The 56,060-nt window shown below is 62.8% G+C and carries 53 protein-coding genes, 1 tRNA gene and 4 pseudogenes (2 of these 58 running past the window's edge); 24 read left to right on the forward strand and 34 right to left on the reverse strand.

Annotated features, from left to right (window positions below; genetic code table 11):
• A protein-coding gene (locus E5P3_RS02650) for a YheT family hydrolase (protein WP_162584566.1) crosses the window boundary here: on the forward strand, nucleotides 1-586 show its 3' portion. It extends 467 nt beyond the left edge of the window; 586 of the gene's 1,053 nt are visible here — the last part of the coding sequence; its start codon lies beyond the left edge, outside the window; the stop codon is at nucleotides 584-586.
• Nucleotides 587-637: 51 nt separating this feature from the next.
• On the forward strand, nucleotides 638-1,177 hold the full coding sequence (locus E5P3_RS02655) for a DUF2946 family protein (RefSeq protein ID WP_162584567.1): 540 nt from the start codon (nucleotides 638-640) through the stop codon (nucleotides 1,175-1,177).
• Nucleotides 1,178-1,252: 75 nt separating this feature from the next.
• Here the strand turns inward: E5P3_RS02655 and E5P3_RS02660 are convergent, their stop codons facing one another.
• The 4 genes and pseudogenes from E5P3_RS02660 to E5P3_RS02675 form a co-directional block, all read right to left on the reverse strand.
• The gene (locus tag E5P3_RS02660) at nucleotides 1,253-1,891 is read right to left on the reverse strand and encodes a c-type cytochrome (protein ID WP_162584568.1); all 639 of its coding nucleotides are present in this window, start codon (nucleotides 1,889-1,891) and stop codon (nucleotides 1,253-1,255) included.
• Between the two features lie 96 nt (nucleotides 1,892-1,987).
• Entirely contained in the window at nucleotides 1,988-3,409 is a 1,422-nt protein-coding gene (locus tag E5P3_RS02665) for an efflux transporter outer membrane subunit (protein WP_162584569.1), read from the reverse strand.
• Nucleotides 3,402-6,566 carry an efflux RND transporter permease subunit gene (locus E5P3_RS02670; RefSeq protein WP_162584570.1) on the reverse strand — a complete coding sequence of 1,055 codons (3,165 nt, stop codon included), beginning with the start codon at nucleotides 6,564-6,566 and terminating at the stop codon, nucleotides 3,402-3,404. The genes E5P3_RS02665 and E5P3_RS02670 overlap by 8 nt, the downstream gene beginning before the upstream one ends.
• Before the next feature lie 13 nt (nucleotides 6,567-6,579).
• Nucleotides 6,580-7,859 (reverse strand): annotated as a pseudogene (locus E5P3_RS02675) (efflux RND transporter periplasmic adaptor subunit).
• Between the two features lie 171 nt (nucleotides 7,860-8,030).
• Here E5P3_RS02675 and E5P3_RS02680 point away from each other — a divergent pair.
• From E5P3_RS02680 to E5P3_RS02690, 3 genes are all read left to right on the forward strand, one after another.
• Nucleotides 8,031-8,687 carry a TetR family transcriptional regulator gene (locus tag E5P3_RS02680; RefSeq protein WP_162584571.1) on the forward strand — a complete coding sequence of 219 codons (657 nt, stop codon included), beginning with the start codon at nucleotides 8,031-8,033 and terminating at the stop codon, nucleotides 8,685-8,687.
• Nucleotides 8,688-8,729: 42 nt separating this feature from the next.
• Nucleotides 8,730-8,804, forward strand: a tRNA-Arg gene (locus E5P3_RS02685).
• A gap of 175 nt (nucleotides 8,805-8,979) precedes the next feature.
• Nucleotides 8,980-10,200 carry a tyrosine-type recombinase/integrase gene (locus E5P3_RS02690; RefSeq protein WP_162584572.1) on the forward strand — a complete coding sequence of 407 codons (1,221 nt, stop codon included), beginning with the start codon at nucleotides 8,980-8,982 and terminating at the stop codon, nucleotides 10,198-10,200.
• 641 nt (nucleotides 10,201-10,841) lie between these two features.
• Here E5P3_RS02690 and E5P3_RS02695 read toward each other — a convergent pair.
• Nucleotides 10,842-11,351: a hypothetical protein gene (locus E5P3_RS02695; RefSeq protein WP_162584573.1), complete on the reverse strand. Its 510-nt coding sequence runs from the start codon at nucleotides 11,349-11,351 to the stop codon at nucleotides 10,842-10,844.
• 238 nt (nucleotides 11,352-11,589) lie between these two features.
• On the opposite strand from E5P3_RS02695, the gene E5P3_RS02700 reads away from it, so the two are divergent.
• Nucleotides 11,590-12,111 (forward strand): hypothetical protein, encoded by a 522-nt coding sequence (locus E5P3_RS02700; RefSeq protein ID WP_162584574.1) that lies wholly within the window; start codon nucleotides 11,590-11,592, stop codon nucleotides 12,109-12,111.
• 230 nt (nucleotides 12,112-12,341) lie between these two features.
• On the opposite strand, the gene E5P3_RS02705 is transcribed toward E5P3_RS02700, so the two are convergent.
• The 7 genes from E5P3_RS02705 to E5P3_RS02735 all read right to left on the reverse strand — a co-directional run bounded on the left by E5P3_RS02705 (nucleotide 12,342) and on the right by E5P3_RS02735 (nucleotide 20,024).
• Entirely contained in the window at nucleotides 12,342-12,518 is a 177-nt protein-coding gene (locus tag E5P3_RS02705) for a hypothetical protein (RefSeq protein WP_162584575.1), read from the reverse strand.
• 190 nt (nucleotides 12,519-12,708) lie between these two features.
• A complete protein-coding gene (locus E5P3_RS02710) occupies nucleotides 12,709-13,080 on the reverse strand; it encodes a hypothetical protein (protein WP_162584576.1) in 372 nt (123 codons plus the stop codon).
• Nucleotides 13,064-13,345 (reverse strand): hypothetical protein, encoded by a 282-nt coding sequence (locus tag E5P3_RS02715; RefSeq protein WP_162584577.1) that lies wholly within the window; start codon nucleotides 13,343-13,345, stop codon nucleotides 13,064-13,066. The genes E5P3_RS02710 and E5P3_RS02715 overlap by 17 nt, the downstream gene beginning before the upstream one ends.
• Nucleotides 13,342-14,175, reverse strand: a complete 834-nt coding sequence (locus E5P3_RS02720; RefSeq protein WP_162584578.1) for a hypothetical protein — start codon at nucleotides 14,173-14,175, stop codon at nucleotides 13,342-13,344. The genes E5P3_RS02715 and E5P3_RS02720 overlap by 4 nt, the downstream gene beginning before the upstream one ends.
• A 131-nt stretch (nucleotides 14,176-14,306) precedes the next feature.
• Complete coding sequence (locus E5P3_RS02725; RefSeq protein WP_162584579.1) at nucleotides 14,307-15,137, reverse strand: hypothetical protein; 831 nt, start codon at nucleotides 15,135-15,137, stop codon at nucleotides 14,307-14,309.
• Nucleotides 15,138-15,343: 206 nt separating this feature from the next.
• Entirely contained in the window at nucleotides 15,344-16,927 is a 1,584-nt protein-coding gene (locus E5P3_RS02730) for a GmrSD restriction endonuclease domain-containing protein (protein ID WP_162584580.1), read from the reverse strand.
• Nucleotides 16,928-17,225: 298 nt separating this feature from the next.
• The gene (locus E5P3_RS02735; RefSeq protein WP_232072954.1) at nucleotides 17,226-20,024 is read right to left on the reverse strand and encodes a class I SAM-dependent DNA methyltransferase; all 2,799 of its coding nucleotides are present in this window, start codon (nucleotides 20,022-20,024) and stop codon (nucleotides 17,226-17,228) included.
• A gap of 274 nt (nucleotides 20,025-20,298) precedes the next feature.
• Between E5P3_RS02735 and E5P3_RS02740 the strand changes: the two genes are divergently transcribed.
• Nucleotides 20,299-20,880, forward strand: a complete 582-nt coding sequence (locus E5P3_RS02740; RefSeq protein ID WP_162589498.1) for a recombinase family protein — start codon at nucleotides 20,299-20,301, stop codon at nucleotides 20,878-20,880.
• 172 nt (nucleotides 20,881-21,052) lie between these two features.
• Here E5P3_RS02740 and E5P3_RS02745 read toward each other — a convergent pair whose 3' ends face one another.
• Entirely contained in the window at nucleotides 21,053-21,265 is a 213-nt protein-coding gene (locus E5P3_RS02745) for a helix-turn-helix domain-containing protein (protein WP_162584581.1), read from the reverse strand.
• A 59-nt stretch (nucleotides 21,266-21,324) separates the two neighbouring features.
• Between E5P3_RS02745 and E5P3_RS02750 the strand changes: the two genes are divergently transcribed.
• Nucleotides 21,325-21,666: a hypothetical protein gene (locus E5P3_RS02750; protein ID WP_162584582.1), complete on the forward strand. Its 342-nt coding sequence runs from the start codon at nucleotides 21,325-21,327 to the stop codon at nucleotides 21,664-21,666.
• 95 nt (nucleotides 21,667-21,761) lie between these two features.
• Here E5P3_RS02750 and E5P3_RS02755 read toward each other — a convergent pair whose 3' ends face one another.
• From E5P3_RS02755 to E5P3_RS02765, 3 genes are all read right to left on the reverse strand, one after another.
• Nucleotides 21,762-22,391: an NUDIX hydrolase gene (locus E5P3_RS02755; RefSeq protein ID WP_162584583.1), complete on the reverse strand. Its 630-nt coding sequence runs from the start codon at nucleotides 22,389-22,391 to the stop codon at nucleotides 21,762-21,764.
• Complete coding sequence (locus E5P3_RS02760; RefSeq protein ID WP_162584584.1) at nucleotides 22,388-22,726, reverse strand: hypothetical protein; 339 nt, start codon at nucleotides 22,724-22,726, stop codon at nucleotides 22,388-22,390. The genes E5P3_RS02755 and E5P3_RS02760 overlap by 4 nt, the downstream gene beginning before the upstream one ends.
• Nucleotides 22,727-23,139: 413 nt before the next feature.
• Nucleotides 23,140-23,484, reverse strand: a complete 345-nt coding sequence (locus E5P3_RS02765) for a hypothetical protein (protein ID WP_162584585.1) — start codon at nucleotides 23,482-23,484, stop codon at nucleotides 23,140-23,142.
• A 348-nt stretch (nucleotides 23,485-23,832) separates the two neighbouring features.
• On the opposite strand from E5P3_RS02765, the gene E5P3_RS02770 reads away from it, so the two are divergent.
• A complete protein-coding gene (locus E5P3_RS02770; RefSeq protein ID WP_162584586.1) occupies nucleotides 23,833-24,012 on the forward strand; it encodes a DUF3606 domain-containing protein in 180 nt (59 codons plus the stop codon).
• Between the two features lie 112 nt (nucleotides 24,013-24,124).
• Here the strand turns inward: E5P3_RS02770 and E5P3_RS02775 are convergent, their stop codons facing one another.
• The 7 genes and pseudogenes from E5P3_RS02775 to E5P3_RS02800 all read right to left on the reverse strand — a co-directional run bounded on the left by E5P3_RS02775 (nucleotide 24,125) and on the right by E5P3_RS02800 (nucleotide 29,753).
• The gene (locus tag E5P3_RS02775) at nucleotides 24,125-24,424 is read right to left on the reverse strand and encodes a hypothetical protein (protein ID WP_162584587.1); all 300 of its coding nucleotides are present in this window, start codon (nucleotides 24,422-24,424) and stop codon (nucleotides 24,125-24,127) included.
• Entirely contained in the window at nucleotides 24,421-24,789 is a 369-nt protein-coding gene (locus E5P3_RS02780) for a hypothetical protein (RefSeq protein ID WP_332107407.1), read from the reverse strand. The genes E5P3_RS02775 and E5P3_RS02780 overlap by 4 nt, the downstream gene beginning before the upstream one ends.
• Before the next feature lie 26 nt (nucleotides 24,790-24,815).
• A pseudogene (locus E5P3_RS36300) lies at nucleotides 24,816-24,971 on the reverse strand (hypothetical protein); the annotation flags it as partial.
• A gap of 225 nt (nucleotides 24,972-25,196) precedes the next feature.
• The gene (locus tag E5P3_RS02785; RefSeq protein WP_162584588.1) at nucleotides 25,197-25,556 is read right to left on the reverse strand and encodes a hypothetical protein; all 360 of its coding nucleotides are present in this window, start codon (nucleotides 25,554-25,556) and stop codon (nucleotides 25,197-25,199) included.
• Nucleotides 25,557-26,013: 457 nt separating this feature from the next.
• Complete coding sequence (locus E5P3_RS02790; RefSeq protein WP_332107363.1) at nucleotides 26,014-26,763, reverse strand: hypothetical protein; 750 nt, start codon at nucleotides 26,761-26,763, stop codon at nucleotides 26,014-26,016.
• A 1,104-nt stretch (nucleotides 26,764-27,867) separates the two neighbouring features.
• Nucleotides 27,868-28,620: a hypothetical protein gene (locus E5P3_RS02795; RefSeq protein WP_162584590.1), complete on the reverse strand. Its 753-nt coding sequence runs from the start codon at nucleotides 28,618-28,620 to the stop codon at nucleotides 27,868-27,870.
• 44 nt (nucleotides 28,621-28,664) lie between these two features.
• Nucleotides 28,665-29,753 (reverse strand): TIR domain-containing protein, encoded by a 1,089-nt coding sequence (locus E5P3_RS02800; RefSeq protein ID WP_162584591.1) that lies wholly within the window; start codon nucleotides 29,751-29,753, stop codon nucleotides 28,665-28,667.
• A gap of 342 nt (nucleotides 29,754-30,095) precedes the next feature.
• Here E5P3_RS02800 and E5P3_RS02805 point away from each other — a divergent pair, with 342 nt between their 5' ends.
• The 4 genes from E5P3_RS02805 to E5P3_RS02820 all read left to right on the forward strand — a co-directional run bounded on the left by E5P3_RS02805 (nucleotide 30,096) and on the right by E5P3_RS02820 (nucleotide 33,949).
• On the forward strand, nucleotides 30,096-30,746 hold the full coding sequence (locus tag E5P3_RS02805; RefSeq protein WP_162584592.1) for an MbcA/ParS/Xre antitoxin family protein: 651 nt from the start codon (nucleotides 30,096-30,098) through the stop codon (nucleotides 30,744-30,746).
• The gene (locus E5P3_RS02810; protein ID WP_162584593.1) at nucleotides 30,743-31,210 is read left to right on the forward strand and encodes an RES family NAD+ phosphorylase; all 468 of its coding nucleotides are present in this window, start codon (nucleotides 30,743-30,745) and stop codon (nucleotides 31,208-31,210) included. The genes E5P3_RS02805 and E5P3_RS02810 overlap by 4 nt, the downstream gene beginning before the upstream one ends.
• A 1,091-nt stretch (nucleotides 31,211-32,301) precedes the next feature.
• Nucleotides 32,302-32,835, forward strand: a complete 534-nt coding sequence (locus E5P3_RS02815; RefSeq protein ID WP_162584594.1) for a hypothetical protein — start codon at nucleotides 32,302-32,304, stop codon at nucleotides 32,833-32,835.
• A 493-nt stretch (nucleotides 32,836-33,328) separates the two neighbouring features.
• On the forward strand, nucleotides 33,329-33,949 hold the full coding sequence (locus E5P3_RS02820) for a helix-turn-helix domain-containing protein (RefSeq protein WP_443083275.1): 621 nt from the start codon (nucleotides 33,329-33,331) through the stop codon (nucleotides 33,947-33,949).
• Between the two features lie 148 nt (nucleotides 33,950-34,097).
• On the opposite strand, the gene E5P3_RS02825 is transcribed toward E5P3_RS02820, so the two are convergent.
• The 4 genes from E5P3_RS02825 to E5P3_RS02835 all read right to left on the reverse strand — a co-directional run bounded on the left by E5P3_RS02825 (nucleotide 34,098) and on the right by E5P3_RS02835 (nucleotide 43,613).
• Complete coding sequence (locus E5P3_RS02825; RefSeq protein ID WP_162584595.1) at nucleotides 34,098-36,683, reverse strand: hypothetical protein; 2,586 nt, start codon at nucleotides 36,681-36,683, stop codon at nucleotides 34,098-34,100.
• Entirely contained in the window at nucleotides 36,676-38,325 is a 1,650-nt protein-coding gene (locus E5P3_RS02830) for a hypothetical protein (protein ID WP_162584596.1), read from the reverse strand. The genes E5P3_RS02825 and E5P3_RS02830 overlap by 8 nt, the downstream gene beginning before the upstream one ends.
• 114 nt (nucleotides 38,326-38,439) lie before the next feature.
• Entirely contained in the window at nucleotides 38,440-39,771 is a 1,332-nt protein-coding gene (locus E5P3_RS36115) for a 3'-5' exonuclease (RefSeq protein ID WP_269473968.1), read from the reverse strand.
• A 5-nt stretch (nucleotides 39,772-39,776) separates the two neighbouring features.
• Nucleotides 39,777-43,613 (reverse strand): RecQ family ATP-dependent DNA helicase, encoded by a 3,837-nt coding sequence (locus E5P3_RS02835; RefSeq protein WP_269473969.1) that lies wholly within the window; start codon nucleotides 43,611-43,613, stop codon nucleotides 39,777-39,779.
• Between the two features lie 1,079 nt (nucleotides 43,614-44,692).
• Between E5P3_RS02835 and E5P3_RS36400 the strand changes: the two genes are divergently transcribed.
• A complete protein-coding gene (locus E5P3_RS36400; RefSeq protein ID WP_232073414.1) occupies nucleotides 44,693-44,866 on the forward strand; it encodes a protein NO VEIN domain-containing protein in 174 nt (57 codons plus the stop codon).
• Between the two features lie 6 nt (nucleotides 44,867-44,872).
• A pseudogene (locus tag E5P3_RS02845) lies at nucleotides 44,873-45,061 on the forward strand (HIT family protein); the annotation flags it as partial.
• A 32-nt stretch (nucleotides 45,062-45,093) separates the two neighbouring features.
• On the opposite strand, the gene E5P3_RS02850 reads toward E5P3_RS02845, so the two are convergent.
• Both E5P3_RS02850 and E5P3_RS02855 read right to left on the reverse strand, forming a co-directional pair.
• A complete protein-coding gene (locus E5P3_RS02850; RefSeq protein ID WP_232073519.1) occupies nucleotides 45,094-45,294 on the reverse strand; it encodes a hypothetical protein in 201 nt (66 codons plus the stop codon).
• Nucleotides 45,291-45,446: an HIT family protein gene (locus E5P3_RS02855; RefSeq protein WP_443083276.1), complete on the reverse strand. Its 156-nt coding sequence runs from the start codon at nucleotides 45,444-45,446 to the stop codon at nucleotides 45,291-45,293. The genes E5P3_RS02850 and E5P3_RS02855 overlap by 4 nt, the downstream gene beginning before the upstream one ends.
• Before the next feature lie 97 nt (nucleotides 45,447-45,543).
• Here E5P3_RS02855 and E5P3_RS02860 point away from each other — a divergent pair, with 97 nt between their 5' ends.
• On the forward strand, nucleotides 45,544-46,326 hold the full coding sequence (locus tag E5P3_RS02860) for an HNH endonuclease (protein ID WP_232072955.1): 783 nt from the start codon (nucleotides 45,544-45,546) through the stop codon (nucleotides 46,324-46,326).
• Nucleotides 46,327-46,441: 115 nt separating this feature from the next.
• On the opposite strand, the gene E5P3_RS02865 is transcribed toward E5P3_RS02860, so the two are convergent.
• Complete coding sequence (locus E5P3_RS02865) at nucleotides 46,442-46,684, reverse strand: helix-turn-helix domain-containing protein (protein ID WP_162589500.1); 243 nt, start codon at nucleotides 46,682-46,684, stop codon at nucleotides 46,442-46,444.
• A 216-nt stretch (nucleotides 46,685-46,900) separates the two neighbouring features.
• Between E5P3_RS02865 and E5P3_RS02870 the strand changes: the two genes are divergently transcribed.
• The 8 genes from E5P3_RS02870 to E5P3_RS36405 all read left to right on the forward strand — a co-directional run bounded on the left by E5P3_RS02870 (nucleotide 46,901) and on the right by E5P3_RS36405 (nucleotide 52,946).
• On the forward strand, nucleotides 46,901-47,473 hold the full coding sequence (locus tag E5P3_RS02870) for a helix-turn-helix domain-containing protein (protein ID WP_162589501.1): 573 nt from the start codon (nucleotides 46,901-46,903) through the stop codon (nucleotides 47,471-47,473).
• A 932-nt stretch (nucleotides 47,474-48,405) separates the two neighbouring features.
• A complete protein-coding gene (locus E5P3_RS35660) occupies nucleotides 48,406-48,891 on the forward strand; it encodes a hypothetical protein (RefSeq protein WP_232072957.1) in 486 nt (161 codons plus the stop codon).
• Between the two features lie 55 nt (nucleotides 48,892-48,946).
• Entirely contained in the window at nucleotides 48,947-49,990 is a 1,044-nt protein-coding gene (locus E5P3_RS02880; protein ID WP_232072960.1) for a relaxase/mobilization nuclease domain-containing protein, read from the forward strand.
• A gap of 251 nt (nucleotides 49,991-50,241) precedes the next feature.
• Nucleotides 50,242-50,916: a hypothetical protein gene (locus tag E5P3_RS02885; protein WP_162584598.1), complete on the forward strand. Its 675-nt coding sequence runs from the start codon at nucleotides 50,242-50,244 to the stop codon at nucleotides 50,914-50,916.
• A 7-nt stretch (nucleotides 50,917-50,923) separates the two neighbouring features.
• Entirely contained in the window at nucleotides 50,924-51,304 is a 381-nt protein-coding gene (locus tag E5P3_RS02890; RefSeq protein ID WP_162584599.1) for a transposase family protein, read from the forward strand.
• 191 nt (nucleotides 51,305-51,495) lie between these two features.
• A complete protein-coding gene (locus E5P3_RS02895; protein ID WP_162584600.1) occupies nucleotides 51,496-51,741 on the forward strand; it encodes a hypothetical protein in 246 nt (81 codons plus the stop codon).
• A 571-nt stretch (nucleotides 51,742-52,312) separates the two neighbouring features.
• Nucleotides 52,313-52,507, forward strand: a complete 195-nt coding sequence (locus E5P3_RS02900) for a helix-turn-helix transcriptional regulator (protein ID WP_232073417.1) — start codon at nucleotides 52,313-52,315, stop codon at nucleotides 52,505-52,507.
• A 184-nt stretch (nucleotides 52,508-52,691) separates the two neighbouring features.
• Complete coding sequence (locus E5P3_RS36405) at nucleotides 52,692-52,946, forward strand: helix-turn-helix domain-containing protein (protein ID WP_443083277.1); 255 nt, start codon at nucleotides 52,692-52,694, stop codon at nucleotides 52,944-52,946.
• Nucleotides 52,947-53,050: 104 nt separating this feature from the next.
• Here E5P3_RS36405 and E5P3_RS02910 read toward each other — a convergent pair whose 3' ends face one another.
• The 4 genes and pseudogenes from E5P3_RS02910 to pyk all read right to left on the reverse strand — a co-directional run.
• Entirely contained in the window at nucleotides 53,051-53,584 is a 534-nt protein-coding gene (locus E5P3_RS02910) for a hypothetical protein (RefSeq protein ID WP_162584603.1), read from the reverse strand.
• 217 nt (nucleotides 53,585-53,801) lie between these two features.
• Entirely contained in the window at nucleotides 53,802-54,431 is a 630-nt protein-coding gene (locus E5P3_RS02915; RefSeq protein ID WP_162584604.1) for a DUF938 domain-containing protein, read from the reverse strand.
• A gap of 171 nt (nucleotides 54,432-54,602) precedes the next feature.
• Nucleotides 54,603-55,185, reverse strand: a pseudogene (locus tag E5P3_RS35665) (hypothetical protein); the annotation flags it as partial.
• Nucleotides 55,186-55,321: 136 nt separating this feature from the next.
• Nucleotides 55,322-56,060, reverse strand: partial view of a pyruvate kinase gene (pyk, locus tag E5P3_RS02920; protein ID WP_162584605.1) — the 3' portion only. It continues 683 nt past the right edge of the window; only the last 739 of its 1,422 coding nucleotides appear in the window; its start codon lies beyond the right edge, outside the window — the gene reads right to left on this strand; it ends in the stop codon at nucleotides 55,322-55,324.

Raw genomic sequence — 56,060 nt, forward strand, 5'->3', positions numbered from 1 at the left:
CTTGGGGGCACCTATCCTCGCGGCCGGGGTCTCGCTGGGGGGCAACGCATTGCTGCGCTGGGTCGAGGAGGCCGGATCGGAAGCCTCGAAGTTCGTGAATGCGGCCGCCTCGATCAGCGCACCGCTGGACCTGGCGGCCGGCGGGGCAGCCATCGGGCAAGGCTTCAACCGGCTGGTCTACACGCGCATGTTCCTGGCCAGCATGAAGCCCAAGGCGCTGGCCAAGCTGGCCCAGCATCCGGGCCTGTTCGACCGCGAGGCGTTGATGGCGGCCGCCGACCTGCATGCCTTCGACAACGTGTTCACCGCGCCGCTGCATGGCTTTCGCGACACCGACGACTACTGGCGCCGCGCCTCGGCCAAGCCGCACCTGGGCGCGATCCGAATCCCGGCGCTTGTCGTGAACGCGACCAACGATCCCTTCGTGCCGGCCGCCAGCCTGCCGCGCCCGGAGGAGGCGGGCCGCCATGTCACGCTGTGGCAGCCGGCCCATGGCGGCCATGTGGGCTTTCCGATGGGGCGGCCGCCGGGTCATGTGCGCGGCATGCCAGAGCGGGTCGGCGACTGGCTGGCGCAGCACCTCTGACGCGGCTTCGTCCGATGGCGCCGGGGCACCATCCGCGCCAGAATCCGCGGCATGGACGACATCGTCAAACAAGCGCTCGCCAAATGGCCCAACGTGCCGCACTGCTATGGCTGGCTCGGCCTCGACGCACGCGGCAACTGGTACATGCGCGACGACCGCACGCAGGCCGCGGGGCCGTTCCCGATCGCCAAGGGCTCGCTGCTCAAGCACGAGAAGCTGATCGACTTCATCCAGCGCAACTACGAGCATGACGAGCGCGGCCAGTGGTTCTTCCAGAATGGGCCGCAGCGCGTCTATGTGGAGCTCGAGGCCGCACCCTGGGTGTGGCGGATCGGCGAGGACTTTAGCGTGCGATCGCACGCCGGCGACCTGGTCGAGCCCTCGGCCTGCCTCGTCGACGAGCAGGGCCGGCTTTACCTGGCAGCGCCCTGCGGGCTGGGCCTCGTGCATACGCAGGACATGGGCTTCGCCGCCGAGGCGATCGAGCAGGGGCGCTGGGTGGCGGAGAACGTGCGTGCCGCGGACCTGCCGGGACGCTATGGGCATGTCATGAGCCCGGCGGCGGCCACGCCTGTCCAGGCAGCGCACTGAAGAAGCCGAACGCCCGCACGCCCAAAAAAAAAGAGCCCGCATGCGGGCTCTTTTTTGCGGGGTTCGAAGACCTGCTTACGGCTTGGCAGGTGCCGACGCCGGCGCCTCTGCCGCATTCGAGGCTGCGGCCTCCGGTGCGCCCGCCGCCGCCTGTGCGCCCGCGGCCGCCGGACGGTCGGGCACCGGGAACTTGGCGCCGCCGGCATTGGCCAGGTAGACCACCGCACGGCCGATCTCGACATCCTCGAAGTCGCCGCCGCCCTGGGGTGGCATGGCGCCCTTGCCCTTGAGTGCGTGTTCCAGCAACGTGGCGTAGCCCTGCCCGATACGCGGGCCCCAGGCCGCGGCGTCGTTGAGGTGCGGGGCGCCAGGGATGCCCGGGGCGCCGTGGCAGGCCACGCATTGGGCCTTGAACACCGCCTCGCCGGTGGCCAGCGGCCGGTTGGCGTCGCGGATCTCGATCGAGCCGACTTTCTTGAGGCGCTCGGCGAGCTCGCGGTCTCGCGCTTCCTTCGTCACGCCGTAGAGAGCCATGCCCGACCCCTGCACCTCCCCCGAGGGGTGGTTGGCGGAGGTCACGTACGAGACCAGTCCGACAATGATCAGGATCGGCGCGATGAAGGAGAAGAAGACTGCCAGCAGCAGTTGTTTGGGGTTCTTGATCGGGCCCGTGTGGGCATCTTCTGTGGCCTGGTAGTGCGCGTCGTCGCTCATTGGGTCCTCAGTGTGGGGGGGCTCGTCGGGCTTTTTGTAATCAACCGCGGATTATAGAGAGGCGCCCGAAGGCGCCCGTGACGGCCCCTCCGGGCCTCAGCGCGTGGCCCATCCGCCGCCCAGCGTCTTGTAGAGGACCACCTGGTTCTGCAGTTGCGCGAGCTGGATCTGCACCGCGGCCTGCTGCGCGCTGTAGAGCGAGCGCTGGGAGTCGAGCAGGTCGAGCGCGCTGGCGATGCCGTTGCGGTAGCGCAGGTCCGAGAGCCTGAAGCGCACCGATTCGGCTTCCGTCTGCGCCCGCAGGGCGCGCAACTGCTCGCCCAGGGTGGCGCGGCCGGCGAGCGCGTCGGCGACCTCGCGGAAGGCGGTCTGGATCGATTTCTCGTACTGCGCCACCGCGATGTCGCGGCCGGCCTTGGCCGAATCCAGCCCGGCCTGGTTGCGCCCGGCGTCGAAGATCGGCAGCGTCAGCTGCGGCGAGAAGGCCCAGGCCTTGGTGCCGCGTTCGAACAGGTTCGAGAACTCGCTGCTGGCGGTGCCGATCGAGGTGGTCAGCGCCACGCGCGGGAAGAAGGCCGCGCGCGCCGCGCCGATGTTGGCATTGGCCGCGATCAGCTGCTGCTCGGCGGCGCGGATGTCGGGCCGCTCGCTCAGCAGGTCGGAAGGCAGGCCCGCGGGCAGCTCCGCCATCGGCGCGACCGCGCCCAGGCCGCGCGCGCCGCCTTCGGTGGCTTCCGGCGGCACCGGCGCGCCGAGCAGCAGGGCCAGCGCGTTCTCGTCCTGCATGCGCAGGCGCCGCTGCTCCGCGTAGGAGGCCCGCGCGGCCTCGGTCAGCGAATCGGCCAGGCGCAGGTCGATCTCGGAGACCACGCCGCTGTCGAAGCGCAGCCTGGTGAGCTTCTGCGACTCCTCGCGGGTGGCCAGCGTCTGGCGCGTGAGCGCCAGCAGCTCGTCGTCCGCGATCAACGTGAGCCAGCCGCTGGCCACCGCGCTGACCAGGCTGATCTGCGTGGCCTTGCGCGACTCCTCGGTGGCGAGGAACTGCGCCAGCGCCTGCTCCTTGAGGCTGGCGACGCGGCCGAAGAAGTCGAGCTCCCAGGCCGTGATGCCGAGGTTGACCGAATAGGTCGACGACACGCTGCCGCCCAGGCCCAATGCCTGCAGCGCGTTGGGACTGGACCGCGAGCCGCTGGCCGCCAGGTCGAGCGCCGGGAACTGCGCCGCGCGCTGGATCTGGAACTGGGCGCGGGCCTGCTCGATGTTGGCGACCGCCACGCGCAGGTCGCGGTTGTTGGCGAGCGCCGTCTCGATCAGCTTCGCCAGCCGAGGATCGGTGAAGTAGTCCTGCCAGGCCAGCGTCGAGACCGGCGACGCGCTGGTGGCGGCGGGCTGCGCGCCGGGATAGCTGGACGGCACCGGCGCCGCGGGGCGCTCGTAGGTCGGGATCAGCGAGCAGCCGGCCAGGAGCATGGCGGCTGCGCCGGCGAGGGCGGTCGAAGCGAAGTTCTTCTTAATCATGGGCGGGGCTTTCTTCAATGCCTGCGGCCTGGGCGTGGCGCCTGTCTACCTCGCGCTGGCGCTCGCTGCCCTTGAACAGGCTGCGCACCACCACGAAGAACACCGGCACGAAGATCACGGCGAGCGCCGTGCCGGTCACCATCCCGCCGATCACGCCGGTGCCGATCGCGCGCTGGCTTGCCGAGCCCGCACCCGAGGCCAGCACCAGTGGAAGCACGCCGAGGCCGAAGGCTAGCGAGGTCATGATGATCGGCCTGAACCGCAGGTGGGCGGCCGCCAGCGCCGACTCGATCACGCCCTTGCCCTGCGCCTGCAGGTCCTTGGCGAACTCGATGATCAGGATCGCGTTCTTCGCCGACAGACCGATGATGGTGATCAGGCCGACCTGGAAGTACACGTCGTTCGAATAGGCGCGCAGCAGGGTCGCGAGCAGCACGCCCAGCACGCCCAGCGGCACGACCAGGATCACCGCCAGCGGAATGGTCCAGCTCTCGTACAGCGCGGCCAGGCACAGGAACACCGCCAGGATGGAGAAGGCGTACAGGAGGATCGCCTGCGCGCCCGCGAGCTTCTCTTCGCGCGACTGGCCGGTCCACTCGTAGCCGAAGCCCGGGGGCAGCTGCGCGGCGAGCTTCTCGACCTCGGCCATCGCGGCGCCCGAGCTGTAGCCCGGCGCGGCAGAGCCCGAGATGCGCACGGCCGGATAGCCGTTGTAGCGCACCGTCTGCTGCGCACCGGTGATCCAGCGCGTGCTTGCGAAGGCCGAGAGCGGCACGGGCTCGCCCTTGCTGTTGCTCGCGTTGAGCCGCAGCAGGTCCTGCGGCTGCATGCGCGCCGGCGCGTCGGCCTGCACCACCACGCGCTGAAGGCGGCCCTGGTTCGGGAAGTCGTTGATGTAGCTGGAGCCCAGCGCGGTCGACAGCGTGCTGTTGATGGCAGCGAAGTCCACGCCCAGCGCATTCGCCTTGTCGCGATCGATGTCGATCTGCAATTGCGGCGCGTCTTCCAGCCCGTCCGGGCGCACCTGCGTGAGCAACGGGCTCTTGCTCGCCATGCCCAGGAGCTGGTTGCGCGCATTGGTCAGCGCCTCGTGACCGGCACCGCCGCGGTCCTGCAGGCGGAAGCTGAAGCCGCTGGCGTTGCCCAGCTCGGGGATCGGCGGCGGCGACAGGGGATAGATGAAGGCGTCGCGGATGCTCGACAGCGCGCCGAAGGCGCGGCCGGCCACCGCTTCGGCCGATTGGCCCGGCTCGTGGCGCTGGTCCCAGTCCTTGAGCGTCACGAAGGCGAGGCCCGCGTTCTGGCCCTGCCCCGAGAAGCTGAAGCCGAGCACGCCGACCATGCTCTGCACCTCCGGCTGCTTCAGGACGTACTTCTCGACGTCCTGCATCACCGACAGCATGCGCTCCTGGGTCGCGCCCGGCGGCAGCTGCACGTTGACGATGAGGTAACCCTGGTCCTCCTGCGGCAGGAACGAGGTCGGCAATTGCCGGTACACCAGCACCACCGCCCCGATGATCGCGGCATAGATCACCAGGTAGCGCGCCGCGCGCTTGAGGATGCGCGCAACCAGGCTCTCGTAGCCCTTTGCCGTGCGGCTGAAACCGCGGTTGAACCAGCCGAAGAAGCCGCGCTTCTCGTGGTGATGGCCGGCCTCCACCGGCTTCAGCAGCGTGGCGCACAGCGCCGGCGTGAGCGACAGCGCCATGAAGGCCGAGAAGCCGATAGAAGCCACCATCACCGCCGAGAACTGGCGGTAGATGTTGCCGGTGGAGCCCGCGAAGAAGGCCAGCGGCACGAACACCGAGATCAGCACCACCGTCACGCCGATGATGGCGCCGGAGATCTGCCGCATCGCCTTGCGCGTGGCTTCGAGCGGGGAGAGGCCTTCCTCGCTCATGATGCGTTCGACGTTCTCCACCACCACGATCGCGTCGTCCACCACGATGCCGATCACCAGCACCATGCCGAACATGGTCAGCACGTTGATCGAGAAGCCCAGCGCGAGCAAGGTGGCGAAGGTGCCCAGCAGCGCGATCGGCACGACGATGGTCGGGATGAGCGTGTAGCGCCAGTTCTGCAGGAACAGATACATCACCAGGAACACCAGCGCCACCGCCTCGAACAGCGTCTTCACCACCTCCGTGATGGAGATGTTGACGAAGCGCGAGCTGTCGTAGGGAATGGTCCACTTCACGCCCTGCGGGAAGAAGCGCTCGAGCTCGGCCATCTTGGCCCGGATCGCCTTGGCCGAAGCCAGGGCGTTGCCGCTGGGCGCGAGCTGCACGCCGATGCCGACGGCCTGTTGCCCATTCAGCCGCGCCGAGGTGGCGTAGCCCTGGCCGCCCAGCTCGATGCGCGCCACGTCCTTGAGCCGCACGGTGGAGCCGTCGGTGTTCGCGCGCAGCACGATGTCGCCGAACTGCTCGGTCGTGGTGAGCTGGCCGTTGACCACCACGGTCGCCGCAATCGCCTGGCCCGGCACGTTGGGCAGGTCGCCGATGGTGCCGGAGGACACCTGGGCGTTCTGCGCCCGCACGGCTGCGTTGACGTCCGCCGCCGACAGGTTGTAGCCCTGCAGCCTGGCGGGATCGATCCAGATGCGCATGGCGCGCTCGGTACCGAACAGCTGCGCCTGGCCGATGCCGGCCACGCGCTGCAGCTCCGGCACCACGTTGCGCGAGGCGTAGTCGCCCAGCGCCGTCGTGTCGATCGCCGGGTTGTCGGAGGACAGCATCGTGAACAGCAGGAAGTTGTTGCGCGACTTGTCCACGCGCACGCCCTGCTGCGTCACCGCCGCCGGCAGCCTGGGCGTGGCGCGCGACAGGCGGTTCTGCACGTCCACCTGGGCGAGGTCCGCGTTGGTCCCGGTCTCGAAGGTGATGGTGATGGTGCCGGTGCCGTCGGCCTGCGCCACCGATTCCATGTAGATGAGCCCCGGTGAGCCGTTCATCTCGCGCTCGATGACCGAGAGCACGCTGTCCTCCAGCGTCTGGGCCGAGGCGCCGGGATAGGCGACGTTGACGACGATGGCCGGCGGTGCCACCGGCGGGTACTGCGCGATCGGCAGCTGCGTGATGGACACGGCGCCCACCACGATGATGAACAGCGCGATCACCCACGCGAAGATGGGCCGGTCGATGAAGAACTTTGCCATGCGGGCGCGCTCCTTACGGCTTCGTGGCCGGAGCCGAGGCAGCATTCGCTGGGGCAGCCGGGGCGGCGGCGGAGGCCGGCGCCGGCGCCTTCCATGGCACCGCCTTCACTGCCGCGCCCGGCGGCATCATCATCAGCTTCTGGAAGCCGTCGACCATGACCTGCTCGCCGGCCTTCAGGCCTCGGTCACCACCCACTGGTTGTTCTGTGCCGCGGTGATCTTCACCGTGCGCTTGTGCATCTTGCCCTCGGCATCGACCACGGTCAGCGTGTCGCCCTGCTGGGTGCGCGTGACCGCCTGCTGCGGCACCGTGATCGCATTCGTCGCCTGGGCCTGCTCCACCTTCACGCGAACATAGAGGCCGGGCAGCAACTCGCCCTTCGGGTTCGGCACCTCGGCGCGCAGCGTCACCTGGCCGGTGGTCGAATCCACCGTCAGGTCGGAGAACAGCAGCTTGCCGGGCAGCGCGTACTCGCTGCCGCCTTCCAGCAGGATGCGCACGCTGGCCGCATCGCTGCCGGTTGCGCGCTTGAACTGGCCGGCCTCCATGGCGCGGCGCAGCTTGAGCACGTCGTTGGCCGACTGCGTGAAGTTGACGTAGACCGGGTCGATCTGCTGGATCACCGCCAGCGGCGTGGCGTCGCCTTGGCCGACCAGCGCGCCTTCGGTCACCAGCGCGCGGCCGATGCGGCCTGAGATCGGCGCGGTGACGTTCGCGTAGCCGAGGTTGATCCTGGCGGTCTGCAATGCGGCGCGGGCCACCGCGATGTCCGCTTCGGCGGTCTTGGCGGCGGCCACGGCGTTCAGGTATTCCTGCTTGCTGACCGCGTTGGCCTCCACCAGCGGCTTGTAGCGCTCGGCCAGGGCCTTGGCCTGGACCGCATTGGCCTCCGCGCGTGCCAGGCTCGCCTGGGCACTCTGCTGCGTCGCCAGGTAGGGGGCCGGATCGATGCGGAACAGCGGCTGGCCGGCCTTCACGTCGCTGCCTTCGCGGAACAGCCGCTGCTGCAGGATGCCTGCGGCACGGGCGCGCACCTCGGCCACGCGCGAGGCTTCGAGGCGGCCCGGCAACTCGGTCACCAGGCCGACATCCGTCGGCGTCGCCACCACCACCCCCACTTCGGGCGGCGGCGGGGCGCCACCACCGGCACCGCCCCCCGGGGCGCCTCCGGCCGGCGCCTCGCTCTTGCCGCAAGCGGCGAGCGCCAGCACCGCGGCGGCTGCGACGGCGGCGAAGACGGGGCGACGCGTCATGGACAACAACGAATGACGCGGGACATGCAGAGCGGGCATGCGATTCCTTTGAAGCAGGGACGGGGAACGGCGCGATGTCGCGGCGAGTGCCTAAAGCAACACGGCGAGCTTGGCCATCAGGAGGGACCCGAGTTTACATACATTCGTGAATGTATAGTGGCAGCGAACACGGGTTCGATAGTTTTACAAGTTTGAGGAAAGGGGGGCAACATGGTCCGTCGTACCAAGGAAGAGGCATTGGCCACCCGGCATCGGCTGCTCGATGCGGCGGAAGTGCTGTTCCAGTCCCAGGGTGTTTCGCGCACGACGCTGCAGCAGATCGCGCAGGAGGCCGGCGCCACGCGCGGTGCGATCTACTGGCATTTCAAGGACAAGCCGGACCTCTTCAACGCCATGATGGAGCGCGTCACGCTGCCGCTGGAATGCGCCACGCGCGAAGCCAGCGCGGCCAACGAAGACCCGCTGGAGGCGATCGAGCAGGTGATGGTGCAGGCCCTGAACCTGATGGTCGCCGACCCCCAGGTGCGGCGGGTCTTCGAGGTGGCGACGCTCAAGGTCGAGTACACGGACGAGATGGCGCCGGTGCAGCAGCGTCACCGCAGCGCGCGCAACGAATGCGTGACCGATTTCGTCCACGCACTGCAGCATGCCGCGAGCCGCGCGGGCATCGAACTGCCCATTCCAGTCAAGACCGCCGCCTACGGGCTGCATGCGGTGATCAGCGGCCTGATCCAGGACTGGCTGCTCGAGCCCGGCGCCTTCGACCTCGTGCCGGCGGGGCGGCATCTGTTCAACGTCTATCTCGCGGGGCTCGGATTCGAGCGCAGGCCTGCGGTGGGGAAGGGGAACTGCAAGCAGCTTGCGTGATCAGTGATAATCACGGGCTTCGGGTCTCGGCCTGAAGCCTCTCTCGCTGTATTTCAATGGATAGAATTCGGCCCTCCGAAGGCTGAGATCCAGGTTCGATTCCTGGCGGCGGGACCAGTACATCGTTTCGCACAGTCTCAAAACAGCTCAAAACCCGCATGCTTCCTAGCATTGCGGGTTTTTTGTTGCCCCTGGCAATCTCGCTGCGTACCATCACATCGCACGGAAGTACCATCATTTTTGTTGGTACCCGCTGATTCAGGAAAGGCCGATACCAACAGGAGGCAAGGCGATGGCACTGAACGACACCCGGGTGAGGCAGCTCAAGCATGGGGGCGCGGCCAACGGGGAGAAGTACGCGGACGGGGGCGGCATGTACCTGCACGTGACGGCGACCGGCAAGTACTGGCGCATGAGCTACCGGTTCTTAGGGAAGCAAAAGACCCTCGCCCTGGGCGTCTACCCGGACGTATCGCTCGCCAAGGCTCGCCAGCGACGCGAAAGGGCGCGCGAACTCCTGGCGGACGGCATAGACCCCGGCGTCGCCAAGCGCGAGGAAAAGCAGGCCAGGACCGATGCCGCGGCGAACACCTTCGAGGTTGTTTCACGGGACTGGCTCGCCAGGACGGCGAACAAGCGCGCAGAGGTCACGCAGGCCAAGGTCACGAACTGGCTCGAGAAAGATGCTTTCCCGTTCATAGGCAAGCTTCCCATCTCGACCATCCGGGCCAAGGACGTCCTGGACAAGGTGGCGCGTCGCATGGAGGCACGCGGCATTCACGAAAGCGCCCATCGCATCGTGCAGATCTGCTCGCAGGTCTTCCGCTATGCGGTGGCGGTCGGTCTGGTGGAGCGCGACGTCACCGTCGACCTACGCGGCGCGCTGGTTTCGGTCGACAAGACCAACTATGCCGCGATCACGGACCCGAAGCAGGTCGGGCAACTCATGCGGTCGATCCATGCCTACGAAGGGCACCCGATCGTGCGGGCGGCGCTGCAGCTGTCGCCATTGGTATTCGTACGCCCCGGCGAACTTCGCGCGGCTGAGTGGAGCGAGGTGGACCTGGACGCGGGCGAATGGCGAATTCCTGGTCCACGAATGAAGATGAAGGTTGAGCACCTTGTGCCGCTCTCACGGCAGGCTGTGAGGATCCTGCGAGAGGTGCAGCCCATTAGCGGGCACGGTCGGTACGTGTTTCCCAGCATCCGCACTGGAGAGCGCTGCATGAGCGAGAACACCGTCAACGCGGCGCTGCGGGGCATGGGCTATGCGAAGGAAGTGATGACTGCCCACGGTTTTAGAGCGATGGCCCGGACGATCATGGACGAAGTGCTGGGCGAGCGCCCTGACTTGATCGAACACCAACTCGCGCACACGGTGAAAGATCCCAACGGGCGAGCTTACAACCGCACCGCTCACTTGCCGGCGCGCAGGGCAATGATGCAGCGCTGGGCGGACTACCTGGACGACTTAGGCCAAGGCGCCAAAGTCATCGTGTTCAAGGCGACATGATCTTCTGTTGTGCTTGCAGCGGTTTGCCTATTGCTCTGTTGAGATGTTCCAATCAATCTACCCGGCGACCGGCGACCGGCGACCGGCGACCGGCGACCGGCGACCGGCGACCGGCGACCGGCGACCGGCGACCGGCGACCGGCGACCGGCGACCGGCGACCGGCGACCGGCGACCGGCGACCGGCGACCGGCGACCTGAGCCTCTCAACTGACTTTTAATCCGTTGGTCACAAGTTCGAATCTTGTACGTCCTACCAATCTAACCCGCATGGGTATTGAAAAACCTGCTATGAATTTTGTAGCAGGCTTTTCCATTTTCAGGGTCATTCCCGATTCTGTCCCGGTCCGTGTCCCGATCGGATTTTCAGAAGCAGCGCCATGACGGCCATCGCCCTAACGGCGCGCTCCGCCCGGTGGCTGCATCCGGGCGCGGCACGGCACCCCTTCTGCCGGAGCCTTTGCGTCGAACGAGGGCGCCGTCGACGCCCCAGCAGCGGCAACGCTGGCAGCGTAGCCCCAGGCCGGCGCGCGCGGGCGCCGACGTCGTGACACGAGACTGCAGCCACAGTTAACGGCGGGCGCTGAGCCCCCTTCGGCCCGCCTCGTGCGGGTCTTTTTTTGCCCGGCGTTTTTTGGTCGTACTAGCCACGGACTGTGATTTCAATGGCGTTTGGGTCGACGCCGAAGGTCTTCGCGAGCCGACGCTTCGCCTCGGGGATCGTCAAGAGAACTTCTTCTACGCTGGAGGAGAGCGCGGGCATTGGCTTGAAGCTCAGCTTGCCAAGTTCGATGCCGATCCCTTCCAAATCCGTGTACCAGACGGGGTTGCGATACCCAGGCCATGCACCGGGCACATCGACCTCCGCGTACTCGCTGAAGGTCAGAAGCCAACGCGGCTTGTCCGAGCTGTTGTTCGGGACTTCAACAACGTCCTTGAGCTTGCCAACGACAAAGGCGGCGTGATGCGTCGCAGAAGCCTTGCCCCAGTCGTCCGCGAAGCCGCGGTTCTGCACGCAGACCACGTACTTGAAACGGGCGGCACGCCCGTTATCGAGCACCCAGGCCTGCGTTCCGCCTTCGGCCAGGATCCTATCGAGGCCGCGAGCCGTGAGAACGCAGATTGCTTTGTGATGTTCTTTCTTTTCTGTCATGCCTTACCTTTGAGTTATGAAGAGGCAATTATGAGCTACGAAGCCAATATTATGCAAATCATTAGGAAACGAATCTGAAACTATGGAGATAGTTTGACTTGCTTGGCTCCGGGTACAGCGCCCCCGGCTGCTGGGGCCGCCTGTGGTAAATCTGAGACCGTGGCAGCCAAGCGGGTGCATCGGTTCACCAGACGGTCGTGACCAGAAGCTTCTCGTCTCCACAAGACGAACGAGCGCCATGCCCCAGACCGCCGCCGAACGAAACCGGACGTACCGCAAACGCCTTGCCGAAATGGGCTCGACGAGCATCTGCATCACCGTCGACGGCGCCACGGCCATGCGCCTGCGTGCCATGGCGCGCGAGCACCAGCAATCGATGGGCTCCGTACTGCAGCTCGCCTCGCTGCTCGCCCCAGTGCGCGCTCGCCGAACCCGCGACCTGCGCCGCCAAGTGATCGTGGTCGAGCACGTGCCAGCGCCGGCGGGAGCACCGGCGGGAGCTTCGTACTTCGAGTGCGCCCGACTGAGTGCCGTAATAACCACCACGTCGTGCGCGCAGCGCTGGAGTGCGGCCCCCAGCACCTCACCGTGCAGCGGCTGCTCGGTTGGGCACCAAGCACCACGCGAGCACGTCGCCGACCAGCTCGCCCTTCTTGAAGCAGAAGGATCGGCTGCGCGAATGCCTGCGCTGCGGCCGGACCCATCTGCGGGTGATCCAGCAGGACGGCATTTGCGTGAGTTGCTGGAATCGTCAGCATGAATGGCGCAGGGGTCGGAACGCAAAGGGCCTGCGGCCCGTGATGTTCAAGCCGCTAGACGTCTTTACCGTCGCGACCGAGATCGCCGAAGGGGCCGTGGTGCACCACGCCGTCGAAGCGCGCCACGCGGCCGAGGCCGTGGGCGTGATCGCGACGCGGCTGCCCAAGGGCACACGCCTGAGCACGGCCCGTCCGGGCGAGACCTGCTGGAGCGGGCAGCACAACCGCTTCGTCATCGCCTGCTCGACTTGCGGCCATGCAGGCCTGCTTGAGCGCACAGCGCGCGGGACGCGACGCCACCATTGCCCTGCCAGTGCGCGCCCACGGGCCCGGCCTGGGCCTTGGCGAGGCCCAGCGCACCGGTCATCTTGCTGCCGGCCGCCATGCTGGTGACTTGGCTTGAGCTCACGGGCGAACGCCCGCCGGCGCATTGGGCCTCAACGCAGTTCGGCTGCGAAGCGTGCGGTACCGCCGTGCTCCAGGCGCGAAGCACAGCAGACGGGCGCGTCGAGGCACGATGTGCCGCATGCGGCGCAGGGCACGCGCATTGAAAAAAGGCCCGCTGCAGGGCGGGCCTCCTTCGGTGCAGCGAAACCAGATCAGCGCAGCGACAAGCGCCGGGCGATGGCGCGTAGCTCCTGATCCGTCAGCGGCTTTTTGGCGGTGGCGTGCGCGGCGGTCGGGATCAGCGACTTCACGAACACTACGCGAGTGCGCTTGGCCTTCGCCTCCGCTTGGGCCCGGGCGAGAGTCAAGCTGAGGATTTTCTCGAAGATGGCGGCGCTGTACCGCCCAGTAGTGATGCGCTGCTCGTCGAGCCGTTCGGCAGCACGACGAACATCACCCCAGGTAACGCCTGCGTACTTGCCGCCAACCTTGGCCGCTGAGACGCGCCGCATGCCCTCGACCAAGTCGCGGTAAGCACCCAGGTATTCGATGCGCCCGGGCCGGCCCTTAGAAAATGTCGTCATCGGCGGGGGCCTCCTCGTCGTCGTTGGGTTCGGCGCGGAACCGCAGCAGGTCGTCGTAGAGCCGCCGATGAATGAGTTCGAACGCCACAAAGAGGGGCTCAGGCTTGCCGGTCAACATCGCTGCGATCAGTGTGTTGAACTCGAAGTCCTCAAGGCCAATTTCCACGCGGACGCAATCGAGGTCACGCCGCAGCGCGTCTTCCTTGGTGGGGCGACCGACGGGGTTCGCGCTCGGGGCGCCCGTCTTGAACTTGCCGGCGCTCACAGCCATGCTCCATGCGCGACCTTGCGCAGCAAATCGCTGGCGATGTAGATCGACCCGAGATTGTTGCAGTTTCGCTTCTGCGCCTCCAGACGAAGCGTGCGCACTTGGGCGACGAAGTGCTGCTCCAGCGCGCGAACCCGGTCGGCCAGGCCGTCGAGTTCGGCGCTGACCTTCGCCTTCGCCAGGGCGGCTTCTGCAGCCACAACGGCCTGCTGCTGGGCGGCGGGCTCCGTGGCAATCACCGCGTCCTCCATCGGCTTCATCATGCGGCCCAGGTCTTCCAGGTCCATTGCCAGGGCGTTCATGGCGGCGGCGTCTGCAGGCTGCTCAATGCCAGCAGTGCGGCGGGCGCGGATCGCGTCCAGTTCGGCCTGCTTGGGCTGCATGCGAGCGCGCAGGGCATCACGCGCCTTGACCGCCTCAGCGTGCGGGGCCTGCGCCTTTGCCAGGGCCGCACGAGCTCGGGCCGATTCCTGCGCAGCAAGACGAACCATGGGCGGCGGCGCCGGAGGCTCGGGCAGCGGCTCGGCGCCGGGTGCGGACTCGATGGTCTCAATGGCTTCGGCAACCTGTTCCTGTGCGGCAACGATCGCTGCGGATTCGGCCTGCTGAGCGACAGCGGCGTGTTCGGCAGCAGCAGCGCTTGCGGTCTCGGCGGCAGCAGCCCGCTCGGCGGCGAGTGCCTCGCGGGCGGCGGCGAGGGAGGACCTCGCGGAGGTGGTGTCGACGCCAGCGAACAGGGCGCCGTCGAGCACCTCTTCGGCATGTTGAACGGCCTCGGCAGCGGCGCTGACCGAGGAGCGGACGGGGGGAGAGGTTTGATTACTCATGCCGCCAACTATTCCGTCACGACGGGCGTTTCTGCCCAGCTTTCTGCCCGATACGCGAGACGCATTCGAACAGAAGACGCCGAGGCACGTACCGCCAGCCCCGGCTCAGCGCGCGCGAAAGCGACAGCCGGTCAGTACCAGTTCGTCGCGAGGGGAAGCTGCACCGTCAGCTTGCGCAGCCCCCACGCCGCACCCAACTGCCAGCAGGAGGCCGCATGATCGGCCACGCTCAACTTCTGAAACATTCGTGGTCCGCTCGGCGGCAGCACAGGAAAGACGCGCACGGCTGCATCCCAGGCCACAGCATCGAGCACGTCGAAGTACGCCACAGGGCACGCCGGGTCATCGAAGGTCCTGATGATGCAAGCGACGACGACCAGGGCCGCGACAGGATGCGCACAGTCAACAATGCCGACCTCGAATGGCTCAGCGGTCAAGTGCGCGCCCGACTTGTTGGCGTAGTGCTTGAGCAATCCGAGGCGCTTTTCGAGCGGCGTCTTGCCCTCAAGAAGTTGTTTTGGGCTGCCCGAGCACTTGTCGAAAAAGGCGAGTAGCAGGGCGATCGCCGCCAAGGCCGACTCGGCGTTTCTTCCTGGGCTTTTCGCCCACTGCTCGGCGATCTGCTCGACGCCCGCCTTGGAGCACTTGGCGAACTGATGCCCCGTCATGCCACCCTTGGAGTGGTCAAAAATCTTGCGGCATGTGATGGCGATGGCGCCGATGGTGGCGAACCGGACGGCTTCTGCAAGCACGAGGTCCTGGTGGCGCCCCTCTGCCGCCGCCCGCAAGCGGCTGGCACCGAGATAGAGGTAGAGCGCAGGAAGAATGCGCTCCGTGCGCGCGTACACGCTGCGCAGGAACAGCAGCGCGTTCTCGAACTCACCGAGCTGTTTCGGCCGCGCCTTCGCGATCCGAGCGGCCCGCTCGGTGGTCTCGCGATGCATGGTCTGGTCGAAGATCAAGTTCAACGTCGTTACGCGAGCCATGGGCGGCAGGACCTTTCGGCTGCCGCAGGAGGAGCACGGCGCCCGCCGATTCTCGCCGCGCCGGCGCCCCAGTAACTTCGCCGCTGCGGCCCGCGCACGGCGCTTGACGGGTCGCGGAAGACGTTTTCGCCTCGGGGCACGACCAACTCGTCAAGATCTTTACCGCCCGAATGTGAGGTGTCTCACTCAACTAGCTTGCTTGCGAACAGAGCAAGCCGTTCGCATCGCGCGTTGAGGAACGGTTCATAGTCATCGTTGAATTCGGCGGGGTCACAAAAGGCCGTCGCCAATGTGTCTGCTCGTGTTGCTGGCGTTCCGAGGTCATTCACGTACACCGACGGCCGCTTTTTGCCAATATTCTTGTTCTCTGCGGCACTCAAAAAGCAAAAGTTTCCAAGCACGTTGATCTGAGCGTCCGTTACGCCGCGGTCGCGGAGAAAGGCGCGCGGATAAATATGGTGGAACTCAGAACGGTTGTACCGTTGTAATACCTTGTCGAGGTCGATGCTCTTGCCCGAAAGCAAGCTCCTTGGATCGTTATTCGCCAAGAGCAGAACGAATGTCTTCGTTGCTGCGGCGCCGACCCGGAATGTGCTGGAGTAGAAAAGAGCTGGCTCGACTTTCACGTCAATCGAGTCGAGCGTGTTTGCCTTGCCTTGCTTAAGGAGCGCGATCTGCTCGATATCACCAATTGTGGTTTTTCGGGTTTGACTGGTGTATCTGGACGAAAAGCAAGTGCGCCAAAACCAACGTTTCAATGCATGGAGGGTCGGGCCATCGTAAACAATCTCTTTGCCGTCGGGCGCCGCGAAGAACACTGCGAGTGGCACAAGCATCGACGGGTACGGCAACAACTTCAGATGCACAACCTTGAGTTCCGTTCGAAGGAAGTCGATTGCGCCACGAATGCCATTCTCCACGGTCGAGAACTGCGCTCGCACCTCCGCGCCATTCAGGCCGAGAAGCTTCTCCGCACCAGGTTCGCCGGTCAAAATTCCAGCTACACAACTGAGAACCAAATCAGCATCGTCGCCGACGCCTTCGAACCCAAAGTCGGAAAGCTCCTCGCGCAGCTCTTTGAACTTCTCAAGCAGGTCAAATTCATCGCTCCAAGTCCACGCTGATAGGAGCTGCAATGTATCGAGCGCCACACCCAGATGATTGATTCGCTCGAAGACGATCGCGACGATCGAGCGATCTTCGCTCTTCAAAACCTGCACTGGAATCTGAACTTCCTTGAATTTTTCCTGAAGCTTGTCGACGATAGCGATCTGCTCGGACTGCAAATGCGCTGTCGCCGCCCGATACCGGACTGAGTCGAAAAGGACGTTCATCGGAAAGTAGCGATTCTTGTCGAACTCATCACCCTCCGGAATCGCAATAAAGGCGCTGTCTTGAGGATTGCCTGTCGCGTCCAAATCGAAGTAGATCTCTGCCCAGTCCGGGTTCTCTTCTGGCTTCAAATCGGTCTGAAAGACCGTGAAGACCGAGGTCAATCGTTGCTGGCCGTCCAGCACATAATCGATTGGAAAATCATCCTTTGGGTCAGGCAGTGTGAACGTCCCCAACCTGCGCTCGGTCAGAAGTTGTTGCTTCGTGCGCCAAAACAAGAGGGAGCCGAACGGGTAGCCCTTGTAAATGCTGTCTAGCAGGTATGCAACGCGATCCATCTCCCACACGAAGCCGCGCTGAAAGGCGGGGATGCGGACTCCGCCGCTGACTACGGAGTCCAAGATATTTCGAATCGTGTAGTGCTGGTATTCCATGAGGCCTCTGTTGGTGCGGTCGAAGCAATGTACCCGGTAAACGCTTGTCGATTCCGGCCGCTGCGGCGGCGGCGACAACAGCGCGGTTGAGCTGGCGCGGGGTCGCCGTGCCCGGCGCTTCGAGTGCCTGTGCAGCACCTCCAGGCGCCCTGAGGCCCGCAAGCGGGCCCGAAAAAGGCGAAGCAGGCGGCGATGGGCTAAGGGGCGGGCAAGATGGTCAAGCAGGCTGCGGCGGTATCCCGGGCATCCGCATGACCCCATTCGATGCGTTGCGAAAGGGATCGCGGAGCCGTCAGGATCAGCTGCTGGTCTTCTTCCTTCTCAGCGATGGCTGCACGCGATCCGGCTGTACCGGCGTCGTCCGCTTGAGATAGAGCGAAAACACGAATGAGGCGCGCGCTGCGTCATCCTTCTCGCCCGCGTAGCCATAGGCAGCATCAACGATTTTGTCGAGTGACTTGTGCGCCGTGCGAAGTGCGGGCGGCATGGCCAGTTGGTCATATAAATCGGCTAGGCTAGCCCCCGGGAACTTGGCACGCGCGTCGAGGATTGCCTGCGCTGCTGCAGAAATTTTAGCCTGCAGGGCGGCATCTAGTTCGGGCCAAGGGAAGTTGTTGTAGACGATCGTGTTGGAGTAGCGGTATCGGCTCTCGAGGCGTCCACAAACCGATCGCGTCCACGCGTTGTGCATCGTGCTATTCAGAATTCCGAAGTGAAGGATGCTCGCGCCTGGCACCATGGAGTTTGCGTTACCGCAGATGGTCTTCGCGTCGTTGAATCCAATGGGCACGAACTTCCGATTTTCGGAAGTGTGCAAAGGAACCAGCAGATATGTACCCGTCTTCGGCTGCCGGTCTTCAGCAAACAACCAAGGCGTCTCCGCCATATCTCGCGTTGGACCTTTCGTGCTCTTGAGCCGCATGGTTTTCACGGCTTGCACACGCTTGCGAACTTCCGAAAGCGTCTTAAGTTCGGTGGGCGTGATCCCATCAAGCCAAAGGCACCAGCGCCTCTCGTTGTAGAGGAATTCGTCAGCCCCGAGGAACGGGCGGATCCACTTACGGGCCGCGGGTTCGAGCTCGAGCAAGGCGATCTTTTCGCCATCTTCCAGAAGGAGGTTTTGACCATCGGTCGGCTTGCTGCCGTAGATCATCGCTGGAATGTTTTCAATTGGATTGGTTCGATTCGGCAGTAGAACATCGTCAGCCTCGACCAGATACGGGTTGATCCGCGACGGGGTCTTCGGCAATACGTCTGCTTTCAAATCGCTGCCGTATTCGAAGAGTTCGTACTTGGAAGGCTTGCGGAGACCGAAGCCAACGATCACGCAATGCACGGCTGCATTCCCCTTGCCCTCGTTCTTCCATGCAAAGGTGCGGTGAGCGAAGCGGATGTGAATACCTGCGTCCAGCAGCGGCTTCCAAAGGACCGCCACTTGCTCTCCCTGGGTAATGGAGTTGGTCGATACGAAGGCCACGTCGATATTCGGATGGCCCGCGATGTAGTGCATAGCTTTGACGTACCAGCCGGCCACATAATCGAGCACGCCAGCGTTCTTGATGTCACCACAGACATGCACCATGTCCGCCTTCTGATCCACAGTTTGGTTCTGCTTCCCAATGAAAGGCGGATTGCCCACCAGGTAACGACAATCGTCTGGGGCGAGTACCTCCTCCCAGTCCGTTCTCAGAGCGTTGCCAATCTTGATGGTGGCACTGTCCACCAGCGGCACTGTGGGCCTGGTGGTGCCGAACTGCTTTGCCGATTCCAAGTTGGCCTGGTGGTCGGTGATCCACATGGCCACGCGCGCAATGTGCGCCGCCGCTGGGTCAATCTCCACACCATAGAACTGACTGACCTTCACGCGGCACAGCGTGGTGACGTCCAGCAGGCCCATGCTCTTCTTCTCGAAACCAAACAGTGCCTTGATCACCTCGTTCTCGATCTTGCGTAGCTCCCTGTAGGCGATAACCAGGAAATTACCGCATCCGCAGGCCGGATCGAAGAATGTCAGGGTCGGGAGTTTGTCGTAGAGGACCTTGAGCTTGGCTTTGCTACCCTTAGCACTTCTGAGCTCAGCATTGAGATCATTAAGACATAGCGGATTAAGGGCGCGCAGGATGTTGCGCTCGCTTGTGTAGTGCGCACCAAGTTCGCGGCGCGTCGTCTTGTTCTTCGCCTTCGTCGAAGCTTGGTCCTCCAAGATCCCTTGGAACATGGCGCCAAAAATAGCCGGAGATATTCCGCTCCAGTCGAGGCTGGCGCATTCAAGCAAAGCGTCGCGCAGAGTCTTGTCGAAGGCCGGAAAGTCAAGTCGTTCTGCGAACAGGTTGCCGTTGATATAGCTGAAGGCGGCAATCGCCTCATCCAACGTTGAGGGACGCTCCTCCATCGACTGGTCGAGCACGCTGAATAGCTCGCGCAGCGCGCCGCCTAGATCCTTACCATCGACCCTTGTGCCTTCAACGACTCTGCGGAAAATGCCGTTCTCGCCGAAGATTCCTGTCTTGTCTGCAAAGAGGCAGAAGAGCAGACGCGTCATGAAAACTTCGAGAGACCGCCCCTTGAAGTTCGTTTTCACCAAGGCCTCGTGGAGTCGAGACACAGCGTATGCGGCCTCTCGGTTCACCGGTGACTCATCGACGATGTCCGCCGCCTCGTCGTCGGCTAGGAATTTGAACCAGTCGGCATTCTTGGCCAGATCGGCCAGCGTGCTCTCGTGCTGGGTGTCCAGCAGAAGGTCATAAAGACGAATGCGACTGAAGTCAGAAGTGATGATGTAGCGCGGGCGATCTACTTCCTTGAGGGCAATGAAGTAGTCGGTCGCCTGGATGAAGGCACTGTCCAGATTCTTGCCCTGGCTCTTGTGCTCAACAATGAGCTTGCCCGGGATGAAGCTGTCGATGTACCCCGGAGCCCCCGAGATTTTCTTCACGGCCTTCTCGTAGACAGTGGCTGACTCCGCCCTGATTCCGAAGCACTCGTAGAAGCGCAGCCAAAACACCTGCGCTTGCGACTTCTCCGATGAAGCGTTGCGCCATTGCTGGGAAAAGGCCGTCAGGCGCCGGCGGGTTTCGTTGATGGTGATGATCGGCATGCTTTGCGTATCTGGAGAATCGTCGGGAGGGAGGGGCAGACTTTACTGGTCAAAACGATCATCAATGGGGAGCGAAGGACGAATTCGACGGCGTCTCATTCGAGTTCGCCGTCCTAGACCGGACAGCTACTTTGATTCAATGCTCAAGTGGGCGAAATCGAGCGGTTGTGGTCAGGGCAGCGACGAGTGCTCAAAAATTAGCTGGACTGCCTTTTTGAACATGGGCACAGTCCGGTCACCGATTTCGGTCAATCGTTGCCAGGAGCACCAGAACATGTCCCGCGTTTTTGCCTACTGCCGCGTGAGCACCGTCGAGCAAACCACTTCTAATCAGGCGCAAGAGATTGCCGCCGCCGGCTTCGCGGTCACGCCAGCGCGCATCGTTTCCGAAACCATCTCGGGCTCCACGTCTGCAGCCGAGCGCGCCGGCTTCGGCAAGTTGCTGGATAAGCTGGAGGCCGGCGACGTGCTGGTGGTCACGAAGCTCGATCGCCTGGGGCGCAACGCGATGGATGTTCGCGCCACTGTCGAGGCCCTCGCCGGCATGGGCGTTCGCGTGCACTGCCTTGCACTGGGCGGCGTCGACCTCACCAGCCCCGCCGGCAAGATGACCATGGGCGTGATCGCGGCCGTCGCCGAGTTCGAGCGCGACCTGTTGGTCGAGCGCACCCAGAGCGGGCTGGCGCGCGCCAAGGCGGAAGGGAAGACGCTGGGGCGCCCGCGCGCCCTGACCAAGGCCCAGGCACAGGAAGCGCTCGGTCGCCTTGCAGCGGGCGAAGCTGTGGCCGCCGTCGCCCGAGCGATGAAGACCAGCCGCGCCACAATCATGCGAGTGCGGGACGCTGCCCCTGCATGAGCAGCCGGGACCACGAGGCGTGTCTCGCCGATCTTCCGACTGGCAGCGAGGCGCTGGATGAAGGCGTCGGCAAGCTGCTGGGCAAGTGCCGGCCGTCGCCAACAAGGCGCGCCCATCACCGCCACGAGACTGTGTCCCGTGGCCTCCGAACTCGCCTTCTGCCAGCATCGAACTAGATTCCGGTGAACAACTCGCGAAGCGGCATCTTCAGCGCCGTTGCCAAGGTCTGAATCGCATCAAGCGAAGGGTTCGCGCCTCCAGTCTCGACCCGGCTCATGTACGTCCGCGCGAAACCACACCTTTCAGCGAATTCCTCCTGGTTCAAGCCCGTCGCCAAGCGCAGCTCGCGAATGCGATTTCCAAAGCGAACGCGGACGGACTTCATGCACCTCGATGCTCGCGAGATGTGATCTAATCGAGAACACACTAATCGTGACATTTGAAATGCAGAACAAACTGGCTTTTGTCTTTTCAGCCGCGCTGCTCCTCGTAGGACCCGTGGACGCATCCGCCGCTGACAACGCAAATCGAGGAGCGATACCGTGGGTACTGGACGTGCAGGGGTTTCCTGGCGGCCAATGCACGACTAACGATCTGGTCAGCTCTTTCGAAGAGGCGAGGCGCTGGGGTCGGGAAAGCGAAAGCGATGGCATGATTCAGCTTCGCTCCGTGAATGAAGGCCCCGACAAAATCGTCTATATGTACTTTGATCGCATGATCAAGTCCAATTCGACGCGGACTTTTTATCGAACAATCGAGGCTTGCAAAGCAGATCGTAGAGGTTAAGGACTGGGGCGGACGCCGAGGTAGACAGCCAAGATTCTGGGCTTTTGAAGATATCAGCTCGACCGATCAGGGGTTGCCGCACTCAATTGGCGGCGTCATCCGAGATGCACCAGGATTGCAGCCACTAGCGGCGCGTCGTGAGCCCCGGTGAGCAGTTCATGCAAGCGGGCGATCGGGCACAAGACGGCCCCCTGACTTTCCCAGTGCATTGCGGCCGGGCTGCCGCCGATGCGCCGGCCGATGAAATATCGGGTGAAGGTCATCGAGCGCGGCAGATCGATCAGGTGCCCCGTCACCCGCACCAGCAGGCCAACTTCTTCCCATGCCTCGCGCAGCGCCGCGGCGGCCAACGAGCCCGCGTCGTGCCGCCTGCCCTTGGGCACCACGTGCGCGACGCCGCCGAAGCCATTTGAAGGCTGCGCCAGCCAAAGCCGACCATCAGGCTCCACGATCGCAATGCCGGCGGCCGCCGCCTTACCCTCGGGACAGTGCCATGGTGGCTCGACGACCGGCTGGCGCGCGGCCTCGGCATTCCACCAGTCGTCATCGGTCGGCGACCAGGGCACGAAGGGCACGCCGTGGAGCTCGGCCGGCATTGCGCCACCCGGTGGCACCGTGACGATCGCATCCGGATCGTTCCAGGCTGCGGGCGGGCTGGCCGTGCTGGGCCGCAGGATCGCCACCGGCTTGCCGGCGTCATCGAGGCGCGGGTGAAAGGCGGTCACGGCCTCTGCAGCTTGAGCAACAAGGTCCAGATGCTGTGCAGCACGCGCGCCCGGCCCGAACCCTTGGTCGCGCTCACGTTGTCCTTGTAGTTCGTGTATCGGATCGCCTCGGCCATCCGGGCGAGCGCGGCAGCGAATTCGGCGCGCGGCGCTACAACCCTGTAGGCGTAGTCGCTGCCGCTACCGCGCTCAATCTCGCCCATCGTCGGCATGAATTTCCGCAGTTCGACCAGATCTGTCGAAGTCCGCGATCGGATGGTCAAACGGTCGGCCGCCACGTCGGCCTCCTTCTGCACCACGCTCACGAACGAGCCGCCCGGCAAAAAAATCCACATCGTTGTTCTCCTCGCCCCGCCACCGCGGCGGGGTCCGGAATGTACCGTCGATCGCGCACCAGCGTCGGCCGCCCTCGCGCCCGCGCGCGTTTTTTTATGCTTGGCCGGCCGAGGGGCTGGGGCGTGTGTTCGACGCCTCTTCAGCACAGCAATCGAACCCGGCTGGATGCCCTTCAACCTGCCTTGAATAGTCGCCGGCCCGCTGAACCCGCGCACGCAACCCCCTTTGTTGTGCCAGGAAGTTGCCTGCTGTTCAAAGGTAACGCGGGTAACGCCGGTAACGCTCCCTGCATAGGGCCCAAATATTCAATGAACTACCCAAAACTACGCCTCTCAGGGGGAGCGTTACCAGCGTTACTGCGTTACCGGCCCACTTCGACGATGCCGGCTGGGGCCAGAGTCAGGGCCAGGTTCTACAGGACGGCTTCTTCTTCGCCGCTGGTCACGGCTGCCATGATCGCGGACGCAGTTAGCATCGACCCGTGGGGCCGTGCCTTCTGCGCCTCGCGGCGCAAAGCGTCGTTGTTCTTGATAGCGACCCAGTGATCGGCATTGCGGATCGCCCACATCTTCTTGGGATGGTTGTCGATCTTGATCTGGCGATCGAACTGCTTTGCCCGCGCATCCTCCAGGCCGCGCCGCATCGCCTGGGTGAAAACGGTCGATTCGCCGGACGTGACGTAGGTGGCGATATCTTCATGGGTGATGACCTCCGCCGGCCAGTGCTTGCATAGCTGGTCGATGCTGTGCTGGTCCATGGACTTGGACGAAGGCGCTTTTGAGTAAGTAACTGCAAGGTCTGAATGCGCGCGATGTCGCGCGCCTCGGTCTGCATTCGTGAGCATCTCCGACTAGCCAGACGAGCGGATTCGATCGGCTTTACGTCGGCCAGTCTGCATGATTACGCAGACTGAACTAGAAAAATTAATGTGTTATCAAGGACTTACGTAGAAAATGCGGTGCTCCTCGTCCTCCTGTTTCTCCCTGTGCTCGCTGTGCTCTATGTGCTCCTGGGATATAGGTGTAGGAAAAAGGGGCCCGAGGGCACATCGCGGCGGCGTTCGGACCAGCTGGTTAAAGCACGTTTTCGTAGGCCTAAGACCAACATGGCAGACGACAGGACGAAGGTGGGCGGCCAGGACCGACAGCGCATCAACCTGAGCCAGGACTACGAGGTCAGGGACTGGGCAAAGTCGCTCGGCGCGACCGAGGAGCACCTGCGCATGGCGGTGGCGGCCGTCGGCAATGACGCCGACAAGGTACGCGAGCACCTGAAGAAAAAGTGAGGCCGCTATGCCCGCCAAACACCGCGATGCCGCCGCGCCGTGCAGATGCAACCCGGCCGCGGCCTTCGAGTTCGAGGAGGTGTATGCCTCGGTCGAAGACCTGGAATCTCCCTCAGGACCTCGGTGGCGAAATGCTCAGATCAGCCGCCGGCAGCGGCACTGACCAGCCTGCACAGCAGGCTTCGATGGCAGCCGCCCTGGCATCGTCCAGAACGGCGGCCGCCGCGTGCTGCTCGGGTGTCGGTTCGAGTTCGTCGACGAACCCGCCAGCGTCCCAGCCTTCGCGCGCGTGATGCGCGACCGCCGCAGCCCAGGGGGCGACATCCGCCGCTTCGAACACTGCGCGCGCGGCCGCCAATCCTCGCTCCAGCTCCTCGGGGCTTGCGCCTTCCACGCGCAGGATCATCTTCATGTGCGTTTTTCAGAAAGCGAAGCGTCTGCCGGCGGGACCTTCGGCTGCGCACGCTCCGGCTTGGGCGTCGGCGCCCGAGGCGGATCGGGCGGCGCCGGGGCAGCCTTAAAAATCTCAACCGGCGCCAGCTTGAGCAGCAGCTGTGCATGCTCGACCGCGCCCTCAAGCCACTGGTCGAAATCTGCCGCCTCGATCGGGATCACCGACCGCTTGTCTTGCAGCTGGAGTGGTAGCACCAGCTTCGTCTTCGGGTCCACCGCGGGCCTATGCATGCGGCCCATGAGGGGGTGCGCGTCAGCATTGAGCGTGAGCATGGTGTAGCTCTCGTGCTCTTCGCCTGTGACCTTGTCCACCAGACGTTCCACAGGCCAGCCAGTCCCCAAGGCTGTCCGTCAGCGCGACGGAAGCGCCACCACTCGCACCTTGAGAACGGCTGCTCGAATGGTCCCCAATACGGCTCATCGAAGCTCGTGGCCGGGATGATGCAACGCTGGCCCCGCTTCCACGGGTCCTTGTGGCTGGCCTTGTCGGCGGCGGTCTGGGACATGGCGCGTTCGTCTTGTGAAGACGAGAGCTTCTAGTCACGACCGTCTCGTGAGACCGAAGCGGCGATGTGCCTGCGCGCCGCTCGACCGTCGGGGTACGGGTCAACCACCCTTCCCAACGAAGACGCGGGGTGCAAACCCTGGCTGTTCCAGACTGCCTGCGAGATCACTGCAGTCTGGAGAGCGCATTCGCCAATGACGCGAGACGGCCTACAGGGGGATGCCGCTCATTTGGCATCCTGTTCACATGGCAGTATCAGGTCGGCCATTAGCAAGTTCGCGTTGAACGGCACCAGTCCCTCCGGCCCAATCGGAATTGGCCAATCGCGTGGCACACGCACCAGGATGCGGAGCTGATGCTCTTCACCCTGGTTGTCTACCACCTTAGCCGCGCCGTTCTCGTCGAACTCAACCTCTTGATCGGGGATGCCCACGATATCGCGGCCGTTGCTTCCCTCGAAACAAGCGGTGCCATCAGCCTGTAGCCAATGGAGATAGACGTGGAGGCCCCCGATGCATACGACGCCCTTTCTGCGCTGATCGCCACCGTCAACCCGGCGCAGCGCCTCAAACAGGTATCTCTTCATTGCTAACCCCCTCAGTGATGCGCAGCAAATATCCGACCGAAGCATAGTGCCGTTCTTTTCAGCATTGCGGAGTTTGCCGGGAAGTGTCCGCGACTGCCTCGATGTTGGTGTCGGCAATGCCCGGCCGTGGTGCCCTCTCGTGACCTTACCGCTTGCGCTCCTGCTGCCGCGACCGCGCGCCAGTAGGGCTGGCGCCTGCCGGGCAAAAAGAGACCCGCGCGAGGCGGGGCTGAAGGGGCGCGGTGAGCGCCCTCGTTAACTGGAGAGTCAACGACTGCAGTCTCACGTCACGACGGTCCGCGGGTCCGCGCGTGCGCGCCGTGCTGGCACTATGCCGCCAGCGGCGTCGGCAACTGATCGCCCGCCAGTCCAGTCGCCAGGGATGCCTGCTGGGTTTCGATGTGGCAGGATTCGTGGCAACGCAGGAATGCAGTCCTGCGAGAGCTGATGCGGACAACTACCCGGGTTTGGCCTGGGAGTCGAGCTCTCGCGCATAAGCGATCACCGCCTCATACACCAGCCGTGGGTCTGCATTTCCGTTCAGGTGTTCAAGTGCGACTTGCGTCATACCCGAGCGATATTCCGAGACTGCGAGGATCTTGAGAAAGTAGGCAGGATCATCTGGCCATTTTTCTCGAACGGCTTGATCAACCGCCTTCGGTGGAGCGCCTACCAGAGATGAATGAAGCGCAGGAACTTGACCGTCGATGATCTCGTCGATTACTAGCCGCTTCCAGACAGTCCCAATCTGGGCCTCGAAGAACCGATCTTCCTTGGATACTTCGTTGTCCACGATCCTTCCAACATAGATGCCATGAAGTAGCGCGGCAGGTCCTGCACTTGCAACGCTTGACGTTCCAAAATGAATGCGACCATTCTTGTGATACGCGATGACCGGAGCACCAGACATGCCTTCTCGTGATGCGCAGTCAATGAGGAATTTGGGCTGACGATTCCAGCCGACGTTCGGGTCTGACGCCACAGTGGCTCGCTTCCAGATGGGGGCAGCAGAGAAGTCAGCGATGCCTTTGGGGTACCCAAGAACGAAAAGGTCGTCGCCTGCATGGACCAATGCATCTGGCGGGACAGTCAATCGGGCGTGTGCACCTGCACATCGTTGTATTGGCTGAATATCCGTCGAGACCCCGCTTGGATTGACGCCGTTGCGCATACGACCAGGCATAACAATATCCCGACCGTTGCTCACGTGCATCTCCTGCTCAAAGACTGCTTCTGGGTCGATCGGAAGTACTGCCACGTCTATTCGCGGCCAGCCAACTGGGTGGACTAGATACAATGTTTGGCTATCCGTTTCCACGGGAAGTGTGAAGGGCGTGCGAATGAGCCCGGGGCCCACGTGGCTGCTTACGACCTGAGGAACTATTGCGACCACGTTATCCGGAACACCTCCTTTGTCGGAGAGGGGCCGCAGAGATTCGCTATGTCTACCACTCAGGTTATGCCACGCCGTGGCGATGTAGTGCTGCCCATTCCGTTCATACAAGACGCCGGAGCCCACCGCTAGAGGATGCTTGCCTCTGCGCATGGTCAAATGGACCACAGAAGAACTTGGATCAGTTGTCATGGTCAAGCATAGCGCTTCGCCGCACCTCTTTAGATTGTGGCACCCATGTCCGCTGCGACCGCGCGTCGGCCTCATCCATCGGCACAACCACTATGCTGCCCGTTGGCAACCTTTTGATCTGCTTACCGAGGTCTTGGGCCCAACCCAGTCATTGAAATTGCTCTCTTGCTGTGGCGCCAAGCCGAGCCCCCGGGCAGGTGCTACGAAGGGCGTGACGTAGTTCGACTTCCTCTTGTGCAGGACGATACGCAGTCTCATGGGCGAAGAGACCGGTGAGCGCAGGGCCGGGACGAAGGCGCTGACCGATCGGATCGCCGAACTCGAAGCGCGCTTGGACCCTTCGGTAACGCGCCCGCGTGGGAGGCGCGCGTCCATCGCGAGGGCAGTCGCGTGCAGCACTTCCTGGGCCGATGTTCAAGGCCGTTCGCGATATGGAGGCCGAGCCGGCGATGACAGCGGCGACTGGCATCGCATCTGCACTTCGGGATTCCGCGTGCGCGGCGGGTTCACCGGGGGCAAGGCCTACGGGCCCGGCGACATCACAGTGAAGGACTGCGGGGCTTTCGTGATGGGCAACGGCTAATTTCACCTGTTGGCCGGACGCTGCGCGCGCGGCGAGCCGTGTGCGAATCGTAATTGAGGTGAAAACCTCAATTCAAAGGCATGCATCCACGGGCTGTCGGGGATGGAAATCGGTACAGTTGAGGTGCCTATGGCTAGAGCCCATCATCGCTGTCGGTAGGAGTTGTGGCCGTCTACGGTTACCTTATCAGAGGCGTCCTTCGGAAGGTTTCGGACCATATTGGATAGTTCCAGCATCACTTCCACTGCCCACTTACAGATCGCGGCGCGCTGCCGCAATTCCGCATGGTATCCGTCGAGCTTTTCGGCATCGAAGTGCCCGCCGAAATAAATCTTTCCGCCTCGAGCCAAATCCATGCGAAGTGCGATGGCAAGCCGCCCGGCGTGACTGTGGGCATGATGGCTATCAATGTTCTGCTTCAATTGAGCCGCCGCTCCTGTGGACAAGCCCAGTCTCGCTTCATTAGCAACAACTTGATATGGAGCCCGGTTCCCTTCTGCGCGTTCGTCCTCATCGACGACAAGTTTCCAGTAGTCGCACTCCTGATCCTTGAAGCGCAAGGTTTGGGGGGAGGCGGTCAACAGAGCCATGCAAATCCCCTCCACGGCTTGCCTAGCCAGATTGCCCGATGCACCAAGCTTCCCCGAAAGGAGCAGCTTCACGGATGTGAGGCAATCGTCCAGTACACCGTGCATGAAAGCGCCGACTAGGGCCCGTTGCACTCCACCTTCGCACTCCTTTTGAAAGCCGCTGAAGATTTTGTATGCGGGGGCGAATGCCTCTGCAAACGCCACTGCGTCCGCCGCAACAGCGTTCTGGAAATCCTTCCGCACTGACTCGTCAGGATCAAAGACTTCTGCGACAACGTCTTGAGGGTTGGACAGGTCAATCGTCATATTCCGATTCAATCACAAGCACCTCACTGCCTTGGGGCGCTAGCTTAGCGCTCGATGTAGGCATTCCATCTATCTCGACGACCGGTCTCTTTGATCGCATTGGCAATGCTTGTGGCTGCGGAGCGGAGAGCTGCCTCCAAATTGTCGTCGAGACGATCATCACGATAACGGACATGAACCATTCCGCTCAGGTCGGTGGGAAGCTTGGGTGCGTTTTCTGGGCACACCAGGAATGTTCGATCCTTTCCCAGGGCGCCAATAAAAAGTCCCAGTTCAAACGTCACGTTGTCGCGCGGAATGTTCACGTCCTCTCCTCGCCACGTAGCGATGTCGTCTCTGCCGGCGATGAGGATCGCGTAGTCCACATCGCGCGTCTTTGTCAACAGCGCCGACATGAAATCGCTCGAAGGTTTGAAGACTCCGTCCGTCCACACCGTGCATTCAATGTCCGGCTTCGCGCTCTCCAGACATTGCTGGAGTGCGTAGGCGACCGTCTTTGTCTCGCCTGAAGACCCGATGAAAACGCGATAGCGCTTTTGCGTTCTAGGCAGATCGTCAAACGCAAGGCGCCCAAATGCCGTCAAGCGACACGCCTCCAGGATTCTTTGGACGGCTTTAAGCTGACGGTTCGATGCCCCATGCTGCTTGAACAGGCCCTCATGCTCAGCACAAAGACTCCCACACCTCAGCTTCCAGGAAATCTCTTGCTTGTCAACGCACCAGTCAAGCAGGCAGCCAATCGATTTATCGTGGGGCTTTAAGCTGTCTTCCCCGACATCTGAGACCTGTGCGTATACGGACAGAGCGATCTCCATCATCAAGAAGCTCGCAAGACCTGGCGGGGAGAACTGATCAGACCAACCGGCGGTCGAGATAATGGATACTCCCCTCGTAGAGTGGGAGAACCAGTTGTCTTCAAACGGCAAGGACGTTACCGCGATCACGTTGGGACCATGATCCTCCAGGAAAGAAAGGTCAATCGGCCAGGACACCGCTTGATCGTTTGCGAGCGACTCGGAAGCGACGGCACGTAGCGAGATCACATCCTGCGCGGCATCGATACATTGACCGGCGCGCTTGAGATGCACGTCGTCCCTTCCGCTGAGTGCCACGGAAACCAGTGCAAATTCCATTCTTCATCCTCCGGGATTGCTATAGATTCTTCGTCGCAGAATTACGAACAGAGCTTTATATCTCTCATAAGCGACCAATGAACTCTGACCAGGGCCGGATCATCGACCGGTGCGATCACCGACGTCCACGCGACTTCCGCGCCCGGGGGTGCACGCGCACGGAACGGCGGCGCCGCCGCAGTCACAGCCGCCCTCCACGACGCCCGCTGACGGCCTGTCCAGGCGGTCTTAGCAGAGCCAGCCCGCTCTGAGGCAGTGCACGCACTTCATTGGGGCATCATCTTAGCGCGTGCATTTGCAATACGATAGAGTTGCATTTGCAATTTGTGATAGCGTTCCGCAATGGCACGACATACCCCGCACCACCAGCCCGGCCCAGCCGCCGAGCGACTGATCCCCGCCCCGAAGATGTCGGTCGAAGAGACCATGCGGTCTTTCATCGCGGAAGCAGCTCAGGACATCGTCCCGCCGTCGAGGGAGGCGGTTGAACTGGCAACGAAGCTCAACATCGTGTTTGACTCGGTGTTCGAGCCGCGCAGCGCAGGCGGCAAGCGCAAGGGCGCCGTCGCGACCGACCTGAAGGTCTTTGTTTCGATGCACGACATCGGCCATCATCGCGTGGGCCTCAATCGCGACGCAGCGGCGACGCTCGCCGCGAAGCCAGTGACCGCAGCCGCGATCAGGAAATGGTTCGACGCGACCGGCATGGAGCGGCGCAAGGACCTGTACCACGCGCTGCATGTGCATCCTTCGACGCTGTCGCGCGCCGAGCCGCAGACCGAGATGGACGCCTCGGTCACGGAGCGGATGCTGCGCCACAGCGACCTGCTGGTGCGCGCCGCCGAAGTGTTCGGCGAGGAAGGCAAGACGTGGCTCACGAAGCGGCATGACCTGCTCGAAGGCAAGACGCCGATGGAGTTCGCGGGCAACGAGTACGGCGGCGCCAAGGTGCGCGCGATGCTCAACGCGATCGAATACGGCGGTGTCGTTTGAGCGTCAGCGTCTGGCGCATCGGCAGCACCAAGGGCCTGACGCTCGCGACGCTCTGGCTCGGCTCCACCTTCGAGCCTGGACGCTGGCACCGCATGCCACCGGCGGGTCAGCCGGTCGTCTACGCGGGTGGCAGCCGCGCGCTGTGCCAGCTTGAAAAGCGCGTGCATTGCAACGGTGTGCAGCCGATCAATCAGACGCTGCTGCGGCTGGACCTGCCAGACGACGCAGAGCTGACGGACATCCGCGATGCAGGCATGCCGCACAACTGGCGCGCAGATGAACCGTGGAGTCAGAGCGTCGGGACCCTCTGGCGCACCTCGGGCATGTCGCTGGGCCTGTGGGTGCCGTCAGCGGTCGAGCCGGGCGAGTCCAACATGGTGCTGAACCCGGACCACGAGCAGTACGCGGCCATTAAGATCACGGTCGAGCGCAACCCGTTCCTGTTCGACCAACGCATGTTCTAGGGCGTCGACAAATCGCAATCGGCAAAATACTGGATACATGTACAGTATCTGGCGTAAAAGTCAGGATCGAGTTGAGGCGTCACGAGGGCAAGTTCGTCGCGCGGTTTCGTCAGCAACTCGGCCTTCGCGGCCGGCTGATGACCGCCGCGCGATATCGAAGGGAAGCTCACCGCGCTGCTGTTCCTGCGCGATGTCGAAGGCGAAAACGGCTACCCGTCCCGGCCATCGCCCGAGCTGTTCGCGCCGCGTGGCTTCGAGTTTCTCGATGATCAGTCCGCGTGCATGGCTTCGAGATCATCGATCGGCGGGCACTTCGTGCCGCCGTTGGACGTCTCCCGCTGCCCGAGGTCGTGCGACGCTCGAATCGAATCCTACTCATCGAAATGCACTAAAAATCGGGCAACACCGGAGTGATTGTCGCCGTCCATGCTTGACGCTGGAGCCCAAAATGCAGCGCGCGTGGATCACTTGAACACGCCGAGTCGCATGACCGACGAGAGCGGGTAGGTCGTGTGGCAGTGGGGTACTTGGCGTCGGGGATAAAAGGCGACGGTGGCGAAGTACCGGTTTGCGAACCTGGAGGTGAATCCGAATCCGGGGATGACGAGTGTCTCGGAAGTCACGCCCAAAAAGCGCTTCGATGGGCAGTACTATTTCGCCGAGTCGGGGCTGCACTACACATATCGAATCCGCGCCCGACGATCAGGCATGCGCCCTGGCGTTGGTCGTCGTCTACGTTTTGTCGCAACGGTGAAAGCTGCTCGCCGAGGCCATGCAGGCGTAGCCGGTGTCGGTCTGGCTCTACGCTGGGGAACCACACGCGCAAGTCTACTCGACGGTCGTGGCCCAGGCCAATCAGTACGACGATGCGCTCTGTGACCTTGCGCTGCACACGCACAGGCCGAAGGACGGGCGACGAGACACCAATTCCCGCAGCGCGCGCATGTGAGGAGGGTAGAGTTGTTCAGTTTGATTGCACGCATCCAAAGTGTGCGCAACAGCGGCCCAGCGATATGGGAAGCACAGCCACGTCGCCGCCGCGCCCCGCGTACCCTGTTTCAACAGCCCTCAACCTTGGACTACCCTAATCGATGTCAGCGACTCTCTCGACCGACCAATGGATTCAGATCGCGAACGCGATCGGCACATGGTTCGCTGCATTAGGAACGGTCGCGGCCGTGGCTGTCGCCCTTCTCCTTGCGCGGACGGCCGATCGTGTCAGCCTTGCCTGTGTAGCATCGCTAGTGCCTGAGGCTCGCTCAAATGGCTGCGTCGAGGAGGTGATGTTCATGCGCGCGACCAACGCGGGGAATCGGTCAGTGACAATCGTTGAGTTTGGATGGGCCATCTACGCGCCCGGTGATCGGCGCACATACTGCCGTCAGAATGTCCCCAACATTAGCGCAACACATGTCGAGATTTCGCACGGCCGCTCAGCAGAACTCTGCATGGATATTGATGCGACGAAGTGGCTCGACTTCATGGCGGTGTTTCTCAGCGGTGGTGATCTTCGGAAGCTCAGAGCGGTGTTCATGACTTCGCTTGGTGACATTGTGGAGGTAGCCCCGCAACAGCCGCTGCTCGACCGTTTGCGCTGGATGCAGGAGCGACGCGGCTTGATCTAAGCGGAATGGCCCCGATGCGGCTGAGGAATGTCGCGCTGGCTCTGCAGACCGAAGTGAGGCAAGTGTTCAATCGGCCGCTTTGCGCCGACGTCCTCACGTGGCGAAAGGAGGGGCAGCGAAGACCTGGGCGCGTCGGGGTTGCGCGAAACAGGCGTGCGCTGGGACTCTGGGATGTCGCTGCCTTGTCGAGCGGGTTAGCGCGCGTTCATCGCCTGCACGATGGACAGGCCGCGCTGTACAGCGCCCGCGTCGTTGAAGCCACCCCGGTTTGCGAAGTGCGGCGATTCAATCAACAGCCACGTCATCTTCGCCGTGAGCAAGAATTGCTTGCGGCCTGAGTCTCTTCGCACCGAGCGCGGCTATGTCTCGCCGCCGAGTAGAACGCTTCACGTCCTCAGGCGCATGCGGCTCCGAAGGTCAAAAAGACCTGAAACTTCTTATGGTGGCGCCTGTGCTTAGAGCACAGGCGTCACCCTTCCCAACGGCGGAGAAGCTGAGGCTTCCTGCCAGCCTGTCGCGCCCGCGTGCTCGGATCGCACCCGCGAAAAGCGAGCCGCTATCGCGACTTGGAGAACAGATCAAGGCGCTTCGCATTGCGGCAGGCAAAACGGGCGGGGAGCTTGCTGCCCAGTGCGGAGTTTCGAGCTCGCTGCTCTCGCGCGTCGAGCGCGGGTTGGTGTCCCCTTCGGTGGAGACGCTCAGCCGAATCCCCGAGGGCCTGGATGTCTCTCCATCGCGCTTTTTCTCAGACCAGCGCAGCAGGTCGGATCTGTCGCTGGTGCGCGCCGGCCAGGGCATCGTTGTGGATCGCATCGGCGCGGTGGAGAGCTATCGGTATGAGCTGCTGGGACACCTGTTGTCGGGCAGTATGTTCGTCGAGCCCTATCTTGTGCGGCTGTTGCTTGACGCCAAGCCCTATGCCGGCTTCCAGCACCCGGGAATGGAGTTCCTCCACCTGACTTCGGGCAGGGTGCGTTACCGGTACGGCAACAAGGCGATGGACTTGAATCCCGGAGACTCCTTTCTGTTCGAAGCGAGCGCGTTGCATGGCATCGAGGAAGTTCAGGAGGTCCCGGTCAGCTATCTGGTCATCCTATACACGATGCGGGAGTGAGAAGAACTGGCAAGGGCAAGGAACTCTCCCGCGTGGGCGCAAGCGACCTGTATCTGCGCCAGGCGGCGCTGCCGGAGACCCCCTCGACCGCCCGGCTTCTCATCTTTGTCTATCTCTGCTTGAGCTTCCATCGCAATGGACCTGTTTATCAGCTGGCTTGCGCCACACGAGCCCGGCTCGCTGGACGCCAGGCGAAGCGCGTAAACCTGCGCTCTGCGTCCAGTTCACTCAGGCAAATGTCCTGTGCGGTCGCATCAACGACGACGCTGAACTGGGGTGGGCTGGAATGGGGAACATGCATCAGATCGCCGGCCTTGATGCCTTCTCGGTCCAGGTAGGCCGTGGCAGGGGCTGTGGCGACTTCCAGACCGGTCGTGATGTGATGCGCGAGCCAGTTTTCGCCATGGGCGCTTTCGTCAGCCGTTGGCGCATTGGTCATTCGCAAGCTGGAGGCAAGTTGCGCTGTGTCCTCGTCATCGACGGCGATGGCCGGGAGCAGGTCGTAAAGATATGCGTACGTCGCAACCAAATAGTCCTTTGTGGCTTTCGGCGCCATGGGCTCAATGCGCTTCAGGAGGCTGTGACCAATGTCCCAGGCGAGCCACGCCAGCAGTGCCCGCACTTGACCGAGTTCTACGACTTCGTCGGCCTCGCCGTCGTGGACGCGGATATCGCGCGCGATGCCCTGCGCACGCCCGAAAAGGATGACCATCGACTGCGACAAGAGATCCTGACGGGTTTCCGGGTCGATGAACCCTCCCATGCGGCGCCATTGGGGCAGGTGCCGAAGGCGCCTGAACTCCCGCACCAGTGACAGCACCGCGACGAGCTGGACCACCCCTGTTCGTGTCTTGGCCGCACGCACGTCAGGCCTGGTCTCGCTTTGCGCCGCCTTGAGCTGTTTGATCATGCGACGGACGACTTTTTTGAGCCGCTTTCTCACCGCGTCGACCGCTTGCAGGGTCAGCGCAGCGGGAGGCTCTTGGCTGGCCTCCTCATGCTCAGTTCCTACAAGCTCCTCTTCCGAGAGCGGCGGTGTCTCGGTGGCCGATGCGGCCGATCTTGGCAATCCCTGGCCCAGGCGGTAGAGGAGGGCATCGAGCACGTCGAGCAGGCTTCCCGCTTGCAGAAGGCGCTTCTTCTTGCTCTTCCTTGCGTTGGCACTTTCGCCGATGTGGACGGCGAGCGATGCCGGGCGTGCCGAAGCAATCGGAGTTTGCTCGCCCGCGCCAGGCCGCACGGTGCCGGGCGGTGGCGACACCACTTGTTCCGGATCGTCGAAGATGGCCTTCTCGATTTGCTGGATAAGCGATTCGATGTTGGCACCGCTGAAGTCCAAGCCGGCCAACGCATCCTGAAGTGCGGCTCTGTGCGAGCGCACCACACTTCGGCCCAGAGCCGCATCGTGGTGCACGATTACGCGCAGGAGCTTGCCACCGCGGCCGCTCAGCTCCAGCCACCGCACTTCAGACGCCCTCTCGCCCAGCTCCACGATCGCGTCCCCATCCTCGGAACGTCCAAGGCCCGCTGGTGCGGTGTGGGAACCATCCTCCAGGTGCATGATGAACACGGCGAATCCCACAGAGCCCGACGCCGGGATCAGGACTGTCGAAGCCCCCGCGGCAAGAGCGACGATCCGCACCGGAGCGCTCGGGCCATCGGCGTCGTTCTCGTCATCCTGGTGCGTGATCGGTATTGCGCGCAGGTCTGCGTCATCCATTGCGCGGGCCGAAAAACCCTGCGCAAGATCGCTGGCGAAGCTCGAACTTGCCACCTCAAGGTTTGGCCGAACGAGCATGGTCTCGAAGTTGGCGCGCGCGCCTCCAAGCCAGGCTGGCCGGCTCGGGTTCGCGCTGCCTGCAACGAGCATGTGCGAGCCGCCGAAGTCGAGAAGGAGCGCCTTGGCGTGAAGATAACGCCCTGCCTTCTCCGCCCAGAGCTTTCGCGCATCAACGAACTGCGAACGAAGCCCTTTGGGATGGCCACCGAGCTTGACGGTCTCGGGGTCGATGATCACCTTGATCGTGGCTCCGGGCCAACGGGCCTCCAGCGCTTTCAGGAAGGCGTGTTGGGTATCGAAGAACGCGCCGGTAACCACCACGCGCCTGGGCACCACCGGTATCGCGTGGTCGAGCTGTTCGAGCAACGACGGCCCGCTGTTCGATTGTCCGAGCAGGCGGATGTCGGAAAGCTTCGATTCAGCGCCATCTGCTTCCGGAACAAATTCGCCGATCCTGTGCGCGGCCTCCAGTACGGACGGCGCCAGCGCCCCCTCCTGGGTCCGAAGCCATTCGCGGACCAGGCTCCAGATGTGACTCAGCACCCGCTTGTGAGCAGGGTCGCCGTCCGGACCCACGTCGATGTGCGTCGTGACCTCCCGATTGAAGCCGAAGCCTGAAAGCGTGAGGTTGTGGCTGCCAATGAACAGGATACAGCGCTTCTTGCTGGCAAGCAGGCAGATCTTTGGGTGGAAAGCACCAGGCGCGGCCATGGGGATGAGCGCATACGCCGAACCGGCCAGGCGCGGTCTCAAGGATGGCGTGGCCCATGAACGCGCGCACTGGACGGTGTCCATGAGCACCACGTTGTGCCGCGACTCGGCCGCCTGCAGGCGCCGAAGTACGACTTCCTCGTAAAACGGGAGCGCCGCATTAAAGGTCGTCACCAGAGACGCCTCAAATTTCGCGCCTTTTAGAGCTGCCAGCAGCGAGATGTCGTGGTTGGTGTCACCCATGGGCGGTCTCGAAGAGCTGGATGCCAAGCGCGGTGGCCCGCAGGTCTCCGCTGCCGTCGGGCTCACGGGCCAGGGCGCCGACATCCCACAGGATCTTGATCGCTTGCCGGATACGGGGATTGGTCTTTGCGGGCACGGGGACGTCACCGCGTGCCTCGATTCCCCGCTCGGTGGGATGGATTCGGAAGGTGGCGGTCGAACTCTGTCGCAGCTTGCGCAGTGCGACGCGCAGATGAGTTTCCAGGATCCAGGCGACCAGGTCCGCGACGACGGCTGAAAGCGCCATGTCGTTCCATTTCACGCAGCGCTCCCGAAACGATCTCAGGTTGATCGGAGAGTCCTGAAGCTGCGTAGGGTCCATGGCCAGATGGCCATAGGCGGGGATATCCTGGTTCTCCCGCATCCGAAGAAGCGCCAGTACGCTCACGACGGACGCCAGGAAGGCAGGCTCCCGGTCCAACTGCTGGCGCTCCCTGGAAACGCGGGCAGCAGCCCATGCCAACTCGTGCCCGTCGGCCATGAAGTCGCCGAGCGGCGGTGCGCCGGATTCCAGCGAACTGCACAGCGCGCCAAAGGTCTTTGCCTTCAGCTTGCCCAGTGCCTTGAGGAGTTCGGGGTGCCTCGCCAGCGACTGGCTGAATTCTTCGATGGAAGCCGGCGGCGTTGGCTCCGTTGCCAGCGCGTTGAGCGAGATGGCGAAGGCCTTCTGCATCGCAACGGACATCAGGTCATTCCGGACATAGTAGGCCCAGGCCGACCGGGTGGGGGCCAAGGGCGTTGGAGGGCGCCATTCTGTGCGGTCCGCGAGGGTTTCTGTGTAGACGGCTGCGCGGAAAGTCGGTTCGTCGAGAGCTGAGAGTTCTGCCGCCTGCAATGCACCGGCCAGATGCAGCAAGAGCGCCAGACTCTTGCGCCGCTGGACTCCTTCTGCCTCGAACTCGGACTTCCGGTCGAAGAGGATGTCGAGCAAGGCAGCCTGTTCGCCTTGCCGCTGGGGCAGGCAACAAGGGCAGAAGTCTTGGAGCGCATCCAGCGTCTGCGCTGAAACAGTGTCGGCATCCACGGCTTGCCAGAAGGCACGACCGTCGACACCCATGTCGAACGCCCGCGCGATCGGCTCGCCGCGCTCATGTGTGTAGCTCAGCCATGGCTTTTCGACTGCGGCCAAGATGTCGAGCTGCGTCAACGTCCCCGCGTAATACTGACCGAGGCCGCCAAGCTTGTTGGCGAAATAGCGCTCGCTGGAGTCCTCTCGGGTCGCGTAGGTCGAGAGACGAACCGACTGTCCTTCGCCGATCAACTTGACTGCATCGTTGAGCGTGTCCCGTCCGACCATCGCAGGCCCGTGGCGTGCTGCGTCGTCGCCCATGACTTGCGCATGGCGCTCGGCGATCATCGTAAAGAGGCAATCGGCTTTCCGGTAACCCTCCACGAATGCGTTGAAGTTCTCGCGGTGGCTGTCACGCTCCGCGTATGAGCGGATCAACCATGGATAAAAACTGTAGTACCGGGCTCTGTCAGTGACATTCGTAATGCCGGGAAGCAGCTGCGAGTAGATCAGGATGCACGGGCCTTGCGTACCAACGTGGTCTAGACCACCTATGGTGTGCGGAGGTAATACCCAGCTGGTTTTGATTGCCATGGATTCTCGATTCAAATTTAACACCGGTGGTCTAAAGGGCAGTCGCCTTCGCTACTGGCGACCAAGCGCCTGCAACTCATCAGCAGCCGACGTCGCGGTTGGATCACCTACATCTCAGACGTCTACCCGGACTTCCGCAAGCGGCGTTTCCCAGTGATCTGCCTGTAGGGCCGGCCAGTACTCTTCGGGCGTCTGAGACCGCGTTCGCACCATTACCGCAACCACGGTTGCGACCCCTCGTTGGAGAGGCGTCGCATCTACGCTTGCGGCCAGCCGGCCAACGATCTGTCCAGAGGGCGAATGGACGTATCGTCCTTTCACCTCGACTACATCTCCGGTCCGCAAAGCGGCGATCGCGCGATGAATTGGCTGCGTCAACGACGCGCGTCCAGCAAATCCAATGTCCACGCTGGCCGGGCCCAGCATGACGTATTGGCGCTCAAGATCCGCGCGGTGCTGTGGTCGGGCACGCGGCAGCTGATCCTGTACCCCATCTATGGTCCCCAGATCAGCGAGATAGGGATTGCGTCCACCCTCTGCGCGCATCAAGCTAAGCGACTGTCGAGCGCGCGTCATGGCCACGTAGAGAAGTCGCCGTTCATCTTCTTCATCCCAGCGCCAGTCAGCGCAGTCCATCACGATGACGTGGTCAAACTCCAGGCCCTTGGCAGCATGTGCAGTCATTACTTTGATGGCGCTGTCGCGGCCATCCCGTCGCATTTCGCCAGCAGCTTCGTAGAACAGGTCGAGCGCTTCGGCTGCTGGAACGATGTCTGCTTGCAGCGAGGAGGCGACGTCATCGACGATGTCTAGGAGATCCAGCAGCGCGGCGTTTCTGGGCTGAGCGCGTTGCAGATAGCTCAGGGATCTGCGTAGCGCGCTGAGGCGCAACATGCGCAGCTGTCGCCGTCTCAGTGCCTGGGCTAGTGCCCAGCCTTCGCGAGTCCGCATCAGCGTGATTTGTCCCTTGGCCGCTTCTGGGCCGGTGATCTCGCAGGGCAGTCCTTCGACATCGCAGATAGCCCTCATCTTTTCCAACGGGGCGTGTGTGCGGCAGAGCACCGCGATTTCCGAGAGTTTGACCGTCGGATCGATGCGCCGGATGCGCTCGATCTCTGCGTGAACCAGTTGGGCCTGGAGGTTCGGGGCCGGAGGGCTAGTGATCAACCGTACTGCGCCGCGGCCTTGCTTGTCGATCGCGGCCCACCTACCACCCGGTAGATCATCCTTGCGCCGAGCGTCGATCCGAATCGGGTGATCGACCTTCATGCGGTCCGCACCGCGCTGGATCACGTGGTTGGCGGCCGAGATGATGTTCTGGGTGGAGCGGAAGTTTTCAACCAGGTAGGTGAGCTCTCCCTCATAGTCGGACCGGAAGCGCCGGATGAACTCGATGTTCGCGCCTTTAAAGGAGTAGATGTTCTGGTCATCATCTCCCACGGCCATGATGCTCAGCTTGGTGTCGGCGTCTGATCGCCGGCGGCCGGCAGGGCGCTGACCAGCGCGTACTGCTGCGCGTCGATGTCCTGGTACTCGTCGACGAAAATGTATTCGTAGCCTTGCAGTAGCCGATCGCGGATCTCGTCCGCGTCGATCAGAGCCGAGCTCTTGCCTTCGAGCAGATCGATGGCGTCCTGGAGCATCTTCCTGAAGTCGACACTGCTGGAGGTGCGCTCCGCGCCGGCCAGGCTGGTCCCTGTCAAACGCAACGCGATGGCGTGGTAGGTCATGACCAACACACCGCGCGCATCGTCTCCGGCGAGCGTCAGCAGTCGGCGGCGCAATTGGATGGCCGCTCCCCGGTTGTAGGCCAGCGCGATGATGCATCCCGGATTCACGCGCTGAACGCGAAGCAAGTAAGCGATGCGGTGGACGATCACCCGCGTCTTGCCGGAACCCGGACCCGCTAAGACCAAGTGATTACCTGTCCGCGGCTGTGTAACCAGGGCCTGCTGCACTGGGTGCTGCAGGTCATCAACAATGCGCAGATAGGACTCGTCGGTAGTCTTGCGCTCGAGTAGGTCCGCGCGTCCGCGAAAGAATTCCTTGATGAACTGCTTGTGGGGCAGTGTGAAGTAGGCTTTGACCAGGGCAAGCGCCTTCGCCGGATCTTCCGCGCCCAGCTTGGCGTACTCGTGCATGACGTGCGTCTGCAGCGTCCGTTCCTTGTAAAACTCTTCCAGAGGCGCAAACGATGCTTGGTTGAACCGCCTGGAGGTGTCCTCGTCCATCTGGATGGTCATCGCAGAGCGGAAGACGGATCTACCTTTGTCCAATTCGAGCACACGAGTCTGGTGAAGGTAGAGCAGCGCATTCTCCAGCGCCACGTCGGGCTCGCGCAGTTGGGTTTTCATAACCAAATCGTCACTGAGCGCGTCGATCAGTGCCTGGGCCTTGCACTCCACCAGGCATGCTCCTTTGACGCCGTCTGGGACCTCTGCAAGCAACCGGGTGAGCGTGACTTGGGCGACGGCACGTCGCAGTTCGCAGATTCTGCGAATCTGGGACCAAGGGCGACGCAAGGTGACGCGCAAGGTGTCATCGCCCAGCGACTGCAACTGGATCATGCTGCGCTTGTCGTTACCAGAGCCGAAACCGTCGGCCATGGCTCGCAAGCAGGCTCGGACCTGAGTGGGGTCGAGTTGCCCCTTTTCGTCGTCGAGTTTCAGACGGCCGCGCAGCTCAGTGCAGATCGCTCGGAGGTTTAGATGTTGTTGCGCTTCGTCTTGATCGGCGTCAGGGGCGTTCTCAGCCATGAGCTCGACGAGCGCCTTCTCCATGGCGCTCAGATATTCCAGACGGGATGCGGACGCGCCCCTTACGCCACGCATCAGGCGCACCGTCAGTCCGAGGTCATTGACTAAGATCCCTAGCTTCGCCAACTGGTGAACGATGCGGAAGCATTCCTCCGGTCGGATGCCCGCGTTGAGCATGAGCTCGTCGGTGCTCAGCCCCTCAGGGGTGTCGGACCGGAACAGGGCTGTGGCGACGGCGAGAAATTTCTGTTGAACGCTGGCCGAGAAATCCGCCTTGTCGATGCGCTCTTTGGCTTCCTGCAGTGAGGTCACCCGAAGACTGGCAGGGAAGACTTTGGTGGCGTTCTCGTTGCGCTTCAAGAAACCATGGCGCTCAAGCCACGACAGAGCTGTGGTGACCTTGGTGGAGGCGTCAGGGGCATCGATCTCTATGCCGGTTCCGACGCTTTGCGCGAGCAGCTCTTTCGCTGAGATGACGATCTCGTCTTTTCCCAGCTTCTTGGCCTGGAAGCGCAAGGCACGGAGCAGTCCGATGAAATCTCGCTGCGATAGCTGGGAGGTGGAGGACAGGCGGAACTGGGTTTCCACATCCTTGGGGTCGAACAGCAGGACACATTTGGCTTCGTCCCCATCGCGCCCGGCTCTTCCAGCCTCCTGAAGATAGTTCTCCAGGGAACCAGGAATTTCGGCATGGATCACCAGCCGAACGTTGGGTTTGTCCACACCCATGCCGAACGCGTTGGTGGCGGCGATCACCTGCAGCTCGCCGTCTAGGAAACGGCGCTGGGTCTCTTTGCGCAGATCAGCGGTGAGCCCTCCGTGGTAGCAGCCGCATACGATGCCCTGTTGCGCGACGATCTGTGCGATGGTCTCAGCGCTCTTGCGCGTGGCGCAGAAGACTACGGCAGCGTCTTCTTGTCGCAAGCCATCGCGTAGCAGCTCCACGATGCGCTGCGGTTTTTCACCGCCCGAAGTCGGCACTACGGCATAGGACAGGTTGGTGCGCTCGTGGCCGCCGAGGAATGTCTCCAGTTTGATCTGAAGGCCTTCCTGGAAGTGGTCGCACAGGTCCTCGATGACGTCCGGCTTGGCAGTGGCGGTAAAACAAGCGATCGGTGCTTGCCCAGGAAACTGCTCCCGGATGAAGCGCGAGACGTACAGATAGTCCGTGCGGAAGTCGTGCCCCCATTTGGACAGGCAGTGGGCTTCGTCGAAAACCCAGGCCGCGATCTCCCGCATGCGGATGGCTTCGACGAACGTCTTGCTTCTGAACTGCTCGGGTGAGACGAGCACGATGCCGATGTCGCCCAGGCGAATACGGTCCAGCACATCTCGTCGTTCCAGCGGGGTGAGCATCCCATTGACGGTTGCCGCGCACTGGATGTCGGCTTTCATCAGGTTGTCCACCTGATCTCGCATCAGCGACTGCAGCGGCGAGATGACGACGGTGAGCCTCCCTGAGCGGCGATAGTGAACGAGGGCTGGGAGCTGGTAGCAAATGGATTTGCCGCCGCCGGTGGGTAGGACAGCCAACAGGCTCTCCCGTGCCAGTCCTGCACTGACGATCGCGCGTTGAAGCGATGAGCCATCGGTGGTTGTCGGGTGCGCTCGGAAGCTTGGCTTGCCGAATAAAGAGGACAGCTGCGCTTCAGGATTGTGGTTCCGGCGGCAATATGGGCAGTTGGTCTGACCGCAGTCGATCTCCCGTAGCTGTGCGATCAATTGCCTGACGGCGGGCAGTTCGTGGAAGACCCAGTGGGGGAGGATGGAGTTTCCTCCCGCGACGCGAATCCAGCCCAGGGCAAACGCGATCGACCAAGGGTCGTGGCTGTCGAAGGAAGTCCCTATGTCGGCGACCAGCGACTGCAACCGGGTGGCGCAGCAGCGATCCGCAAAACGGCTGGCAACGATCGGCCCGACCGCCTCGCCAGCGGGAGCGGTCTCGTCACGCACCTGAGCCAACAGCGTCGCCATGCTCTCGTCGTTGCGAAGCAGGAAGTGCAGCAATGCCAGCCACCAAGGCTCCTGCTCGTTCGCCTCCAGCAGCGCTTCGACGGCCTCTTCGAACACGTTGAGCGCCACCCGAGCGTCCTTTGTCGGGTTGTTGCGTTCGTCGGAGAGCAGCTTGTAGCCCTTCACCAGCCGGTGATATGGGTTGCTAGGGAAGGCGAGGGCGGACAGTTCCAGAGTGTCCAGCATGGGCCAGCGCAGGCATTCCAGCTGCGGCAGTTGGTCGCGCATCAGCGGTATGTCGTGGCGCTTGAGGTTGTGGCCCAGAAGGACCTGGCCGTCACGGGCAAAGCTGTTGAGGGATACCGCCACCGTGGCTGCTCTGGCAGGGGAACAGGCGCTGCGGTAAGCATCCGAGTTGTCCGATCGGACGGCGCCGACAGCAAAGATCTGGTTGCCCTTTTCAGGATGGGCTTCAACGTCGACGGAAACAATTCGACCCTCGGCGGCGATGCGCCGAGCACGTGCATGCAAGGAGTCGAGGGCAGGCGTTTCCAACGAAGGCCGGGCGAACAGCAGCAAGTGTGAGAGTAGGGCGTTGTAACATAGTGTTGTTTCCCCACGGCAGGATGTTTGCCACCCTGACCCATATGGCGGTATTTATGCCGCTAAAGCGGCTCTTCCAGAACGCTGATGGCTGTTGAACTATCGCGCCTCCAAAGTCCTGCTGCCATTCAAGCTGCACTGGATGAGTTTTCCCGCCTTGGTCGAACGGTGTTTCTGGCGCGATACGGGTTTGGAAAGTCGCGCGATTTTCTGGTTCGTGATGGAAAAACCGGACAGTTGTGCGATTCCAAAGCGATCGTTGGAGCAGCTTTTGGGTATCAGTTTCCTGACGAGGGCCCGCTCAAACCCGCCGACTTTTCCGGCGGGGAGGCCACCGTCGTTCCCAAGCTGCAACGCCTCGGCTTCGAGGTCGTGCGCATCGGTGAGGACTGGACGTCGGACGAGGTGCAAGCCACGGTCGCGTCGTACTTCGAGATGCTCCGATTGGAGGCTGCGCAGCAGCGCTTCACCAAGACGGAGTTCAATGCGCAGCTTCGCCAGCATCTGCGAGGGCGCAGCAAAGGTTCGGTTGAGCTGAAGTACCAGAACATCAGTGCCGTCTTACACGACCTGGAGCTGCCCTTTATCCGCGGCTACAAGCCTCGTAGCAATGCACAGCTCCTTTTGCGGCAGGCGGTCCAGCAATTCGTCGTGGATCAGCCGAGCCTGGTATCTCAGGTTGTCGATGCGATGGAGGAGGTCCAGGGGCCAGGCCAACAGGCTTTTCACGCCTCCGTGGTGGAACCCCCGAATCTTGAGACGGTGGTGGAGGTGGCAAAGGAGGGGCCTAAGGTCAGGTTTCCGCGCAAAACGAACTGGGCTCAGCGCGACGAGGCGAACCGAAATCTTGGCCGTGCCGGTGAACAGTGGGTCATCGGCTTCGAGCAGCGGCGGCTCGCAGACGCCGGGTATCCGGAACTATTTCAGCAGTTGGACTGGGTCTCGGATCGCCTCGGTGACGGGATTGGCTACGACATCCTCTCGCATGAGCGGCCCGGCGAGCATCGCTTCTCGAGGTCAAGACCACCAACGGTGGCCATGCTTCCTCCTTCATCATCAGTCGCAACGAGTTGGACTTTGCCGCAGAGGCGGAGGAGGCGTTTCATCTCTATCGTGTGTTTCAGTTCCGCGATGAGCCAAAGCTCTACATCCTCAAGGGCAGCTTGGTAGACCAGGTTCATCTGGAACCCATTGACTATCGAGCTTCGTTCCGACGTTTAGTGGGGTGATCTGCAATGACTGAAAAGCCTTGCCCCTTTTGCGCCTTGCCTGCTGAGCGTGTCCTGGGGCAGAACGCCAACGCGCTCTGGATTCGTGACGGCTTTCCCGTTTCGCCTGGGCATAGTCTGGTGATTCCCAAGCGTCACATCGGCTCCTTCTTCGAAGCCAGTCCGCAGGAACGCGCCGCACTGTTGGAGCTACTGGATCAAGCCCGGGCAGCTGCAGGGACTGAGTTTCACCCGGATGGATTCAACATTGGGGTAGTCAGCGAAAGTTCGGACCCGTCGTCCGCCCCCAATTCCACAGCGAGATCGGAGAGCACGATCAGCAACGCAAACTTGTAGGTGGCCGTGAAATCGCCCTCGGCAAAGAGGCGCTGGAGCTTCGTCAGGAATTCGAGTTGCTGCTCCGCAGATGGGGAGGTTTTAGCGATCAATCGCGCGAACTCCAGTAGTCCGCTTTGTCTGGAATCACCCATCGCACACCACCCCGTGGGTCAGACTGGTCACCCAGGAAGCGCGGAATGAGATGGATGTGAAGGTGGGGCACTGTCTGCCCCGCAGCGGCGCCATCATTGATCCGGCAGATCGCGGAGCGATTCGTGCAGCTGTATTGGCGGCACGCACTGCCTTATGGGACAGGGCAGCCCCACGCGAGACCAGGCGTGCTTGTACAGAATCTGGGAGTGCAAGCAGCCGTTCTTACGGCCATCGAGGAGTTTCGGTGCACATCGAGCTCGACGACGCTTCAGCAGGCCCGCAGCGAGGCCGCTTACGGGCCCTTGCTTTCCAAAGTTGCAACGGTGGTTTCTGCGCAGCCTCTGAGCTATCTGCAGAATTTCGGGGGCATCACCGACCCGTTCCTGTACCAGAGACCAGGGCGTGGCATCGTGGTGTTGAAGCCGAATGTCAGCTATTGTCTGCGCCGTTTTCACCCTCTGGTGCAACACTTGGCCCGCAATCACTGGGTGGGTCACGTCAAGGCCAATCGACGAAACCACGGGATCTTGGGCGATGCCGGGGATCTAGAGGATTTTCTTTTTGGAATCTCTCGGCAGTCACTTTCTATCATTGGTGCCGGCCTGCGGAAGCTAGATGGTCCGCGGTGCTTTTACTGCGGACAAGGGCTGCACGAGGCTGACGTCGATCACTTCGTTCCGTTCGCGCTGTACCCGCGCAACCTTGTGCACAACTTCGTGTTGGCACACCCGGAGTGCAATAGGAGCAAGTCGGACTCTCTTGCCGGCAAGGTGCATCTGGCGCGATGGCTCGATCGGTTAACAGCGCGCTCACCACAACTTGCTGAGATCGGCGCAGTCGCGGGCGTGGTCACTGACGAGGAGGCCGCCCATCGCGTTGCGGCTTGGGGCTATGGCAACGCACATGCAGCGCAGGGGCGGGCCTGGGTCAAGGCCTCGAATTACGAGGTTATCGATTTGGGTTATTTGCAGCGCTTGGCTAGCCCATGAACTTGTGGTTCATATTGCAAGTTGGCACAACAGGAGCACATACGCTAGGACTACTCGCCGCCATTGGGGAATGTGAGGAGGCTCTGCGGGTGTGCCGCTTCCGAGTCGGCCGCAGCTAGGCTCCAGCCTTGACCAGAACCGCGATCGCGATCTCGGGATGTTGTTTGCAAGCGCGACACCAGTCCAGATAGAACAGCACGTCCATATACCGTTCGCCTCGCTCGACCTTTGATACATGGGACTGGTCTACTTTGAGCCGTACTCCAAGTTCCGCCTGCGTCAAGCCAGCTGAGCGCCGAAGGGAGCGCAGATGCTTTCTTAGCACCTCATATCGGCGATGGTGAATGGACGGTGGCACTTCTCGATGCTCAGACGCCAATCGAAAAAGGCCATTTCGCCCTTTTTTGATTATCATGGGCAGCAGAGAGAAATGCTGTTTTGGCCTTTCTCGAGATTCTTCTGCTGTGAGATTCAAATGACGCGTCGACAGATTGCTTCGCCCCTGCCAATGGCTCGACCTCTGCGCCTGCCGGCCTCGGTGACGCGCGTCCGCCCGCGGCAACCCGCACCTGCCGTGCGCAGCCTGTCCGCATCGCGCATCGGTACGCAGGTGAGGGCGCTTCGCATGGCGGCTGATGTGTCTGGCGGTGAGTTGGCACAGCTCTCGGGGATTTCCTCCTCTATGCTCTCGCGCATCGAGCGCGGGCTGGTCTCGCCTTCGGTGGAGACCTTGGAGCGCCTCGCCAGGGGTTTGCACGTGCCGACGTCGCGCTTTTTCAGCGACCAGGCACGCCGAACGGACTTCTGCCATGTACGCGCAGGGCGTGGTCCGGTAGTCGACCGCATCGGCGCCGTGGCGGACTACCGCTACGAATTGCTGGGCCATCTGCTGTCGGGCAACCTGTTCGTCGAGCCCTACCTGGTCACGTTGATGCCCGGCGCCGATCCTTATGTGACCTTCCAGCATCCGGGCCTCAAGTTTCTGTACTTCCTGTCCGGGGACGTCACCTACCGCTACGGTGCCAAGACGGTCGCGGTGAGGGCAGGGGACTCGCTGCTGTTCGATGCGACTGCGCTGCATGGCATCGAAGCGATCCAGGTCCAACCGGTCTCCTATCTCTCGGTGGTGTTCACGCTGCGCGAGTGAGAGCGGCGGGGCGGGCAAGTCTTTTTGGAAGAACTGCTCGTTGACTTTTTGCACCTTTGTGTGCCGCCCCTACCCCTGGTCTCGGTCGGAAGCACTCCAACTTGCTCGGCATCTCCGAGCCCGAAGAACTTCCGCGCTGAATCAATGACGACGTGGCCAGGGCGTTTCCGGTTGCCGGTGGTTGCACGCACGCTCGCTCGCGGCGAATCGTGGGTGGGCGGTGCCGGAACCTTTCAGTGGTAGTTGCAGGATCTCGATCGCCAGAGCTTGGTCAAGTTGAAGATGAGTCGGGCTCGGTGGTCCATCTGAGTCGAGGGGTGTCCTCATCCATCAGTGATTCGGCGCATTGGTTCGCGCCATCGTTGCCTCTACGCTCTCCCGCGACGGTGCCGTCGCGCCCGGGCGAGGATGGAATTGCTCGCACGCTCGCCACGCGGCAGCATCGCATATCTCCTCCCCTCCCTCGATGTTCGGCATGCCGAACGTCGAGAAGTTGCGCGTGGGAATGCGTACTCGCCTGCGTACGTGATGGTGGCGTATTGGAGCCAGCTCCGGCGGGGACAGCAGCGATGCTGCCGTCGTTCGTGTTCTCGATGCTGTGCGTGCGTGTTGTGTTCGGCGTGCCGAACGCTGCTCGCTCCCTAGATGCAGTTCTTGCGTGTTCGGCACGCCGAACAAGGCAGCGGAACGATGGACTTGAATTGCAGCCGCGATGCGTTTCATGACTCGACGGGCGAGGTTGTTGTGCATGCCGAACGCAGAGTCCTTGTTTGGCTATGAGGGCAGGATAGACTGCCGTCAGACATTGTTTACCCGTGGTGCTGCCTATGCCCAACGCTCCCCGGTCCGCTGTGATCTCGACGAGGCTGCCGTCCGCGACGAAGTCCCGATTCACCTCGCTTGCTGCGCGTCATCGGCTCAGCGAGTCTGCGTTGCTCGCCAAGCTCGTCGATGAAGTGCTGAAGTCCAATGGAGGTCCGGCTCGCGAGCAAAGCGAGCATGGCGCCGAACACGGCCTGGACGCCCGTGCGGCGGTGGACGATCGCATCACCCTGCGGCTTCGCCATGGCGATCGAATGCTCGCGGCAGAGCGGGCCTGCGCCCGCGGGATGAAGACCGGCAGCTACCTGGCCATGCTGGTCCACAACCATGTTCGCAGCTCGGCGGTGCTTCCGCCGAACGAGCTGGATCTGCTCAAGGCGACCGGGGCGCAACTGGCTGCCCTCGGGCGGCAGCTTCGAAGGTTCGGCATGCCGAACACGCTGGCGGAGCCGTTGGCGTCCGAACTGCGCGATGCGATCGCGCTGGCCCGGCGCGAGGTCGAGGCGGCACGCGAAGCCACGGCCGCTGTCGTGCGGCGGAACCTCATCAGTTGGGAGACCGGCGGCGAGACTGGCGGCGAGATGGGCCATGCCTAAGCAGACGGTGAGATTGCCGCGAAGCAGTTGCGCGCCTGCCAAGGCGGAGCGCGACATGGCGCTGGACATCGTGAGCTATGGCCGACGGGGACCTAGTGGCACGCTGCGCTTCGGCGCCGACCAGATCGCGCAGATCCAGCGCACGGTAGGCCGCACGCCCGAGGTGATGGTGAAGGTCTCCGGTGGTGGGCGGGATGTTGGTGGCGTCGAAGCGCACCTGCGCTACATCGGCCGGCACGGCAAGCTGCCGGTAGAGACCGACGAGGGGCTGACCCAACAGGGCCGGGGCGCCGCCAAGGAGATCACGGCAGACTGGCAGCTGGATCTTTGCAGAAGCCAGTACAAGCCCAAGCCAGCCGAGGACCGGAAGGACACCCGTTCGAAGCTCGTCCACAACATCGTCCTGTCGATGCCGGCGGGCACGCCTGCCGAGAAGGTGCTGGCTGCGGCGCGCGTCTTCGCGCGCGAGAACTTCGCGCTGCAGCACCGCTATGCCATGGTGCTGCACAACGACCAGGCACACCCGCACGTGCACCTGGTGGTCAAGTGCGAGCATGAGTTCGAGCCCGGCAGGCGCCTGTACATCCGAAAGGCGACCCTGCGGCAGTGGCGCGAACAGTTCGCCGCGCTGTTGCGCGAACAGGGCGTGACGGCCAATGCGACGCCACGGCAGGTGCGGGGCCAGATCCGCACGCCGTACCGGGACGCGATTCATCATCGGCTTCGCGCGCTTCGGGCGTTCGGGCAGTTGCCGGCTGACGAACGCGCCAGGCGTCAGCCGCCCAGGAGCTCGACCTTCATGCGCGCGAAGCTGGATGGCGTGCTCCAGGTCCTGCGGTCGGGGCGCGGCTCCTTGGATGCCGGGAAGGAGGTAATGCAGAGCACGCGGCAGGAGGTGGCGGCGGACTGGCACACGACTGCGGATGCGCTTCGAAAACAGAGCGAACATGATCTTGCCGCGCGAGTCGATCGCTTCCTTGCGCGCATGCCGCTGGTGCAGACCGATGGGCGGCGAATGGCTGAGCGCTGGAAAGAGCAGGGCAGAATCCAAGCGCTAGAGCGCGCGAATTCCAGGTCGCCGGACCAGCAAGTGCGGTGAGCTGCAATGCGATCCGGTGAGGGTGGCAGCGCGCCTGACGGGACTTGCGGGGACGTCGGCTCGGCATCTGCAAAATACAGCGATGCTTAGTCCTGTCAGGCGACACGAGAAACTGCCCCCCCGCATTGACTCATCCGGACTGCTACCGGGTGAGCCTGAGCCCAAGCCTCACGTAACGTGCCACCTGCTGGATGGGCCAGCCGGAGCGCCCGAATGTGACGAGGCAAGTGAGCATGTCAACACGCAGGGAGTTGATCGACGCCGTCGGCGCGCGGTACCGGTTGGGTTCTAAGACCGAGCGGAGCTCGATCCTGGACGAGTTTGTGGCGATTACCGGCTATCACCGCAAGCACTGCATCCGTTTATTGTCCAAGCCGCAGACGCCACCGAACGAGCGCCGGCCCAACGTTCGATACGGCCCTGCCGTGTGCGAGGCTCTGGGAACACTCTGGGAGGTCTCCGACCGCGTCTGCTCCAAACGCCTGAAGGTCATGATCCCGGCCTTGCTGCCTGCGATGCTTCGACACGGCCGGATCAGCGACGACCCGAGCTTGCATGCCCAGCTGGTCGCGGTCAGTCCGGCCACCATCGACCGGCTCCTTGCTCCGCTGCGGCTCGCCGCCAGCAAGGGCAGGCGTCGGGCCGCCGGGCAAAGTTCGGCAGTCCGCCGTGCGGTACCGATCCGCACCTTCGGTGACTGGAACGATCCCGCACCGGGTTACCTGGAAGTCGACTTCGTCGCGCATTGTGGACCTCAGCTCGCGGGCACCTTCGTTCAAACACTGGTGCTGACCGACGTTGCCACTGGCTGGACGGAGTGCGTCCCGGTGCTGACGCGCGACAGCACCCTCGTCATCGACGCGATCGACAGGGCTAGGGTCCTGTTCCCTTTCCCGATGCGCGGCGTGGACTTTGACAAACGATAGCGTCTTCATGAACGAGCGGGTCGTGGATTGGTGTCGTGCTCACGGTCTTGAGGTAACGAGAGCGCGCGCCTACCGCAAGAACGATCAGGCCTGGGTCGAGCAGAAGAACGGCGCCATCGTTCGCAGGTTGGTCGGCTATGGCCGCTTCGAGGGATTGGAGTCAGTGCGCGCACTGACCCGGTTGTACGCGGCAGCTCGTATCCACACCAACGTGTTGCAGCCGTCGTTCAAACTGCGCCGCAAATCGCGCATCGGCGCCAAGGTCGTCAAGCGATACCACCCACCCGTTCCGCCGGCGAGGCGCGTTCTGGCACATGATGGAGTCGGCCCCGGGGCCAAGGCCAGATTGGTGCGAGTCCTGGCAGAGCCGACCCTGTCGTACTTCTGAACGAGATCCGGGCTGCTCAGGAAGACTTGGGACGTCGCGTGGACCAACGTGGCGTAGGCGGGCCCTGTGCAAACGCCGACGAAGCCCTCGGCAGCCCGGTCGCTGCGACGCCCTGAGTCCACAGCGGAGAGCAGCGTGCGATCCATCGGCGACCCTACAAGCGCCGCAAGCCCTTACCGCAAAAGGCGCGCATGTTGGACGCCTATGAAAACCAGGTGCGCAACTGGCTCCAGCGGCATCCGGGAATGACGGCCGTCGAAATCCTCAAACGGCTGCGAGAACTGGCGCCGACAGGAACGTTCACGGACAAACAACTGAGAACGGTGCAGCGTGCTCTCTCAGCATGGCGTGCAGACGCAATCCGTCGGTGGATCGATCAATGCCGACTTGAAACCGAAGTAAGTGTGCCTCCGCGGATTGCGGCTGCTGCGCTCTGAAGGGGGCCAGGCGCTGCGCGCCTGGCAATAAATCATTAAATAAGCCAACTCGGCATGACCGGCCGTGGACAACGCTTCGCGTTGACCACCGCCTGCGCCTGCGCCGAACACATGATCGCTGAAGGAAGCAACGACACCGCGCTTCACGCGCTCGGTAACATTGCGCCGTGAGGCAACATGGGGGGACAGTTCCTGATGTCGCTTGACATAGTCCTACCAGCTCGCCCTTTCCCACATGCAATGAGTCCCTGCAGAAACTGACAGTTGAACTTAGCTGCCCTTCATCGCACGCTCGCAAGAAGCCATCCAGCGGCGAGGTGAGAGAGTCGAGCCAGGGGCCGACAGGTGGGTGTTGATTGTTGACCGCGTTGTACGGGCAGAGTCGCAACTTCGAATCATTCGGGTGCTGCATTCATGTATCTCTTTGCGAAGCTGAGAACTGCGCCATGGAAACACCCATCCCTCGCTGAAGACCGCGGCTGCACTTCGAGGACTTGTCATGCATTCTGAAAACCATGCCAACGGTCGCCTCATCGACCCGAAGTCTGTAGCAGATCCTGCGTTCTTTCGCATGGCGGATGTGATCCGCATCACCGCATTGAGTCGTGCAACCTTGTATCGAAGGATCGCAGGAGGAAAGTTCCCGCCCCCTGTACACCTAGGAGGGCGCGCCTGCGGATGGCCGCGTGCAGCGCTTCAAACTTGGATTGACGATCCCGAGGGATACGGCGTACGACTTCCCGCAACGCGCCGTGATTCCGCCTGATGACGTCCTTGGGTGGAGACGGGTCCGCGACACAACTTGTCCGGTTGAGTTCGGCTGTATCCCGCCGGCGGCTGACGCGCTTGGATCTCTGTCCACGTGTCCACCTAGATCGTGATCTGACCCCCGAAACCTGGACGGACCGAATCTAGGGGAAACGGGATGATCAGGTACACAGAAAAGGAAGCTGGACGCAGTGAAGGCGTACAGGAAAGGTGGCGGGGGCATACTCGCGACGGCAGCGGCCCAGGGCGTGAACGTGGCGTCGTTGCGCAAATGGGTCGCTGGCTATGACTCTCTGGGTGATGCGGGCGTAGTAACGAAACGGCGCAGCAACTACGATCCTGCATTCAAGCTGAAGGTCCTCCGACGCATGAGCGAAGAAGGACTATCGTGCAACCGGCTGCGGCGCTTCTTAACGTCAGGCGTCGCGACCAAGTAGCAGATTGGTGGCGGCTGTATTCCGTCCATGGTGAATTAGCATTGCGACCCGGCTGGAAAGAAGAGCAGACGACTATGAAAAGGCGGCGCCGATAGTCGAATGACCTATTCCAATCTGAAGGGCGCCACAAAGTACGTATCGAGCGGCACAGCTTCAGCAGGATAACCAAGCCGGGGCACCGGTTGGAGCGGTTGGCAGTTGCCTTCAGGCGCACGCTGCGAGTAAATCGGGAAGCTTCCGATGGTCGTTGTTTTTGGCAAATAGGCGATGTAGCGGCCATTCGTATCCTTGAAGCCAGTCACCGGAATCGTGCCAGTCACACTCACCGTCATCCCCTGAAGAATAGGGTTGCCCGCGCAGTTAGGTGCGCCAAACCAAAGGCCGCCGCCGCCAGTGGCTTCGACAGGGCGAATGTCGCCGTGCGGGCCTTCGACCCTGAGCGAGACTAGCGCGTCGCCGTACCTGAAAACGACGAAGTCGCTGTTGCCCTTACCGTAGAGATTCCCGACGACGTGACCTGCAGCGTCGACAATTCTCAAGGGCTTGGCGTTGTAATCCGTCGCAAATGCTTCAATGGGCATCAATGCGCTCGCCATGATGCCGCAACCTGCAATAAGCGCATCAATTCTCTGGTTCACATTCTTCTCCTTAAAGGAGCGCTAGTATCAGAGAGGAAACAGCAGTGTGCAACCAAGAGTTCGCAGTCTACGGGTCTCGGCCCGCTTCAGGTTGTCGCTGCGCCGTGGTCTGATCGGTACCGTGATCCGGCAGCCGCTATCGGCAGGACCACGGCGACCACAGTTCGCGGCCGAGCCCGGCAGCGGACTTTCGACCCCCGCTCGCCAAGGGCTGCTATCAGAGCGACCGCGCGCCGGGCAGTGCGCCGTTTGGTCTCCGCCAGACCAGAGTAAAGTTGTTTGCTGGCATTGGTACGACCTCCTCCAGCGCAAGGCCTTCATTGGCCGCGACTTCCGCCACCTTGTCGATGTCGCGCACGCCCCAGAGCGGATTCGTTGCGCGCAGGCTCGCGTCGAACGCTTCATTGCTCTGCGACGTATGCGCGCCGCCGCGCATGTACGGGCCGTAGGTCACAAGCACGCCACCGGCGGGCAGGATCCTGCCGGCGCCCGCCATCAATGCGAGCGTGGCCTCCCACGGGGAGATGTGAATCACGTTGATGCACACGACCGCGTCGGCCGCGGATACGGGCCAGGGATGCTTCGTGACATCGATGGCGAGGGTCGGCTTTACGTTCGACAGGTTGCCTTCGGCCACCCACGCCTCGATGGAAGCATGGCGCTCCACGTCCATCTCGCTGGGCTGGAAAGTGAGGGCGGGCAACGCCCTGGCGAAGTGCGCCACGTGCTGCCCGGTACCGCTGCCGATCTCGAGCACGAGGCCGCGCGGTGGCAATACGCGCGAGAGTACCTCGAGGATCGGCTGCTTGTTGCGCTCGGGGGCGCGGGCGATCTCGCGTGAGTCCATGCGGCGATGGTAAGCCTCAAGCCCTGCCCGGCGCTTCAACCGCTGCTTCTGCTGCCTGCCGATGTGTGCCCTCCGCAGCGGGACTTCCTTCACGTGCGTCGGGGTGGGCTCGGCCGGCAGCTTTCCGAGATTGGGAAAGTGGATGTCTCTTCAAGGGCCCAACGCTGACCTTCAGGAGTGGCAAGGGGCGCGCCTAAAGCGGACTGAGTTGCTGGGCGCGGCGTGAGGGGCGTGCAGCCGTTCGCTCGCTTCATCAGCTCGTAGGAGCATCCGCGCCGCGAAGGCAATGGCGCCCAGGCCCCCCGAACGCCAATGCGCACCGGCACCCCTTCGATCCAGGAAAGTTCGAACAGCCAGGGCGAGAGCGCCTGCGCAGTGCGAGCGGGGACCATGAGCTGACCCTGGCTCGCTCCATAGCCCTCAGGCTCGAAGAGCACCAGGGGCAGCGTGCCCTTTGCGATCGTGAGAACGCCATTGCCCGCTCCGTTGAGATCACGAACACGGCCGCATCGGCGCGCCGGCCAGCGCAAGGAGTGCGGCGCCTGCAGGGGGCATGAGCGTCGCCAATCGCGCAGAGTGCAGCGGATGGACCTTTCGAAGCACACTGAATTCCGGGATCCGACCGCCGACTTCGGCCGGACCGACCAACGCGCCGAAGGCCATGGCCGCGGCGAGCGTGGCGCCTCCGGCCTTCAGAAGCCTCGGCAGGTGCGCAGCCATCCCCGGTGCTGATAAGCCAGGTGATTGCGAAGACTAAACGCCGTGATGAACTGCCCCTCAGGGTAATCAACCTCTCGTGAGTGCTTCCTTCGCGCTGGCCAGCTTACCCTACGCCGGCACGGCGTTTCGATTTGCGTCGGTACTCACGAATGTTGCCAGCCATGTTGTGCCTAGGCAGTCGCGATGCGCAAGAGATTGGTGGTGCCGGCGGCGCCGAAGGGCAAACCGGCGATCGCGACGATTGTTTGCCCTGCAGACGCGAAGAGCTCGCTCCTTGCAGTCGCGCATGCGATCGTTGTCATCTGAGTCACGTCATCAACGTCCGCGGTGAGCACTGAATGGACGCCCCATACCAGCGCCAGCCGGCGCGCCGTTCCAATGTTGGGCGTCAGAGTCAGAATCGGCGCCTCGGGTCGCTCGCGAGCTGCGCGCAGGCTGGTGTGGCCGGAGCTCGTGTAGCAGACGATGACTGCCGCGTGCAGCAGCGTCACGGCGCGCCGCATCGCGCAGCAAACGGCCTCTGCCATGTCGATGTGGCCCGCCGCTGCGGGTGTGTGTGATGCGTCGACCAACTGGCGATACATCGGATCTGACTCCACCTGTTCGATGATGCGGTTCATCATGCCGACGGCTGCAATCGGATGCTTTCCGGATGCAGACTCCGCGGAGAGCATCACTGCATCGGCGCCGTCGTAGATCGCAGTCGCCACGTCCGAGGCTTCAGCCCGTGTGGGCACGGGGCTGTCGACCATCGATTCCAGCATCTGTGTGGCGACGATCACGGGCTTGCCCTGCTGGCGACAGGCGCGCACGATGCGTTTCTGGATTGCCGGTACGCGCTCTGCGGGGAGCTCCACGCCCAAATCGCCTCGCGCCACCATGATCGCATCCGACAAGGCCACGATCTCA

The sequence above is a fragment of the Variovorax sp. RA8 genome, from assembly GCF_901827175.1.
Classification (GTDB): Bacteria; Pseudomonadota; Gammaproteobacteria; order Burkholderiales; family Burkholderiaceae_C; genus Variovorax.

What these genes read in the sequence shown, in the direction of transcription:
- E5P3_RS02830 (WP_162584596.1), bottom strand. Translation starts at nt 38,325, where the DNA reads ATGGCAATCAAAACCAGCTGGGTATTACCTCCGCACACCATAGGTGGT.
- E5P3_RS02765 (WP_162584585.1), bottom strand. Translation starts at nt 23,484, where the DNA reads ATGGACCAGCACAGCATCGACCAGCTATGCAAGCACTGGCCGGCGGAG.
- E5P3_RS02800 (WP_162584591.1), bottom strand. Translation starts at nt 29,753, where the DNA reads ATGGAATTTGCACTGGTTTCCGTGGCACTCAGCGGAAGGGACGACGTG.
- E5P3_RS02745 (WP_162584581.1), bottom strand. Translation starts at nt 21,265, where the DNA reads ATGAAGTCCGTCCGCGTTCGCTTTGGAAATCGCATTCGCGAGCTGCGC.
- E5P3_RS02815 (WP_162584594.1), top strand. Translation starts at nt 32,302, where the DNA reads ATGTCAGCGACTCTCTCGACCGACCAATGGATTCAGATCGCGAACGCG.
- E5P3_RS02805 (WP_162584592.1), top strand. Translation starts at nt 30,096, where the DNA reads ATGGCACGACATACCCCGCACCACCAGCCCGGCCCAGCCGCCGAGCGA.
- E5P3_RS02895 (WP_162584600.1), top strand. Translation starts at nt 51,496, where the DNA reads ATGTTGGACGCCTATGAAAACCAGGTGCGCAACTGGCTCCAGCGGCAT.
- E5P3_RS02750 (WP_162584582.1), top strand. Translation starts at nt 21,325, where the DNA reads ATGCAGAACAAACTGGCTTTTGTCTTTTCAGCCGCGCTGCTCCTCGTA.
- E5P3_RS02825 (WP_162584595.1), bottom strand. Translation starts at nt 36,683, where the DNA reads ATGGGTGACACCAACCACGACATCTCGCTGCTGGCAGCTCTAAAAGGC.
- E5P3_RS02915 (WP_162584604.1), bottom strand. Translation starts at nt 54,431, where the DNA reads ATGGACTCACGCGAGATCGCCCGCGCCCCCGAGCGCAACAAGCAGCCG.
- E5P3_RS02795 (WP_162584590.1), bottom strand. Translation starts at nt 28,620, where the DNA reads ATGACGATTGACCTGTCCAACCCTCAAGACGTTGTCGCAGAAGTCTTT.
- E5P3_RS02695 (WP_162584573.1), bottom strand. Translation starts at nt 11,351, where the DNA reads ATGACAGAAAAGAAAGAACATCACAAAGCAATCTGCGTTCTCACGGCT.
- E5P3_RS02880 (WP_232072960.1), top strand. Translation starts at nt 48,947, where the DNA reads ATGGCGCTGGACATCGTGAGCTATGGCCGACGGGGACCTAGTGGCACG.
- E5P3_RS02670 (WP_162584570.1), bottom strand. Translation starts at nt 6,566, where the DNA reads ATGGCAAAGTTCTTCATCGACCGGCCCATCTTCGCGTGGGTGATCGCG.
- E5P3_RS02710 (WP_162584576.1), bottom strand. Translation starts at nt 13,080, where the DNA reads ATGACGACATTTTCTAAGGGCCGGCCCGGGCGCATCGAATACCTGGGT.
- E5P3_RS02760 (WP_162584584.1), bottom strand. Translation starts at nt 22,726, where the DNA reads ATGTGGATTTTTTTGCCGGGCGGCTCGTTCGTGAGCGTGGTGCAGAAG.
- E5P3_RS02655 (WP_162584567.1), top strand. Translation starts at nt 638, where the DNA reads ATGGACGACATCGTCAAACAAGCGCTCGCCAAATGGCCCAACGTGCCG.
- E5P3_RS02730 (WP_162584580.1), bottom strand. Translation starts at nt 16,927, where the DNA reads ATGGAATACCAGCACTACACGATTCGAAATATCTTGGACTCCGTAGTC.
- E5P3_RS02720 (WP_162584578.1), bottom strand. Translation starts at nt 14,175, where the DNA reads ATGAGTAATCAAACCTCTCCCCCCGTCCGCTCCTCGGTCAGCGCCGCT.
- E5P3_RS36115 (WP_269473968.1), bottom strand. Translation starts at nt 39,771, where the DNA reads ATGGCCGTGGGAGATGATGACCAGAACATCTACTCCTTTAAAGGCGCG.
- E5P3_RS02740 (WP_162589498.1), top strand. Translation starts at nt 20,299, where the DNA reads ATGTCCCGCGTTTTTGCCTACTGCCGCGTGAGCACCGTCGAGCAAACC.
- E5P3_RS02785 (WP_162584588.1), bottom strand. Translation starts at nt 25,556, where the DNA reads ATGAAGAGATACCTGTTTGAGGCGCTGCGCCGGGTTGACGGTGGCGAT.
- E5P3_RS02665 (WP_162584569.1), bottom strand. Translation starts at nt 3,409, where the DNA reads ATGATTAAGAAGAACTTCGCTTCGACCGCCCTCGCCGGCGCAGCCGCC.
- E5P3_RS02900 (WP_232073417.1), top strand. Translation starts at nt 52,313, where the DNA reads ATGGCGGATGTGATCCGCATCACCGCATTGAGTCGTGCAACCTTGTAT.
- E5P3_RS02690 (WP_162584572.1), top strand. Translation starts at nt 8,980, where the DNA reads ATGGCACTGAACGACACCCGGGTGAGGCAGCTCAAGCATGGGGGCGCG.
- E5P3_RS02770 (WP_162584586.1), top strand. Translation starts at nt 23,833, where the DNA reads ATGGCAGACGACAGGACGAAGGTGGGCGGCCAGGACCGACAGCGCATC.
- E5P3_RS02735 (WP_232072954.1), bottom strand. Translation starts at nt 20,024, where the DNA reads ATGCCGATCATCACCATCAACGAAACCCGCCGGCGCCTGACGGCCTTT.
- E5P3_RS02660 (WP_162584568.1), bottom strand. Translation starts at nt 1,891, where the DNA reads ATGAGCGACGACGCGCACTACCAGGCCACAGAAGATGCCCACACGGGC.
- E5P3_RS02700 (WP_162584574.1), top strand. Translation starts at nt 11,590, where the DNA reads ATGCCCCAGACCGCCGCCGAACGAAACCGGACGTACCGCAAACGCCTT.
- E5P3_RS02775 (WP_162584587.1), bottom strand. Translation starts at nt 24,424, where the DNA reads ATGAAGATGATCCTGCGCGTGGAAGGCGCAAGCCCCGAGGAGCTGGAG.
- E5P3_RS02890 (WP_162584599.1), top strand. Translation starts at nt 50,924, where the DNA reads ATGAACGAGCGGGTCGTGGATTGGTGTCGTGCTCACGGTCTTGAGGTA.
- E5P3_RS02680 (WP_162584571.1), top strand. Translation starts at nt 8,031, where the DNA reads ATGGTCCGTCGTACCAAGGAAGAGGCATTGGCCACCCGGCATCGGCTG.